Genomic DNA, 57,446 nt, shown 5'->3' on the forward strand with positions numbered 1-57,446 from the left:
ACCCAACAGCGGTGCTCCGGGCAGCGATGCCGGACGGGGCACCGACGCCTGATCGAAGAAGGAGAACAGTTCGTGAATACCCTTGAGAGCCTGCCCGTCACGCTGGACGATGTCCTGGAGGCGCAGAAGCTGCTCGACGGGATTATTACGCGGACGCCCGTGGAATCATCGCGGGCCCTCGGCGGCATGGTGGGCGGCGAGGTCTTCCTCAAATGCGAAAACCTTCAGCGGGCCGGGTCCTTCAAGGTCCGCGGCGCCTATGTCCGCATGGCCAAGCTTTCCGATGCCGAAAAGAAGCGCGGCGTCGTGGCGGCCTCCGCCGGAAACCACGCCCAGGGCGTGGCTGTCGCGGCCAAGAGCCTCGGCATCAAGGCCCGGATCTACATGCCGCTTGGCGTCGCACTGCCCAAGCTTGCCGCCACCCGCAGCCACGGCGCCGAGGTGGTCCTGCACGGCCACAACGTGGACGAGGCGCTGGCCGAAGCCAAGCGCTATGCCGACGAAAGCGGCGCCGTCTTTGTCCACCCCTTCGACGACGTCGACGTCGTCGCCGGCCAGGGAACCGTTGGCCTGGAAATCCTCGAGCAGGTTCCCGACGTCGACACCATCCTCATGGGCGTCGGCGGCGGCGGCCTCCTGGCCGGCGTCGCCGTCGCCGTGAAGGCCCGCGCCAAGGAACTCGGCCGGGACATCCGCATCATCGGTGTCCAGGCCGAGAACGCGGCCGCCTACCCGCCCTCGCTCGCCGCGGACGCACTCGTCCCGCTGAAGAAGGTCTCCACCATGGCCGACGGCATCGCCGTAGGCCGGCCCGGCCAGCTGCCGTTCAGCATCATCCGCGAACTCGTCGACGACGTCGTGACCGTCAGCGAAGACGCCCTGGCCCGGGCGCTGATCTTCCTGCTGGAGCGCGCCAAGATGGTGGTTGAACCCGCAGGCGCCGTCGGCGTCGCGGCGTTGATGGAAGGCAAGATCGAAAACCCCGGAACCGTTGCCGTGGTTCTCTCCGGCGGCAACATCGACCCCATGCTGATGCTCAAAGTCATCCAGCGCGGCCTCTCCGCCGCCGGCCGCTACATGACCGTGCGGATGATGCTCGATGACCGCCCGGGCTCGCTGGCAACGATTGCCCGGATCATCGCCGAAAACGACGCCAACGTCACAGGTCTGGACCACACCCGGGTGGGCGGCTCGATCAGCATGGGCGACGTCTCCATAACCGTCAACCTGGAAACCAAGGGCCACGAGCACTGCAGCCAGGTCCTGGCGGCGCTGCGGGCCGAGGGGTTCCAGCCGATCGTGGTGCACTAGGGGCCGTGGTGACGGACTCGTCCCCGGACAGACGGCCGGAAACGGGGGACACCCCCGGGGCGCGGGCGCGCACAGGCCTGGTGGTGGTGGGCTCGTTCGTGGTGCTGCTGTACCTGATCGAGATCCTCAACACCGCCCTGTTCCATTCCCTGAACCGGACGTTCGGGCTGCGGCCGCGGAACCTCGACGGGATCCTGGATATCTTCACCTTCCCGCTCCTGCACTCCAGCCTCGCCCACCTGATGTCCAACACGCTCCCGCTGATCATCTTCGGGTTCCTGGTGTTCCTGTCCGGGTGGCGGGTCTTCATCATCGCCCTGGCCGCGAGCTGGCTGGCGTCCGGGATGCTCGTGTGGCTCATCGGCGGCACCAGTGTCACGGTGGGGGCGTCCGGGCTGGTCTTCGGACTCTTCTCATTCCTTCTGGTCCGGGGTTTCTTCAACCGGAACTGGTGGCAGATCGCGCTGTCCGTGGTTCTGTTCATGGCCTACGGCGGCATCCTCTTCGGCGTCCTGCCGACCGTGGCAAGCTACGTCTCGTGGCAGGCGCACCTGGGCGGGGCGATCGGCGGCGTCGCTGCGGCGCTGCTGCTGAGCACCCGGCGCCAGAGGGCGATACCCGCGGGGCGCTGAGCCGCCATACCGGGCCGCCGGAAAGCACGACGCCGGCCGGCGTCGGCCTCCCGGAAGACCGGAAACCACGACGCCGGCCTCCCCGCGAAGGGGGAGACCGGCGTCGTTAGTCCGATGCGGAACCGATCCTTTTCGGAACGGATCCCTATGGAACAAAAAGATGCTGCGGTGTTAGCCGGCGTACGGCTTGGCGGACAGGATCTCCACCGTGATGTCCTTGCCGTTCGGGGCGGTGTAGCTGAGCTGGTCGCCCGCCTTGTGGCCGACGATGGCCGCGCCGAGGGGGGACTTCTCGCTGAAGACGTCCAGATCCGAGTCGCCGGCGATCTCGCGGGAGCCGAGCAGGAAGGTTTCCTTGTCGCCGGCGATCTTGGCCACGACGATCATGCCCGGCTCCACGATGCCGTCATCGGCCGGTGCCTCGCCGACGTGGGCGTCGCGCAGAAGGACGGTGAGCTGGCGGATGCGGGCCTCGATCTTGCCCTGCTCCTCCTTGGCGGCGTGGTAGCCGCCGTTCTCCTTGAGGTCACCCTCCTGGCGCGCAGCTTCGATCTTCTGGACGATTTCTGCCCGGCCGGGGCCGGAAAGGTGGTCCAGCTCTGCCTTCAGGCGGTCAAAAGCTTCCTGGGTAAGCCAAGCCGCAGTTGCGCTGTTGGTGGTAGACACGGACTTCTCCTTCGGGTGGTCATACAAGCAAAGACCCCGCCACGGTGGCCACTTTTATGACGCAGTAACCAGCTCAGCGGGGGAAAGGTATTGGTCCATTGTAGTCAATGCTGTGGATAAACCAAAGAGCGCTGCGGTGCAGGTCACAGCGTGTTGCCGTCCGGCGTGCCCCCTGTCATGGTCCCGAGTTAAAGACGTCGGAGCCAAAACCGTCGATTCCGGGGGCGCCGGCATAGGCGAGGCGAGGCAGCGAGAAAATGTCTTCGATCGTGGCCAGCAGGCTGTAGTGGCTGTAGGTCTTGTCCGATGTTGTGCCGCCCCGGACGAAGGGGGAGAGCACCAAGGCGCCGACGCGCCCCCCGGCTGTTCCCCCGGGGACGCCCTTCGGACCTTGCTTGGCACCGTCAGCTTCGTCAAAGGTGATGACCAGCACCCCGTCCTGCTTGTAGGCCGGGGAGTCCAGAATCGCGGGGATGTGTTTCCGCAGCCAGACGTCGGAACTGACCAGGCCTCCCTCCCTGCCGTCCGCACAGGGACTGTCATGCCCGTCGTTGCAGAGGTTGGGGCTGATGTAGGAAAGGTTGGGGGTAGTCGCCACGGACTTGAGGTCACCGGAAAGTTCGGTGAAATCGACCACGTTCTTCTGGCAATCCGGGGAGGACGTGATGGCCGCGAAGTACACAAAGGGATTGTGCCGGGTGGCGTATTGATCACCCGGCGAGGCGTCCTGGTTGCTGTCCTCGGCCCCGGTCTCAGGGTGACGGCATGGACTCTTCATCCCCTCCATGTAGCCCTTCCACGTCTTACCGGCCGCACTGAGTTGCCCGGCGACGGTCGGCACCGAGGCGGGATAGATGCATCCGCTGCCCTTCACCTGCCCGGGATCGGCAGTGCCCGCCGGCACGAACGGGACATAGGTGCCGCAATCGTTGCGGGTCATGGGGTTGGAGGCCTGCCCCGAAATCTGCGCAATGTAATTAGGGGCTGAGTGATGGGCGATTGCGTAGTACTTCGAAAGCAACACGCCCTGGGAGCGCAGCGTCTCAGCGAGATAGGGGGCGTCCGAGCCGGGGCCCCAGGCCGAGTCGAATCCTTGATTCTCGAGATTAATCACAAACACATGCCCCGGGCGGTCCCCGCGGGCAGGCGCCTGGCTACCCGTGCCGGGCCCTGGCTGGCAGCCCGAAACCGCCAAGACCAGTGCCACGGCCAGCGCCAGGATGCCGGCAGCGCCACGGCCGATGGACTTTTTCGAGGTTTCGGGGTTCATGCGCATCCCGCTTTCATGTTGACGCGTGCACCAGTGGCGCTACGACGCCGTTTTGGTTCCGGCCCTGCCCTGGCAGCCGACAAGTCGCTGGCACCAGCATAGGGCGCCCGCCCGGGGATGTCGCTCCCTTGACAGGAAGGCCGCACTTGCCCCCGCGCCGTCCATTGAGGGGGCGTGAAGTCGGGCGTTGCCGCGCCTACTTTCCGGCGTCCGGAATCCAGCAGCTGTCCACGACGGCGGAGACCGCCTGCGATTCCGTGCGCAGCTGGGTGCTGTGGCCGGTGGTGTGTCCACCGTCGGTGCCGGCGTCGGCCCCGTTGGGCGCGATGTCCACCACCTTCCAGCCGACAATCGCGAACTTCGAATCCATGGCCTTGACGGCGCATTTCGCATCCGCTGCGGGGTCCTTGGTCACCTGAAAGTCGATTTCCGTCAGGGTCGCGTCGCGGGTGTTGTAGCCGATGTCCTTGAAGCTGACACTCGAGGTGGCTGCCGACGTCGATACCCAGACCAGAAAGGCGATGCCGACGGCGAGGGCGGCGATCAGCACGTTGCGTTTGCCCCTGCGGGTCAACGCGCGTTTTTGGCCGCCGTAACGATTGGCTAGGCTGGTAGGAGCCGGCGCGGCGGGCTGATCCTCGGAAGTCACCAGTCCAGTTTAGTGTGGATCGGACGGGGTTGTTTCCGCGGCGGCTGACCGTGCGGTCCCGGCCGCACCGGAGAGTCCACAGCACGGGCCGACTGCCAACCGCCCCAGCCCGTCCGCCCGAACACCATCCCGCCCGACAGATCCGCCCGAACAGAGCAGAACAGCAGAAAGAGGAGCCGTCCCACGATGACAGCATCCCCCAGCCCGTCAGCACCGCTTCGCCTGCTGGCGGTCCATGCTCATCCCGACGACGAATCGAGCAAGGGCGCCGCCACGATGGCCATGTACGCCGCCTCCGGTGTCGACGTCCTGGTGGCCACCTGCACCGACGGCTCGCGCGGCGATATCCAGAACCCCGTCATGGAGGGCCAGCCGCACCCCAAGCGGGACATGGCCGGGGCGCGCCGGCTCGAGATGGATGCGGCAGCCAAGGTCCTGGGCGTCCGGCAGCGCTGGCTCGGGTTCGTTGATTCCGGACTGCCGGAAGGTGACCCGCTGCCTCCCCTGCCGCCGGGGTGCTTCGCCCTGCAGCCGCTGGAACGGGCGGCCGCGCCGCTGGTCCGGCTGGTCCGGAACTTCAAGCCCCACGTGATCCTCAGCTACGACGAGAACGGCGGCTATCCGCACCCGGATCACATCATGGCGCACCGGGTGGCCGTTGAGGCCTTCGAGGCGGCCGGCGACCCCGCACGCTACCCGGGCGTCGGCGAGCCCTGGGCGCCCAGCAAGCTCTACTATGACCGTGCTTTCAGCCCGGACCGGTTCCGCGCGCTCCACTCCGCCCTGGAGGAGGCCGGACTGCAGTCCCCGTATGCCGAGCGGCTGGCCGCCTGGCTGGAGGCGGATGCCGAAGGGCACACCCCGCCGCCGCCGACGCACCCCACCACCACCCAGGTCCAGTGCGGGGATTTCTTCGAAGCCCGCGACGCGGCCCTTCGGTCACACCGCACCCAGGTGGACCCGGAAGGATTCTTCTTCGCGGTGTCCGCGGCCATGCAGCGCAAGGTCTGGCCGTGGGAGGACTACTCGCTGATCGAGTCCCGCATTCCGGTTGAACTGCCCGAAACTGACCTCTTCGCCGGTCTACGATAGACGGGATAGAATTCTTCTATCGCCCGTAGAAAAGGCGCGTTAGAAGACCGCGTTAGAAGACGCCGCAGAAAAGGCGCTGCAGTACAGGCGCCCAAGAAAAGACACCGGTTTCCACAGAAGGTTCTCACCGTGCATTCCTTGCTCATTGCTCTGGCAACAGCCCCGGCGCCAACCCCTACGCCGTCGCTGCGACCGGGCCTGTCCGAGGACCAGGTCACCCCGGGTTTTCTGGGCTTCCTGCTGACGGCTTTCATCGTGGTGCTGACTGCGGTGCTGATCGTGGACATGGTCCGGCGCATCCGGAGGGTCCGCTACCGGGCCCAGGTCGAGGCCGAGCGTACCGAAGCTGAAGAAGCCGCCGGAACCACCGGGGCATCTGGCACAGAGTTCCCCGCCGACGGCACCGCGTTCCCTGCCGACGGCACCACGTTCCCGGCCGACGGCCGGGTTTCCCGGCCGGAAGTCAACGGCGATGCGGGATCCGGAAACCGCTAGCAGCTCTTCCCCGGGTCCGCTGTCCGGGGCCTCGAATGCCCTGGCGGCGGAGCCTTCCGCATACCTGCGCCAGCACGCCGGCAACCCGGTGCACTGGCAGCCGTTCGGCGACGCGGCCTTCGCCGCGGCGGCCGTCAGGGACGTGCCGGTGTTCCTTTCCATCGGCTACGCGGCCTGCCACTGGTGCCACGTCATGGCACACGAGTCATTCGAGGACCAGGGCACCGCTGATTACCTGAACGACCACTTTGTCTCCATCAAGGTGGACCGGGAGGAGCGTCCCGACGTCGACGCCGTCTACATGGCCGCCACCCAGGCCATCAGCGGCGAGGGCGGCTGGCCGATGTCGGTCTTCCTCCTGCCCGACGGGCGGGCGTTCCACGCCGGCACGTACTTCCCGCCCCGGCCCATGCCGGGCCGTCCCTCCTTCCGGCAGGTCCTGGAAGCGGTCGATGAGGCGTGGCGGGAGCGCCGCGGCGCCGTCGAGGCCAACGCCGCCGCCCTGGCGAGCGGCATCGCCGCGTCCCAGCCCGCCGCGGCGGTACGGCTCGAAGTCCCGTCCGAACCCCTGGACGCCGCGGTCCTTGGCGAAGCCGTAGCGGCCTTGTCCCGCTCCGAAGACCAGAGTCATGGCGGCTTCGGCGCCGCGCCGAAGTTCCCGCCCTCGGCAGTGCTCGAATTCCTGATCCGGCATGCGGCCGTGCCGCCGGAAGCCGCTGGCCCCGACTTCTCTGGCCCCGACTTCTCTGGCCCCGACACCGCGGCGGCGGCCCGGGACATGGCGGGGCGCACCCTGGCAGCAATGTCCCAATCTGCGTTGTTCGACCAGCTCGACGGCGGGTTCGCGCGGTATTCGGTGACGCGGGACTGGTCCGTTCCGCATTTCGAGAAGATGCTTTACGACAACGCCCAGCTGCTGCGCGTCTACGCCCACTGGGTGCGTCTGGGCGGCACCCCCGAGTACCCTGCCGCGGAGGCCGCGGACGTCGCCGGCCGCACCGCCGACTGGCTCCTGGCCCGCCTCGGACTGCCGGCTGAGACGGCGGCCGGGCCGCAGACGCCCCCGGGGCCGGACACGGACACGGCGGTCGGAGCCCTGGCGTCGTCGCTGGACGCCGATACGGTCGTCGCCGGCGTGCACGCCGAAGGCGCCACCTATCTGTGGACGCCCGCCGGACTTGAGGAACTGCTGGGCCCCGCGGACGGTGCCGCCGTGGCGGCCCTCATGAACGTCCGCACAACGGGGACCGTGACCGCCGACGGCTCGCCGCTGCATCCGGGCCGGGAGATAACCGGCGAGGACGCCGAGCTGTGGCGGCGGGTGCGGCCGCTGCTGGCAGAGGCCCGCAGCGGACGGCCCCAGCCCGGCCGGGATGACAAGGTGGTGGCCGGCTGGAACGGACTGGCCGTCGCGGCCCTCGCCGACGCCGGCGCCGTCCTGGGCCGGCCGGAGCTCGTGGCCGCCGCGGAAAGGATTGCCGCCTACCTTGAGCGCGTGCACTGGCGGCCCGCCGGGGACGGCCCAGGCCGGCTCACGCGCGTGTCCCACGGCGGGGTAGCGCGCGGGATCGGGGGCCTGCTGGAGGACTATTCTCTGTGCGCCGAAGGGCTGTTCGCGCTTTACGCGGTCACCGGGCGCACCCGCTGGTATGGCCTCGCCGCGGACCTGCTGGACGCGGCCTGCGAGCGGTTCGCGGCCGACGGTGGGCTGAAGGACGCCGCGGGGGAGTCGGCGCAGGTCACCGCAGCCCAGGGCGGCCGGGACGGGCTGGATCCGTTCGACAACGCCACTCCCAGCGGAGCCGCCGCATTGGCCGGGGTCCTGGTGACCCACGCCGCCCTGTCCGGCTCCTCGGAGCACCGTGCCCTGGCCGCCAACATCCTGACACTGCTGCCCCCGCTCGCGCTCCGGGCGCCCCGGGTGGCCGGCTGGCTCCTCGCGACCGCCCAGGCCGCCCTCGCCGGCCCAGTCGAGGCCGCCGTCGCCGGGCCGGACTCGCCCGAACGGGCGGCGCTCCACCACGAGCTTCTGCTCTCGGCCAGCCCGGGGCTGGTGATCGCGGTCCAGGACGACGCCGCCGCCTGGCCCGTGCCGCTGCTGCGCGGCCGCGGCGCGGCTCCCGACGGGGCACCGCGGGTGTTTCTGTGCCGGGGCATGGTCTGCGACAGCCCCACGGGTTCCATCCAGGGGGTGCGTGAGCGCCTGGCTAGGATGGCCTCATGATTTCTCACAACGGCTTCGAACTGGTGGTCTTTGATTGCGACGGCGTCCTGGTGGATTCGGAGGTCATCTCGATCCGGGTGGACCAGCGGGTGCTGGCAGATCTGGGCTGGGAGCTGGAGCTGGATGAAATCGTGGAACGATTCGTCGGGAAGTCCGAGGCGCACTTTGTTGCCGCCGTCGAGCAGAAGTTAGGTGTCCGGCTGGACGAGGGCTGGGACCGGGACTACGGCCACTGGTACAGGGAGGCGTTTGAGCGCGACCTCGAAGCGGTCGACGGCATCGAGGAGGCCCTGGACGGGCTGCCCCTGCCGCACTGTGTCGCCTCCAGCGGCAGCCACGACAAGATGCGCCGGACCCTGGGCAAAACGGGCCTGCTGCACCGCTTCCAGGGCCGCATCTTCAGCGCCACGGAGGTGGCCAACGGCAAGCCGGCGCCGGACTTGTTCCTCCATGCCGCGGAAAGCCTTAACGCCGCGCCGGAGCGGTGCGCCGTCGTCGAGGACAGCGCCTACGGGGTCCAGGCCGCCCGGGCGGCCGGCATGCACGTGTTCGCGTATGCCGGCGGCGTCACCCCGGCCGAGCGGCTGGCCGGTCCCGGGACCACGGTGTTCTCGGACATGCGGCTGCTGCCCGAACTCATCGCGGCGGGCCGCCCCGGCTGAGCCGGGGATCTCGACGCCGGGTTTCCGCACCTTTGAAGCCGGCGCCCGGCGTGTCGGGCCGAACCCGCCGGTGATTTCCGGCACCGCCGTCCAAAGGTGGGGAGATTCGGGGAAGCAGGGAGGCCATGATCAGCTCCTGGCCGCAGGGAGGCCATGATCAGCTCCGGACCGCAGGGAGGCAGGCTCAGCTCAGGACCGCGATGGCAATGGCGATGTAGTGCGCGGCGAACGCGAGCACCGTGAGGGCATGGAACAGCTCGTGGAAGCCGAAGTGCTCGTAGCTGAAATTCGGCTTCTTCAGGGCGTAGAAGACGGCCCCGGTGATGTACAGGGCGCCCCCGACGCAGATCAGCACTGCCGATGCCGCGTTGGCGGCGAAAAAGTCCGGCAGGTAGAACAGGGCCCCGCAGCCCAGCGCGATATAGATCGGCACGTAGAGCCACCGCGGAGCGTTGGTCCACAGCACGCGGAAGAGCACGCCGAGGATGGCGCCGGACCAGATGACCCACAGCAGCAGCTCGGCCTTCTGTCGGTCCAGCAGCGCCCAGGCAAGCGGCGTGTAGCTTCCGGCGATCACCAGCATGATGTTCGTATGATCCAGCCGCTTCAGGACGATCTTGACCCGCGGGGACCAGTTCCCGCGGTGATAGACGGCGCTGACGCCGAACAGCAGGACGCCGGTGACGGCGTAGATGGCGCAGGCGATCTTCAGATCCGGCGGGGCCAGGACCACCAGCAGCAGCCCGGCGGCCAGCGCCAGCGGCGCGGTCACGGTGTGGATCCAGCCGCGCCATTTGGGCTTGATCATCAGCAGTTCGGCAAGACGGACAGCGGCATCGTCCACCGGCGTCCCCTTCTTTTCCCGACCCTCCGGCCGAGGTTCCAGACTGTTGCTTTCCATCCCGCAATAATAACCTACGCACTAGTAAGTTACCGGTGGGTAACAAGTAGTCGGGCATGCTTCGGTGGCAGTCCTGCAAGCGCCAGCGGGCTCCGGCAGGTAGCCTAGGATGGCACTGATCAAGTACCTCAAGGAAGCCAGGTGAATCTCCGGATGGAAATGCCCGGGTTCCTCTACGGCTTTTACGAGCGCAAACTCCAGCGCTCCCTGGACCCTGATCGGATCCCTCGGCACATCGGCGTCATGGTCGACGGCAACCGGCGCTGGGCCCGCCAGTTCAACGCCCCCACAAGCCAGGGGCACCAGGCCGGCGCGGACAAGATCCACGAGTTCCTGGGCTGGTGCCAGGAGCTCGGCGTCAAGGTGGTCACCTTGTACATGCTCTCCACGGACAACATGAACCGCTCCGGCGAGGAGCTGGACCTCCTGATGGGCATCATCGCCAACACCCTGGACCGGTTGGACGAGGACGCCGAAATCTCGGTGCATGCCATGGGCGCCCCCGAACTGCTGCCGGACTACCTCGCCGAGCGGCTGAACAACCTAACGGCCCGCACGCCGGCGCACGAAAAGCTGCACGTCAATGTCGCCGTCGGCTATGGCGGACGGCGGGAAATCGTCGACGCCGTCCGGGAACTGCTGCACGACGCCGTCGCCCGGGGTGCGGACATCGGAAAACTGGCCGATGACCTCACCGTGGATGACATCTCGCGGTTCCTCTACACCCGGGGCCAGCCCGACCCGGATCTGGTGATCCGGACCTCCGGGGAGCAGCGGCTTTCCGGGTTCCTGATGTGGCAAAGCGCGTACAGTGAGTTTTACTTCTGCGAGGCCCTGTGGCCGGCGTTCCGCAAGGTTGACTTCCTGCGCGCCCTGCGTGATTACGCCGGCAGGCAGCGCCGCTTCGGCGCCTGAGCCGTTCACGCGGAGTTCACAAAGCGGCAACAAGAATCGCCGAAAAATAAACGGACAAACCCGGCCCCTGAGACGTAGGTTAATCCCATCGGAGGGCAACTCGCCGGCCGATCGGGGAGGCCAGTACATGGAGCGGATGTTCGCACCGGGTGTATGGGAGGCCGCGTCCGGCCTCCAGGCCGAGCCGCCTCACCAATAACAAATCCGGGCATTGCCCCGGGGCTGGAGTCGATGTGGCTATTTCTGAGCAACTGCCCGATGTCATTTCCGACCAGGGACAGAAAGCTACCTCTCGCGCCAAGCGAGCCACCTCAAAGACCGGTGCAGCGACTTCCGCTGCGGCCGGTCTTGCTGTTTCCGGGGAAGGAACAGAAATCCGGGGCACGGCCCGCAGTTTCGTGATCGATACCTCCGTGCTGCTCTCCGATCCGCGGGCCCTCCTGCGTTTCGCCGAGCATGAGGTCATCCTGCCGATCGTCGTCATCACCGAACTCGAAGGCAAGCGCCACGACCCTGAACTGGGCTACTTTGCGCGCAAAGCGCTTCGACTGCTCGATGACCTGCGGCTGGAGCACGGCGGCCTGGACCGTCCCATCCCGCTCGGCCACGACGGCGGCACGCTCATGGTGGAGCTGAACCACATCTCCGCCGAGGTGCTGCCCGCGGGCTTCCGCGGGGCGGACAACGACAGCCGCATCCTCGCCGTGGCCAAGAACCTGGCCAACGAGGGCCGCGACGTCACAGTGGTGTCCAAGGACCTGCCCATGCGCGTCAAGGCCTCCGCCATGGGGCTGCTCGCCGACGAATACCGCAACGAACTGGTCAAGGACTCCGGCTGGACCGGCGTCGCCGAGCTCGATGCTGACGAGGAAGAGGTCGCGACCCTCTACGGGCACGAGCCGGTGTTCATTCCGGCGGCGGCCGAGATGCCAACCAACACCGGACTGGTCCTGCTGTCCAACCGCGGCTCGGCCCTCGGGCGCGTAGGTGCGGACAAGCAGGTGCGCCTGGTCAAGGGCGACCGCGACGTCTTCGGACTCCATGGCCGCTCGGCCGAACAGCGGCTGGCGATCGACCTGCTGATGGACCCGTCCGTCGGCATCGTGTCTCTCGGCGGCCGCGCCGGCACCGGCAAGTCCGCACTGGCCCTGTGCGCCGGCCTCGAAGCCGTCCTGGAGCGCCGGGAGCACCGCAAGGTGATCGTCTTCAGGCCGCTGTATGCGGTGGGCGGCCAGGAACTCGGCTACCTGCCCGGATCTGAGGCGGAAAAGATGAACCCCTGGGCGCAGGCGGTCTTTGACACCCTGGGCGCACTGGTCAGCCAGGAGGTCGTGGAGGAAGTCATGGACCGAGGCATGCTAGAGGTCATGCCGCTGACCCACATCCGCGGACGCTCGCTGCACGACGCCTTCGTGATCGTTGACGAGGCGCAGTCCCTGGAGAAGAACGTGCTCCTGACCGTGATGAGCCGGATCGGACAGAACTCGAAGATCGTCCTGACTCACGACGTCGCCCAGCGTGACAACCTCCGGGTCGGACGGCACGACGGCGTGGCGGCAGTGGTCGAGACGCTCAAGGGGCACCCGCTGTTCGGCCACGTCACCCTGACCCGCTCGGAGCGCTCGCCGATCGCGGCCCTGGTGACGGATCTGCTCGAGGGCGCGGAGATCTAGGCGCGTCCCGGGTTGGGGCCGTGGTCCGGTTTGCCGCTGGGTTCACCGGGCCACGGCCTTTCGCCTTGGTTGGGTTTGCCGTGGTTGGGTCCGCCGGACCACGGCCTTTCGCCGTCGCTTAGACACGTCGCATGGGACCCGCTACGGTCGCGGGGCGACCTCCGGGATCCGATGCGCCGCGATGCGCTCCTTTGCGAAAGACCGCGTCCCGGCTTGGTGAGCGTCCCACTTCTGCGGGGCTGCGGTGTCCCGCAAAGGAGCGCATCGCCGACCAAAGCGCAGCGAAGGTCGCCCAGCGACCGCAGCGCAGCGACGGGAGGTGTCTAAGCGACGGCGGGACGCCGCCGCACCGCAAACCCAACCACGGCAACCCGGCGAGGGTGAGGTGGCTAAGCGACGGCGGGGCGCCGCTGCAGGGCTGTTGCTGTTCAATTCTGGATGTTCAGGTACCGGGCCGTGGCTTCGTGGCCTTTTACTTGGAGGTTCCAGTCGGGGCGTTTGAAGGTGGCCGGGGTGAGGCGGACGTTCTGGACTTCCTGGGTCTTGCCGCCCCACGAGGCGCGGGTGACGCCGTTGAGCTCGTAGCCGAGGGAGCGGGAAACGCCCAGGGACTGCTGGTTCCAGGCAGCTGCCTCGGATTCCGCGACTTCTGCGCCCAGGTAGTCGAATGCGTACAGCGCGACGGCGGCCCGCATCTCCTTGCCGAGGCCGCGGCCCTGGCGGCTCTGGCGCAGCCAGGACCCGGTGCCGACCGTCTTCAGCGCCGCGAAGTCCTTGGCCGCGATGTCCTGGCAGCCGACGAATTCGTCCTCGTGCCAGATGCCGAGCAGAAGAGTCCAATCCTGGGGGCTCATGCCGCCACGGCACCGCCAGTACCACTGCGCCATGTTGGTTCCTAGCTCGCTGGGCGGGGCTTCGGTCCACGGGTTGCTGAACGGGTTCCGGCCCGGCTCGTGCACGCCGCTAAGGGCGGCCTCGACAGCAGCCGGAATGTCCCCGTCCCGGATGGGGCGCAGCTCGAGGCGCGGCGTGCTCAGGGTGAGGCCGAAAGGGGGCCAATAGTCGGCTGGATCAGTCATCGGGGAAGCCTAGCGGTGCGGGCCGGTCGGTGCCAGTCACACCGCTGTGGCCCGGGCCGCCGGACGCCGGTCACACCGTGGCGCCGCCCGGCCGGCTACTCCGCCGGGACGTCCCAGCTGATGTGGCGGCGGACGTCTGTGAGGTTCATGGATTCGGCCAGGAACAGATCATCGAGCATGTACTCGTCCACGCCCACGATCCTGAGCCAGTGCCCGTAGCCCGGCCCGTCGCCGGCAGGGCCGTCCAGCCAGCGACTTGCAACGCAGACACCGGTGCCGACGTCGATCCTCAGCAGCGTGCGCCCGGGCCGGCAGAGCGGGGCCGAGGGATCGGCGGGACGGTACGAGGGGTTCGGGCTGACCGTGGTTTCCAGGGCGGGCCGGCCCTCGTGGTCAACGTCCGTGATGGCACCAAGCTCCACGGCGTTGGCGTTGGGGAACTCCAGCGGGACGGGGGAGTTCCCTGCGAGCTCCACCGGGTCCAGGGCGGCGGCGAACCGGCCGTTTCCGAAGGACGGCTCGCCGTAGGCTGCCTCCGGCCGGCGGCGCACCAGCCCGTCGTCGTCGTACACCGGGGTGACCAGGTTCGGCGGCAGGAGCCAGGTCTTCCTTGTGGAACTGACATACAAGCCGCCGCGTGAATCGTTGATGCCGGTGGTGCTGCCGATCACCAGGCCGCCGGCTGTCTCCAGCCGCAGGGCGCCGGGCCTGCGCAGCCACGCCCTGACGAGGTCATCGGGGGCAGCCGGCGCGGAGCTCTCGGAGCCGGTGAGGGGCCGGTCCAGGTACTCGAACCTCAGCGACTGCCACTTCCAGGGTGAGGACCGGCACAGATGCCGGAAGGCCGCAGCCGGATTCGCCGGGCCGCGTGGCGCGAGCGGCCCGCGCCCGTTCCTGCTGTCCCATGCCGCCATATCCACAGTTTACGCGCGGGCGCCCACGGGCCGGATGAATATCCAGTAGCATCCGAGAGTGATCCAACGACTCGGCACCCTGGGCGCCGCCAACCCGCTGGCCTTCTGGCTCGTCCTGGCCGCGTGCGCCTACTTTGCCCTCATGGCCGTTCGGCTCACCGTGATCGATGTCCGGCACCACCTGCTGCCGGACCGGATCGTTTTTCCGTCCTATGCGGTGGCCGGCGTTCTTCTCCTGGGGGCGGCCGCCAGCCAGCTGTTTCCGCTCGGCCCCGCAGTTGCGGGCCTGCCGGATGCCGGGCTGTTCGGCGTTCCGGGGCTGCGCGTCCTTGCCGGCGGGGCAGTCCTCTGGCTCTTCTATTTCGTGCTGCATGCGGTGTATCCGCCGGGCATGGGCTTCGGCGACGTGAAACTGGCCGGTGTCCTGGGAATGTACCTGGGTTTCCTGGGCTGGGGGCACGTCTTTGCTGGGACCTTTGCCGCGTTCCTGCTCGGCGGGCTCTGGAGCCTCGGGTTGCTTGCCGCGCGGCGGGGCACGCTGCAGTCGGCCATTCCCTTCGGGCCATTCATGCTGGCCGGCACCGCGGCCGCCATGGTGCTGATACCGGCCGGTTAGGCTGGCGTCATGGCCACCCCGGAATTCATCCTGAGACTGCGCGAGAAGATCGGACACGAAGCCCTCTGGCTCCCGGGAGTCAGGGGAGTGGTGTTCGACGACGACGGCCGGGTGCTGCTTGGCCAGCGGGCCGACAACGGGCAATGGGGTCTCATCACGGGAATCCTCGAACCTGGCGAGGAGCCCGCGCCGGGCCTGCTGCGCGAAGTCCTCGAAGAGACCGGCGTGGTTGCCGTTGCCGAGCGGCTCGTCTCGGTAGACGCCGTCGGTCCCACCCGCTATCCCAACGGCGACGTGTGCCATTTCCTGACCTTGGTGTTCCGCTGCCGTTTCGTTTCGGGAGAGGCCCGCGTCAACGACGACGAATCCCTCGACGTCGGCTGGTTCCGGCCGGGGGACTTCCCGGAACTCATGCCTGGACACCTGGAGATGATCCGCCGGGCCAGTGACCCGGCCGGTGAAGTCCACTACTGGAGCTGACCTGTACCGGAACGCAGCCAGGGGCGCCGCACCCCCAACGATTGCGGCGCCCCTGGCGTCAGTGGCCAGCGGCTGAGTCCCGAGTCCCGAAGGTCAGCAGCGTGAGCGGGTGAGTTCGCCGTCGTTCCCGCTTCCGGCAGACCCGTCCGCCCCGGCGGGGTCCTTGTGGTCCGCGCTGTCCGTGGCACCGAGGCGGGCAGCGGTCCGTTCCGCCTCCAGCCGCTCGGCTTCCTCGCCGCCGACCGCCTCTCCGCGGGCCACCATTCCGGCGGTGTCCGAGAGCGGGATCTGCTTGAGGGTAATGGCCAGGATCAGCGCGATGCCCAGGAACGGCAACAGGTACCAGAAGACGGGCGCCAGCGAATCCGCGTAGGCGTTGACGATCGCGTCCTTCAGCTGAGCGGGCAGCTGGCTGAGCGTCTGCGGGTCCATCGTCCGGGTGGACTGCGAGGCCTGCTGGGCCGACGCCCCGGCGCCGGTGAAGGCCTTGGTGAGGGATTCGGCAAGCCGGGTGGTGAAGATGGAGCCGAATACGGCGACGCCGAGGGATGCGCCGACCTCGCGGAAGTAGTTGTTGGTGCTGGTCGCCGTGCCGATCTGGTCCGCCGGCACGGAGTTCTGCACCACCAGGACGATCACCTGCATGATCGAGCCGAGGCCGGCGCCGAAGATGAACAGCTGTACGCAGATGACCCAGATGGGGGTGGCGGCGGTGAGCGTGGTCAGCCACAGCATGGCCGCGATGGTCAGGGTCGCCCCGAGGATCGGGAACATCTTGTACTTGCCGGTCTTGGAGATCCGGATGCCGGAGAGGATGGCCATGCCCATGAGCCCCACCATCATGGGCAGCATCAGCAGCCCGGATTCCGCGGCGGAGGTCCCGGAGGACATCTGCAGGAAGGTGGGAACGAAGGCGATTGCGGCGAACATGCCCAGGCCCAGGGTAAAGCCAATGGCCGTGGAGTTCACGAAGATGCGGTTCTTGAACAGGCTCAGGGGAATGATGGGGTCCTCGGCCCGGCGCTCCACCATGACGAAGGCGGCGGCAGCGATCACCAGCCCGGCGCCGAAGGTCCAGGTCAATGGGGAATCCCAGCCCTCGTCCTTCTTGCCGCCGAAGTCGGTGAAGAAGATCAGGCAGGTGGTGGCGGCGGAGAGCAAGAGCACGCCCAGGATGTCGATGCGCTTCTCGGCCTTCTTGTTCGGCAGCGTCAGGGTGAACCAGGCAATGGTGAAGGCGGCGATGCCGATCGGGATGTTGATGTAGAACGCCCATTCCCAGGTCAGGTGGTCCACGAAGAAACCGCCCAGCAAAGGTCCGGCGACGGCGGAGAGGCCGAAGATTGCCCCCAGCGGTCCCATGTATTTGCCGCGTTCCTTGGCCGGAACGATGTCGGCGATGATGGCCTGGGACAGGATCATCAGGCCGCCGCCGCCCAGGCCCTGGACGGCGCGGAAGATCACGAAGCCCCAGAAGTCCGTGGCGAGGGCGCAGCCGACGGAGGCGAGGGTGAAGAGCCCGATGGCCACGAGGAACAGGTTGCGGCGTCCCAGGATGTCGCCGAATTTTCCGTAGATCGGCATCACGATGGTGGTGGCCAGCAGGTAGGCCGTGGTGATCCAGGCCTGGTGCTCGACGCCGCCGAGTTTGCCGACGATGGTGGGCATGGCGGTGGACACGATGGTCTGGTCCAGGCTGGAGAGCAGCATGCCCGCGATAAGGGCGGAGAAGATGATCCAGATGCGTTTCTGGGTCAGCAGCAGCGGCTCGGCTGCTGGCTTGGTGCTGACGGCGGCGCTCATTGCGCTCCTTCGGAAGGGTCGGACGGGGAGGAATTGGACTCGGTGGAATTGGACTCGGTGGGCTTGGACTCGGCGGCCGGGGGCCCGCCGGCCTGGGCCGGATCGAACGGCAGGGAGAAGAGCGTGCGGGCGGCGGCAACGTTCTCCAGCAGCAATTCCTTGTACGGGCGAGCATTGCCTTCGGAGAAGTAATCGGCGCTGGTCCTGCGGGCGATGTTTCCGAGCAGGACCACAGCCATGCGGACCACGGGATGGCCGGCCGGGACGCCTTCCCTGGCCGCCAGCATCCGGGCGAACTCCGCCTCGCGTTCCTCCGTGGCGCCGATGATCCGGAGCATCAGCTGGGGTTCCTTCTTGATCACCCCGATCAGCTGGCGGGTCTCCTCCTCGGAGCCGCTCATCCTTTCGGCCAGGTCCAGCGACAGCCGCACTAGATCGGACAGCAGCGAGGCCGAGATTTCCCCGGCGGGCGAGTCTGCGCCACCGGCCATGAAGCGTTCAACCGCCTCTTGGGGAAAGTCGTCGTCGACGTGGCCGAGGATCGCGTCTTCCTTGGCGGGGAAGTAGTTGAAGAACGTGCGGCGGGAAATGCCGGCCTGCTCGCAGACCTCCTCCACGGTGTAGCCGTTGAGGCCCCGCTCGGCGGTCAGGGAACGCGCGACGGCGGTGATGGCCGCGCGCGTCGCGGCCCGTTTGCGCTCGCGGAGGCCCCCCGGATTAATTGCACTCTGTTCCATAAAGTGTATTTTTGCACTTAATTATGATTAGTGCAAAAGAAGATGCCCTCGACTGCCGGCGGCCGGTGGCGGCTGCTGGCGGAAATATTGTCGCTCCCCGGCCGTAGCCTCCTTTTGTCCAGCCCTTCTGCTGGCAACAGATGGTCCGGAGCGGTCCGGGCCGGAAATGGGGAAAGCATGACCGATTCAGCCCTGACACACGTGTATGTCCTCCTGGACCGTTCCGGTTCCATGAGCTCCATCGCCGATGACACCGTGGGCGGATTCGCGGCCTTCGTCCGTGAGCAGCAGGCCGTCGCCGGCCGGTGCAGGCTCTCGCTGGCGCAGTTCGACGACACCTACGAGCGCGTTTACGCCGCGGTCGACATCCAGGACGTGCCGGCCCTGGACCTGCAGCCCCGGGGAAGCACGGCCCTCCACGACGCCATGGTCCGGCTGATCGGCGAGGCGGGCACGGAACTCGCGGCACTCCCGGAGGACCAGCGGCCCGGCACCGTTCTCGTGGCGGTGCTGACGGACGGGCACGAGAACTCCTCGCGCGAGGCCACCGGGGATCTGGTCAAGGCTCTGGTCCAGCGGCAGCAGAGCCAGTGGGGCTGGCAGTTCACGTACCTGGGCGCCAACCAGGACGCTGTGTTGACGGCCGGCGGACTGGGGATCCGTGCCGAAGACGCGCTGACCTACGCCGCCGGAAACGTCGACGCCGCCTTTTCCGTCCAGTCCGCCAAGACCCGCCGGCTGCGGGAGGCGCGGATGGGCGGCGCCAGCATGGCAGAGGCCTCGGCGGCGGCCGCCTACACCCCCGAGGAACGCGCGGCCGCCGGAGGGGACGCGCGCGGCGAAGGAGGCGGCGCCTAGGCCTGACACGAACGCGGCCGGCGCCCTTCGAAGGAAGGACACCGGCCGCGGGGGCTTGGCGGACTAGGCCTTGTGCGGCGGACGCGTCATGGACATGACGTCCAGGGCGGTGTCCAGCTGCTCCTCGGTCAGTTCGCCGCGCTCGAGGAAGCCCATGGAGACCACCGTCTCGCGGATGGTCAGGCCCTCGGCGACTGCCTTCTTGGCGATCTTGGCGGCATTCTCGTAGCCGATGAACTTGTTCAGCGGGGTGACGATCGACGGCGAGGCCTCGGCGAGGAAGCGGGCGCGCTCCACGTTGGCGGTAATGCCGTCAATCATCTTGTCGGCCATGACGCGGCTGGTGTTGGCCAGCAGCCGCACGGATTCCAGGAGGTTGGCGGCCATGACCGGGATGCCGACGTTCAGTTCGAAGGCGCCGTTGGTGCCGGACCATGCGATGGCGGTGTCGTTGCCGATCACCTGGGCGCAGACCATGATGGACGCTTCGCAGATCACGGGGTTGACCTTGCCGGGCATGATCGAGGAGCCCGGCTGCAGGTCCGGGATGGCGATTTCGCCGAGACCGGTGTTGGGGCCGGAGCCCATCCAGCGGAGGTCGTTGTTGATCTTCATGAAGGAGATCGCAATGTTCCGCAGCTGGCTGGACGCCTCGATGAGGCCGTCGCGGTTGGCCTGGGCCTCGAAGTGGTCGCGCGCCTCGGTCAGGGGCAGCCCGGTGTCGGCGGCGAGGAGTTCGATGACGCGCTCCGGGAATCCGGCCGGGGTGTTGATGCCGGTGCCCACGGCGGTGCCGCCCAGCGGCACCTCCGCGACGCGGGGGAGGGAGGCGTTGATGCGCTCGATGCCGTAGCGGACCTGCGCGGCGTAGCCGCCGAACTCCTGGCCCAGCGTGACCGGGGTGGCGTCCATGAGGTGCGTGCGGCCGGACTTCACGACGTCCTTGAATTCGACGGCCTTGCGCTCCAGGGACTCTGCCAGGTAGCCCAGGGCCGGGATCAGGTCATTGATCAGCGCGGACGTGGCAGCCACGTGCACCGAGGTGGGGAAGACGTCGTTGGAGGACTGCGAGGCGTTGACGTGGTCGTTCGGGTGGACAACCTTGTCGCTCCCGGCGGACTTGAGGGCACGCGAGGCGAGCTCGGCGATGACCTCGTTGGTGTTCATGTTCGACGACGTGCCGGACCCGGTCTGGAAGACGTCAATCGGGAAGTCGCCGTCGAACTTGCCTGCCGCCACCTGGTCGGCCGCGTCGGCGATCGCCTGGGCAAGCTCGCCATCGAGCACCCCCAGTTCGGCGTTGGCCTGGGCGGCGGCCTTCTTGACCCGGGCCAGGGCTTCGATGTGGGCGCGCTCCAGCGTCTTGCCGGAGATCGGGAAGTTCTCGACTGCCCGCTGCGTCTGTGCGCGGTACAGGGCGTTCACGGGAACGCGGACTTCGCCCATCGTGTCGTGTTCAATGCGGAACTCTTTGGTGTTCAACTCATCTGTGGAAGTCATGGGGCTAGCTTATTGGGAGTGGGCGTCCCATCGAAAACCGTGAACGGCCCCCGGCATGACAGTCACGCCGGGGACCCCGGTCCTAAAGCTCGCCGATTCCGGAAACAAGGTCGGCCTTGCCGTCGGCCAGGCTGTAGGCCAGGCCGATCACCGCGGCGCGGCCGCTCTCGACTGCGTCCGAAATCACACGGGAGCTGTCCACGAGGCGCTGCGAAGTCTGCTTGACGTTCTCGACCACCATGTCGTTGACGTCCTCCTGATTGTTACGGAGTGACGTCAGCACGGACGGGGTGATGCGCTCGACCAGGCTTCTCATGAATCCGACCGGCATCTGGCCGGTTTCAACGGCGGTCTTGGTCGCGGTGACGGCGCCGCAGCGGTCGTGACCCAGAACCACGATCAGCGGGACGCCGAGGACGCTGACGCTGTATTCCAGCGAGCCGAGCACGGCGTCGTCAATCACCTGGCCCGCGGTCCGCACGACGAACGCGTCGCCGAGGCCGAGGTCGAAGATGATCTCGGCCGCGAGCCGGGAGTCGGAGCAGCCGAAGATCACGGCGAACGGATGCTGGTTCTCCACGAGCGACGAGCGCCGCGATGCATCCTGGTTGGGGTGCGAGGACGCGCCGGAGACAAATCGGTCGTTGCCTTCGCGGAGACGACGCCAGGCAAGTGCAGGGGTTAGATAGGTGGCCACGCCCCCGACTTTACTGCTTCGGTGCCGCCGAAGGAGAAACTGTTGCGCTTGGAGTGGTGGCCGGAGCGCCCGCAGGCGGATTGGTCTCAAGCGACTTCACCACGGCCGCAGCCAGGGAGGAGAACTCATCCAGCGTCGCGGATCCGGACAGGATCACGGTGGTGCCGCGGTCGGTCAGCACCATGGATTTCTCGCCCTTGCCGGCGTCGTGCAGTTCCCAGTCCCGGCCGCCGGCGTTCCGGGTGCCCGTCACGGGCGCGCTCTTGGTCTGCTGCAGGAGCCAGGTGGGGTTGGCCTGGCGGGTCTGCACCAGGGCGATGAAGGATTCCTTGGGCGTCAGGTAACCGACCTCCCAGGCGGGGACGCCGCTGCCGGCGCCGGACTCCCAGCGGGCGTAGTTGGCATGGAATGTGTCGCCGGTGTCGGCCGCCACGGGTGTGAATCCCGCCACACCGGCCGCGTTCTGCGCGGTGGCGCTGACGTCGATGTTTGGCCGGTATCCGTCTGTCTTGGGCGCCGGGTTCATGAGGACGATCGGCAGGAACGCGGCGATGCTCACCACCAGGGCGATGAGCATGCCCATCACCGAGGCGTTGGCGCGTTTGGCCGCCGCGGCGGCGATGACGGGCCGGACCGCGGGCTGTCCGGACGTGTCCGGGCCTGTCGCGGGGGCGCTGCCAGCCGGCGAGCCGGGGGCGGCGGGGGAGGTCTCCTGCAATTCACTCACCCCTCTATAGTCGCCCATGTGAGGGCCGATCTCACATTCGCGGCGCAGCGGTCGCCCGGAAGGGGTGCACGTCACGTGCGGGTCATCCCATGCCCTAGCGAGGCCGCCACGACTATGATCAGTATCAGACGATTCACCGCGACGGATCGATCCTGCCGTACGGGTTCAACGACCGCCACTCGAAGATGAGGTTCACGTGACACCAGCGCCCATGTCCCAGAAGTACTCCACGCTTTCCCCCTCGCTCGCCGTCGGGATCGACGAGCCAGACCGCAACCTCGCTCTGGAACTGGTCCGCGTCACTGAGGCCGCGGCCATCGCCGGCGGCCACTGGGTGGGCTTCGGGGACAAGAACAAGGCCGACGGCGCCGCCGTGGACGCCATGCGTTCGTTCCTGCAGACCGTCCACTTCAACGGCGTGGTGGTCATCGGCGAGGGCGAGAAGGATGAAGCGCCGATGCTCTTCAACGGGGAGAACGTCGGCGACGGCACCGGCCCCGAGTGCGACGTCGCCGTCGACCCGATCGACGGAACCCGTCTGGCCGCCCTCGGCATCAACAACGCCCTGGCCGTCCTGGCCGTCGCTGAGCGCGGTTCCATGTTCGACCCCTCCGCCGTGTTCTACATGGAGAAGCTGGTCACCGGCCCGGAAGCGGCCGACATGGTGGACCTGCGCCTGCCGGTCAAGCAGAACCTGCACCTCATCGCGAAGGCCAAGGGCGTCAAGGTCAACCAGCTCAACGTCATGATCCTGGACCGGGACCGCCACCGCGGGCTCGTGGAGGAAATCCGCGAGGCCGGTGCGCGCACCAAGTTCATCATGGACGGCGACGTCGCAGGCGCGATTGCCGCGGCCCGCTCCGGCACCGGCGTCGACGCCCTGATGGGCATCGGCGGAACGCCGGAAGGCATCGTGTCGGCCTGTGCCATCAAGTCCCTCGGCGGCGTCATCCAGGGCCGGCTGTGGCCCACGAGTGACGATGAGAAGCAGAAAGCAATCGACGCCGGCCACGACCTTGAGCGGGTGCTCTCGACCAACGACCTCGTCTCCAGCGACAACTGCTACTTCGCCGCCACCGGCATCACCGACGGCGACCTCCTCCGGGGCGTGCGCTACTCCAAGGACAAGGTCCTTACCCAGTCAATCGTGATGCGCTCCAAGTCCGGCACCATCCGCTTTGTCGAGGGCGAGCACCAGGCGAGCAAGTGGGAAGGCTACGCCCGCAAGAGCTAGCACCCGCCCGGCAGGGCTGCGCTGCAACCTCGCTCGCCGCAACCGGCAGCAGGACAGGGCAGCAGGACCTGGCAGCAATACTGGACAGCACGAATCCCGGGGCCGCATCAGCGGCCCCGGGATTCGCCGTCATAGTCGCGGATTTCGGCACCAGGCCCGGCGGACTGGATGCGGACTGGATAAAGTGGAACCATGACGTGGCTCGTAACTGGCGGTGCAGGTTATATCGGTTCTCACGTGGTCTCGGCTTTGCGGGGCGCCCGGATCCGGCCGGTGGTGATTGACTCCCTCTCGAGCGGGCACCGTGAGTTTGTGCCGGCGGATGTGCCGTTCGTCCAGGGCAGCATCCTCGACGCCGACCTCGTCGCTCACACGCTGCGGAACCACGCGGTGACCGGCGTGATCCACCTGGCCGGGTTCAAATACGCCGGGATTTCCGTCCAAGAGCCGCTGCTGACCTACGAACAGAACGTCACGGGGACCGCGGAGCTGCTGAAGGCCATGGAGCTCACCGGCGTGGACAACCTGGTCTTTTCCTCCTCCGCGGCCACCTACGGCACCCCCACGGACGACGTCGTCACCGAGGACACGCCCACCAACCCGGAGTCACCCTACGGCGAGAGCAAACTCATCGGCGAATGGCTGATCCGGGACCAGGGAGGGGCGCGGGGCCTGAAGCACACGTCGTTGCGGTACTTCAACGTGGTCGGCTCGGGCGCGCCGGAGCTCTACGACACAAGCCCCCACAACCTTTTCCCGATTGTGCTGCGGGCCCTCACGGCAGGCGAGACCCCGCGCATCAACGGCATCGACTACAACACCCCGGACGGAACCTGTGTCCGCGACTACGTGCACGTGGCCGACCTGGCCACCTCGCATGTGGCGGCCGCCCAGGCCCTCGCCGCGGGCCGGCCGCTGGAGCGCGTGTACAACCTCGGATCCGGTGACGGGCTGTCCGTCCGACAGATCATGACCGCGATGGCCAAGGTCACGGGAATCGACTTCGAACCCGAGATCGGACCGCGCCGGACAGGGGATCCGGCCCGGATCGTGGCCGACGGCACGCTGGCGGCCCGCGACCTGAACTGGAAGATGCGGCACTCGGTGGAGCAGATGGTGGCCAGCGCCTTCGATGCCCAGCGGCACGCCATTACCGCGGCCGGTTAGCGGCCTGCCGGTTAGCGGCCTGCCGGTTAGCGGCCTGCCGGCTGGCGGCCTGCCGGCTGGCCGCCTTCAGGTTAGCGGCCGGCAGGGGCCTTGGACCCGGCACGCAGCTTCCGGGCGAGCTGGGCGCCCTTGCGCGCCAGCTGGTAGCTGCCGTAACGCACCTTCCGGACCGGCAGGTCCCAGGTTCCCGGGTAGGCGATCTCGCGTCCGCCGAACGACTTCTTGAACGCCGTGAATCCGGCCCACTGATGGTCCGGCTGGCCGGCGGGGGCCACACCCCACAGGTCCACGTGCTTGAGACCCTTCGCCTTGGCATCCGCGATCAGGGTCACCAGCAGGGGAATGCCTGCGCTGAGCTTGCGGTGCGTGTCGTCCAGGGCGGCATGGGCGTAGGTGCGCGTGTCGGCCGAATCGTAGGCCAGGGCGGCCGCGATGGGGTGGCCCTCGAGCTCGGCAATGAACAGGGTCGCCGCGCCGGCCGGCATGAGCGAGCGGGCCACCTGGCTCAGGTACCCGTCGGTTTGCGGCTTGAAGCCGTTGCGGGCGGCCGTCATGTGCAGGAAGTCCAGCAGGATCGAGATTTCCGCGGGATCCTGGCTGGAGCGGAACGTCACGCCCTTCTTGTGGATGTTGCGGAAGAGGTTCCGGTTGGCCGGCTTCATGTCCGCCAGGACCTCTTTGAAGTCCCGGTCGATGTCAACAATCCAGCTGAGCTCCGGCTGCTGGCTGACCGGGGCCGGCTGCAGGCCGCGGCTGCGGAGGACCGCGTCGGCCTCGGCGGCAGTGAACCCCGCGGTGACCGGCTCAATCCGGACAAACACGGCCCCGCTGGTCCGGGCGAGGTCCGTCAGCGCCGCCAGCGCGGCATCGAAGGCCGCCAGTGAATCGGCGACCGGACCGTAGGGGGAGTACAGCAGTTTGCCCGCCGGATTGGTCTCCTCGATCGCGAGGAAGCGCCATCCGGGGCCGGTCTGTTCGTGGACCGTGCGTCCCAGCGCACGCTGGAACTGCGCCCACTGCGGGCTTTGCAGGAAATACTCCATGGTGTCAGGCTTCCAATGCGGTGGTGACGGCAAATGCCAGGGCGGTGCCGGCGGCACCGGAGACGGCGTGGACATTGACCGGAGCCTCGGCGGCGGGAAGAAACGCGCTGGCGCCACGGTCCAGGCGCAGCTCACCCTTCGGGGAGTCCAGGCGGACGGAGCCGCCCGTGACAATCACGACGGCGGCGCCGGACTGCGCCAGCGGGACAGGCTCCGCCCCGGGGGCAAGTTCAATGCGCTGGAGCTGGAACTCACGGAACGGTGGCCGGAAGAGTTCCTGGCCCAGCATGGTGGTCCCGACCGGCAGCATCGGTACGGCGACGGCCTCGAATGCCACGGTCTTGAGCAGTTCCGGCACGTCGACGAATTTCGGCGTGAGTCCGCCGCGGAGCACGTTGTCCGAGGACGCCATGACTTCGATCCCGAGGCCGTGCAGGTAGGCGTGGACGTTGCCCGCCGGCAGGTAGACGGCCTCACCGGGCGCGAGCGAGATCCGGTTGAGCAGCAGCGAAATCAGGACACCCGGATCTCCCGGGTAGTCGTGGTTGAGGTTCACCACCGTGGTCAGCTCGGACACGTGCGATCCCATGGGGGCACCGGAGACGAGGGCAGCCACGATCGCCGCGGTGGCGAGCGAGACGTCCTCGCCGCCGGCGATGAGCCGCTCAAAGGCGGTGCGGAGCGCCGCGGACTCGTCCGGCTGTGCCAGGTCCCCGAGCAGCAAGGGAACAAGCGGCGGCAATTCCAGCCCGGCGAGGTCGAAACACGCCGCCAGGTGCAGGAAGACCGCCCGGGAATCCGCCGGCCGCCGGAAACCGCAGAGCGCCTCGAACGGGGTCAGCGCGAGGATCATCTCCGGTTTGTGGAAGGCGTCCTTGTAGTTGCGTTCCGGGGCGGCGGGGTCCACGCCGGCGGCTTCCTCGCGCGCGAAGCCCTCCCGGGCCTGGGCCATGGTGGGGTGCACCTGCAGGGACAGGGGCGTCTCGGCCGCGAGGACCTTGAGCAGGAACGGCAGGCGAGGACCGAATTCGGCCACGCTGGCGCTCCCGAGGTAATGGTCCGGATCCTCGGCGATCAGGGCGTCCAGCGCCAGCCGGCCGCCGTCGTGGCTGTCGGGCGTATGGCGTCCCGCGCCGCCGCCCGCCGGGGTCAGGGCCACGGACGGGGAGTCCGGGTGGGCGCCGATCCAGAGTTCCGCCTCGGGGCCGCCGGAGGCCGGCCGGCCGAGCAGTTCGGCGATGGCCGTCGGGGAGCCCCATGCATAGGGCCGGAGGACGTTCTCAAGTTCGTACATGGCCTGGTCCCTGTCTGGTCAATGAATGGTGGTCAGTCTGGCCTGCTCCGGCGAGCCCGAGGCGGCTGGCCGCGGCCCGCTCCGTCCTCAGAGCGGGGCGCACTGGCCGTTGGTGGCGACAAGGTCGCGGATGGACTGTTCGTCGCCGTCGCGCTTGAACTGGTTCAGCATCTCTTCGGTGATCGGCCTGCCGTCCGGGGTGGTGGTCACCGGGGTGAAGTCCGACGACGACGGCGAGGGCGACGGCTGGGTGGCCGGCGCGGCCCCGGTGGACAGCGGGCCGGCCGCGGAGAGCCGCCCGGCGGCCGTTCCGGGCTGCCTCACGGTGTCCTCGGCGGCGCCGGCCGACTTGCCGGCCAGCAGTTTCGCGACCCGGGCGTGGATGACGTCGAAGTCCGGGGTGGTGGAGAAGGCCGCGTCGAAGTCCGGCGGACCGATGGTCAGGCGGCTGACGTCCTGGCCCTTGGCCTTCATGGCCAGGTCAACGAAGCTGCCCAGTTGCCCGGAGGAGATGTTCGATTCGACCACTTTGGTGCCGGCCTTGGCGATGTCCTCGAACTTGGCCAGCAGGGTTGCCGGGTCGAGTTGCTTCAGCATCGCCTGCTGGACGCACTGCTGGCGCTGGATGCGGGCGTAGTCGTCCACGAATTCCCGGGACCGGCCGTACCAGAGGGCATGGAAGCCGTCGAGCTTCTGCTCGCCCGCGTGAATCCATCCGGTCGGCATGCCGTGGATGCCGTGGGCCTCGTCCACCACGGGGCCGCTGATGGGGACCCAGCCGCCGGCCTTGATCCGGATGCCGCCCATGGCATCGATGAGCTTGGAAAAACCGTCCATGTCCACCAGGACGTAGGCCTGGACCTTGATGCCCAGTGTTCCGGACACGGCCTCGAGGGTTGCCTGCGCTCCGGGGTCGGCAACGCCGGGATAGAGGTCCTTATGCTTGTTGGTGACCTCGGTATTGATCGCGTTGATGAGGCACTCGTCGCCGCAGTTGTAACCGTCCGGGTACACCTTGCGCATGGGGGATTCCGCGCTGAACTGGGCGTTCTGGAGGTTGCGGGGGACGGAGATGATCGCCGTGCCGCCGGTCTTGGCATCCACGCTGATCACCGAGAGGCTGTCCGGCCGGCGGCCCGTGCGGTCGGCACCGGCGTCGCCGCCCATCATCAGGAAGTTGTACCGCCCGTCGGAGGGCTCGAGGGTGGGTCCTGAACCGGAGAAGATACTGCCGATGGCGTCGCGGCTGACGTTGAGGAGGTAGGCCGCGTAACCCAGCGAACCGCTGCTGAGGATCATGGCCAGCACCAGGGTCAGCACCACCACCGGACGCAGCCCGGGGGCGAGCAGCCGCGGCCGGATCAGCCGCAGCGTGTTCAGGAACAGCCCGGCCCAGCCGATCGCCAGCAGCGCGAGGCCGATCACCAGCAGGAACGAGGGGACCGGACCGGCGAGGAGGTTGATCAGCGTGGAGCGGGACACGAACAGGAGCAGCACCCCGAGCAGGGCCAGTGTCCAGACAGTGAAGGTCACCCGCAGGGCAGCCCGTCCCAGCCTCCGCCGGCCGGCAACGATCTGCGCGCTGCCGGGAACCAGCAGCGTCATAAGGATCAGCGTGAACGCCCGTTTGGTCAGCACCCGGGCCGGCGCGCCGGAGGGGTACCTCATGGGGTCGCCCGGTGTCTGGCCTGCCTGCCCGGGACTGACGGGGCGGCGCGTGGGGGCGTAACGGTTGCTCATGCCGGGACGCCTAACGGCTGCCCCGCGTGGTGACGTTGCCGTCGGCGAACACTTCGCTGACCTTGTGCCGCAAGCTGGCACCCTTCCGGGTGGCGACATCATTGAGTTCCTGGGCGAAGTCCAGGAGGTCCGCCCGCAGCTGGACCGCGAGTTCATCGGTGCCGGAGGCCAGCATCCGCACGGCCAGGAGGCCGGCGTTGCGCGCTCCGCCGATCGAGACGGTGGCGACCGGCACACCGGCGGGCATCTGGACGATGGACAGCAGCGAATCCATGCCGTCCAGGGTCTTCAGGGGAACGGGGACGCCGATCACCGGCAGCGGCGTGACCGAGGCGAGCATACCGGGAAGATGTGCCGCGCCGCCGGCGCCGGCGATGATGAGGCGAAGGCCGCGCTCGTGGGCGGTCTGGCCGTAGCGGATCATCTCCGTGGGCATCCGGTGGGCGGAGACGACGTCCGCCTCAAACGGGATTCCGAACTCCGCGAGGGCTTCAGCGGCCGCTTCCATGACCGGCCAGTCAGAGTCCGAGCCCATAACGAGGCCGACGATCGGGGTGTCCGAACCGGTGCCGGCCACGGGACTTCCTGTGTTTTCGGGCGTGGTGCTCATGCGGTCTCCTCGGAGGTTGTCGGCGTCGCGCCGGCCTGGGCCCGGCCGTTCCGGATGATGTCGGCCACAGTGGTGGCCCGCTGACGCACGGAATCGACGTCCGCCGCGGAGGTTCCGACGAGGTTGACGTGGCCGATCTTCCGGCCGGGCCGGACGGCTTTGCCGTAGCAGTGCACCTTCGCCGCCGGCTCGCTGGCAAGGGCGGCGGGGTAGGCGGAATAGAGGTCCTGGTTGGCTCCGCCGAGGAAATTCTTCATCACCACGACGGGCCCCAGCAGGTCCGTGGCGCCCAGCGGCAGGTTCAGGATGGCCCGCAGGTGCTGTTCGAACTGGCTCGTCACCGAGCCGTCCTGGGTCCAGTGACCGGTGTTGTGCGGGCGCATGGCAAGTTCATTGATCAGGAATCCCGCGCCGACGCCCGGGGTTTCGAAGAGCTCGACGGCCATTACGCCGGTAACGCCGAGCTCGTTGGCGATCCGGACGGCGGCGTTCTCCGCGGCCACGGCGACGTCGAAGGGGATGTCCAAGGCGGGGGCAATCACTTCGTCGCACACCCCGTCCACCTGGATGGTGTGCACCACCGGCCAGGCCCGTGATTCACCGTCCGGGGTCCGGGCAACCATGGCCGAAAGTTCGCGGCTGAATTCCACTTTGGCCTCGGCCAGCAGGGGGGACATGGCCTCGAACCATTCGGCTGAGTCGGCCGCGTCCCCGGCCGAGGCCACGATCCGCACGCCTTTGCCGTCGTAGCCGCCGCGGGGCATCTTCAGCACCACCGGCCAGCCTGTCTCTTCACCGAAGGCGACGAGGTCCGCGACACTGGCGACGGCAGCCCAGCGGGGATTGGGAAGCTCCAGCCGGTCGATCGCGGCGCGCATCACAAGTTTGTCCTGGGCGTTAACGAGGGCGTCCGGGCCGGGATGGACGTTCACCCCGGCGTCGATCAAGGACCGCAGGTGCGCCGTGGGGACATGCTCGTGGTCGAAGGTGAGCACGTCCAGGCCGCGGGAGAACTCGAGCAGGTGGTCAAGGTCCTTGTAGTCACCGACCGGGGCGTTGGCCACGGCAGCGACGGCAGAGACGTCCTCGCCTTCGGCGAGAACACGGAGCTCAAAGCCCAGGGCGGTGGCGGCGGGGGCCATCATGCGGGCAAGTTGGCCGCCGCCAACAACGCCGATTACAGGAAAAGTCACAAGTCCCAGCCTACCGAAAACCTCACGGGAACCCGGCTTTTCGGCCTGGCGGGCGCGCGCAAAGCGCCCTGACGGCGGTTCCGGGACCGCCCTGGCGGCGTGCGCAGCCGGGTTCGCAGCGGGCCATCTCACCGCCGCCCGCGGGTGAACTCCCGGGAAACGGCGCTAAAATGGGCGTTTGGCCCCAAATGGCCACAGTTCCAAACGGCCACGGAGGGTCATGATTACTACACTTACCGAGCGCATGCGCGGGCTCGCCTCGCTCTTCTGGCGCGAAGTGGCCAAGTTCGGCGCCGTTGGCGGCGTCGCGTTCGTCATTGACAACGGGCTCACCTTCTACCTGATGCACGGTCCCATGACCGACAGCGAGGCCAAGGCCCGCTTTTTCGGGGCGACTGTGGCGACGGTGTTCTCGTGGATTGCGAACCGTTTCTGGACGTTCCGGCACCGCCGGCAGGCCAATGTGCTGCGCGAGTTCGTGATGTTCGTCATCATCAACGGGATCGGAATCGGCATCTCCACCGGCCTCACCGCCCTTGCGAAATACGGCATGGGGGTCACGGACAAGAACATGCTCTTCCTGGCCGGGGTGGTCGGCATCCTGGTCGCCACCGTCGTCAGGTTCTTTGCCTACCGCTTCCTGGTGTTCAACCAGGAACTCGATGCGGAGCCGACGTTCTCGCACGACCACGAGATCATCGAACGCCACCCGCACGCCCAGCCTCGTCCCCTCGTTTCCGAGACGGCCGCGCGGGAGGCAGTCGAGGATCCGGAACTGCCCGGCCCCGCGGCTTAGTTCCCGGCCCGCCGGGCCCGCGGCTTAGTTCCCGCTGATGCGCTCGGAAGCGCGCAGCTTGCCTGTGACCTCGACGTCGGGGTGCACCAGGACGACCGAGCCGTCTGCCTTCCACGTCCCCAGCGACTGAGCCAGGACCGCCTCGAGGCCGTCCGCGGCCGGAAGGAGCAGCCGCAGCCCCGGCTCTTGCGCCGCGGCGAATTCGTCCAGGAGCGCGCCGTGGGCATGAGCTGCCCCGTCCGCGGTGCGGACGGCGAGGCGTTCGGCTTCCGGATCGATGTGCGGCACGAAGAAGTCACCGTGCGAACGGACCTCGGCGGCGTAGTCCAGCACGCCGGTCGGCAGCTCGCCCGCCCAGCGCATGGCCAGAGCCGGCAACGACACCGCGATCACGGCGTCGAACCCGCCCGCCGCTGCGCCGGGGCCCGGGTCCGCGGTGGCCAGCAAGTCCGCGCCGGCGTCGTCGAACACCACTTCCATTCCCAGCTGCCAGGCCGCGAGGGCCAGGATCACGGACTTCCAGTGGGCGGGCAGATCCAGGCGCAGCCGCATGCCGGGCTCCGCGTCGAGTTCGTCCTGCAGCAGATTGGACGTCTTGGCAACCCAGTTGTCCAGCACACGGCCGGAGAGTTCGACGCGCTCGGAATCGGGCCCGTACCAGGTCAGCCGGGGCGCCGTGGACTGGCCGGACCGCAATGCTGTCATCAGTTCGATTGCCGGGATGCTCATGCCTTTATCTTGTCACGGGCCGTCCGGCTCCCCGGGTTGTGATGTCCGTCATGCCCGCCCTCGTGGCGTCAAGCGGCGCCCGGGCGGAGGCGCAAAAAATTTCCCGAAAATTCAATGAAAACCCGCAAAAGTGCTCAGCACCCTGATTATTCCGCGGGTTCTTGCGGGCGGCGCGAAAAAAATCCCGGGCGTGGCGTGCCTGCACTTTGTGTTTCGAGTTGATTATTATCTCCGCCGTGGCTTGACTCCCGGATACTTACACACGTGTAATTAGTTATCTAAAGTCACTGCGCATAAACCGGCACTCAACCGAGTGTCCCAGGGGGTCTTGCAGTGGCTGTAAATCAGGAGGGGGACGCCAATGGGGCTAGCAGAGCGTATCCATGAAGATGCCGTAGTTGCCGGCCAGGCGACGGCGAAATACCGTTCACGCGGGGTGCCGAGTGACTGGTATGTAGATCCGGCCGATCCGGACGCAGCTGACCGGTATAACGAACACACCAAGGATTCCCTGCAGGAAGCGGCCACGGCCTTCCTCGCAGCGCACGATGAACTTCTTGCCGGCCCGGATCATGACAACGATCCCCTCGACCCGCCGATGGAACTCCATTCCGCGGGGACCGACACCGTCGCGCAGCCGGTTTGGATCGGGCTGCCGTCCCGTCAGGACTTTGACGACGAGGGCGAGCTCGGCTGGCAGACCGACGCCCTGTGTGCCCAGACGGATCCTGAAGCTTTCTTCCCGGAAAAGGGTGGCTCCACCCGCGACGCCAAGAAAGTCTGCGGCGCCTGCAACGTGCGTTCCCAGTGCCTCGAATACGCCTTGTCCAACGACGAGCGGTTCGGGATCTGGGGAGGCCTCTCCGAGCGCGAGCGGCGCCGGCTTAGGAAGCGAGCAATCTAATTCTTCAAGAAGTACGAGTCACCGCCGTCGTGGTCTCCCACGACGGCGGTGATTTTCTCCCCAGAACCCTTGCGGCGCTGGCGGCCCAAACGCGGCCCGCCGACGCCGTCATCGGTGTCGATACCGGTTCCCGCGACCACTCCGCGGCGCTCCTTGAACAAACCTTGGGCACGGCCAACGTCACGGTCGTTGACCAGCCCAGGTCCGGCATGGGCGGCGCCGTCATGGCAGGGCTCAAGGCGCTCGCGCCGTGGGCCGCGGGCGGTTCCGCCGGTACGGCCGGTGCAAGGACGGGGGACGGCAACACAACTGACGCGGGCAGCACGCCGGGTGCCGACTGGATCTGGCTGCTGCACGACGACGCCGCGCCGGCACCGGAGGCCCTCGCGGAACTGCTCCGCGCCGTCGAGCGCGCGCCCTCGGTCACGGTCGCCGGCTGCAAACAGCTGGACTGGCACGCCGAGCGGCGACTGATCGACGTCGGCCTCTCCACGAGCCGCTGGGCCGAGCGGCTGACACTGATCGACGCCGACGAACTCGACCAGGGCCAATACGACGGCCGCAGCGACACCTTTGCCGTCAACTCCGCCGGAATGCTGGTCCGCCGCGACGTTTGGGAGGAGCTCCGCGGCTTCGACCCGGCACTTCCCGGAAGCGGCGACGACGTCGACTTCTGCTGGCGCAACCGTCTGGCCGGGCACCGCGTGGTGGTGGTCCCCAGCGCAAAGATGTTCCATGTCACGCACCGCCCCCACGCCCTAGGCAACGCATCCGCCGCGCGCAAGGCTCAGGTCCATCTGCGGCTCAAGCACGCGGCCGGCTGGAAAGTCCCCCTGCACGCTGCCGGTGCCCTGCTGGGCAGCGTCTTCAAGCTCGTCCTGAGCATCGCCGTCAAGGACCCCGGCCACGGGTTCTCCCAACTGCTGGCAACCCTTGCCGCGCTGGGCCGGCCGGCCGCGATCGTCAGGGGACGGCGCAACGCCGCCCGCACCCGCCGGATCCGGCGCTCCGTCATGAAGGGGCTCCAGACGCCGCGCCGTGAGGTCTGGGCGCACCGGCGGTCCCTGATCGAGGCGCTGGGCGCAGACGACGGCGGTGACTTCCTCACCGGCACCGATCCGCTGGCAGAACAGCCCACCGGCGACGCCGACGACTTCGCCGCCATGGCCACCCCGGATCGCGCGTGGGTAGGCAACGGTGCCCTGCTCGCAGTGCTTCTCACCACGGCTGTCTCCCTGACGGGACTGCTCAGCCTGTTCCGGGCCCCTGCCGTTTCCGGCGGCGCGCTCATCCCCGCCTCCTTGCACCTCTCCGATATCTGGAACCACGCTTCCGGCTGGTGGATCAGTCTCGGCGCGGGCCTGCCGGGCCACGGCGACCCCTTCGGCTACCTCCTGTGGGTGCTTGGCGTGCTGGGTGCCGGCGACGCCAACGGCGCGGTCAGCTGGCTGCTGATCCTGGCCATGCCGCTGTCCGCGCTGGGCGCCTGGTTCGCTGCCGGCGCCCTGACCAGGCGCCGCAGGCTGCGCCTCGCGGCCGCCCTGGTGTGGGCCGGGGCGCCGGCACTCCAGGTTGCCCTCAACCAGGGCCGGCTGGGCGCCTTGCTGGCCCACGTCATGATCCCGGTGTTCGTTCTGGCACTGCTTCGGGCGACTGGAACGGCCACCGGCCAGGGCGTCCACGCCGTCCCGGCGCCGGGCCAGCGACGCCTCACGCCCGCACCGGCCGCGCGCCCGGGCATCAACGGAACACCTTCGTGGACCGCCGCCGCGGCCGCCGGCCTCGCTCTGGCCGCGGTCACCGCTGCGGCGCCGTCGCTGCTGGTGCCCGCCATCGTCATCGTTGCCCTGTGCGGCGTGCTTCTGGGCCGCCGCGGCCGGACGGTGTGGTGGGCGCTCCTGCCCAGCCTGGCACTGTTCGTGCCGTTCGCCTTCTCTGCCCTGGACCGGCCCCGGGCGCTCCTGGCCGACCCTGGCGTGCCGCTTGGTTTTGACGCCGCCCCGCTGTGGCAACAGGCGCTGGGCCAGCCGCTGAGCTTCGGTACCGGTGCGGGCCTCACCGGCCTTGGCGCCTTCGGCGGCTCCGCCGCGGGCTCCGCCGGACCGGCCGGCCTGCCGTGGGCGCTGCTGCTGGCCCTGCTCCTGGGGCTTCCGGTGCTGCTGCTGGCGCTGGCAGCGCTGTTCATGCCGCGCACGCTTGTCCGGCCCGGACGCACCTGGACAGCCCGGAGCCTGTGGGCCGCAGCCGTCCTGATGCTGGCCGGCGGCTGGCTGGCCGGGCATGTCGCCTCCGGCGCCAGCGCCGACGTCCTGGTCACCCCCTTCCCGGGCCCGGCCGTTTCGGCGGCGGCGTTCGGCCTCCTCGGCGCCGCACTCATTGCAGCGGAAGGATTGCTGGACGCCGCCGGCCGCGCAGCCGGTACCGGGCGGGCACGAACGGTGCTGATCCGCGCCGCCGCAGCCGCCGCCGTGGCCCTGCTGCTGGCCGCGCCGCTGGCCGGGCTCACCGTGTGGACCGCGCAGAACCTGCTGCAGCCCGCAGCGCCGTCACCGGAAGCGTCGCCGGCCCCGGCTTTGGCAGATACCGGAAGCCCCGCCGGGCTCGGCACCCCGAGGCTCATCCAGCCGGCCCAGGCCCGCACCCTCCCCGCAACGGCGGTGGACCGCGGCGAGGGGCCGGAACAGTCCAGAACCCTGCTGATCGCCAGCAACGAGGACGGCAGCTTCGACGCAACACTGATGCGCGGCGCCGGCACCACACTGGACGGACTCTCCACGATCGCCGCGGCCCGCAACATCATGGGGGAGCCGGGCACGGAGACGGTCCGCGACGACGACGCCGTCGCCCGTTCGCTCCGCAACGTCGTGGCGACCCTTGTGGCCGGCGAAGGCGTGGACCCGCGCCGGGACCTCGACCGGCTCGGCGTCGGCTTCGTGGTGCTCCGCGTCGCCGATTCCGCCTCCGAGCTGACGGCCGGCCGCATGGACGCCGTCCCCGGCCTTGTCGCCGTCGGCCAGACCGGCACCGGCTGGCTCTGGCGGGTCAGCCCGCCGGACCGGCCGGGCATCAAGGCCTCCGACGTCGCACACCGGGTACGCGTGGTGGACGGAGCCGGAGCGGTCGTTGGCCTGCTCCCCTCAGAGGAGGTCTCGGCCTCCGGTACCGTTCCGGCCGGCCCCGAGGGCCGTCTGGTGGTGCTTGCCGAGCGGGCCGATCCCGGTTGGAGCGCCTGGCTCGATGGCCGCCGCCTGACCTCAACCACGTCCGGATGGGCGCAGGCCTTCACGCTGCCGGCCCAGGGCGGCCAGTTGAGCATCCGCTTCGAATCGCCGTGGGCCGTCCTGACCGGAATCGCGCAGGCCGTCGTTATCGGCTTGACCGTCCTCCTGGCCGTGCCCATGCCTGCCCGCCGGTCCAACACCGGCCTGTCCAGGGACGAAGCCTCCCTGCGTAAGGAACTTCAGCATGTCTAAAGGCGAACACGACAACGAGAACGACAACTCAGCCGCTTCGGCCGCTGGAACATCCACCGCCGGACCCTCCGGCGGAACGCCTTCCGGCAACGCGCCGTCCAGGGCCGAAACGAGGCTGCGGAGGCGTGGCCTTCCGCGCAGCGGCGTGATTGGCGGCATCCTGTCCGCGGTTGCCCTCGTGGCAGCGGGCGGGGGCCTGGTCTCAGCGGCGTCCCTGGCACCCCTTAGTCCGGCCAGCCAGCATCTGGAGGCCCCTCTTGCCTCTGTGCCGGCCGGCAGCAGCGTCGGGGTCTGCCCCGGCCCCGCCCGGTTGCTTGAAGGCACGCCCGTGGGCACAGATCCGCAGTTCAGCCCGAAGTCGGCCACCGCCAAAACCGCTGTCAGCGCCGCGGTGCTCGGATCGAGTGCCGGCGTCATTCCCGGGAGCAGGCTGGCACCGCTCAAGGGTGCAGCCCTCGTGGAAATCGCCAAGGGCGCACCCGCCGCGTCCGCAACCGCCGCGCCGGCAACGGCTGCACCCGTGGCCCGCACGCCTGTGCTGCTCGCGGGGATTGTGGCCCGGCAGGAGGTGGACGACATCAGCGTGCTCCGCTCCGATGCGCAGGACAACCGCCAGGCCGCTGCCGGCGCCGTGCTGAGCTACGTGGCCGACGACGGGGACCTCCAGGGTTCCGCGGCAGCCGGCTGCCAGCAGCCCGGCAACGACCTCTGGCTGGTCGGCGCCAACACCGCGCTCGGCCGCTCGGCCGTTTTGAGCCTGACCAATGCCTCCAGCACGCCGGCGACCGTAAGCCTGGATCTTTTCGGCTCCCAGGGGCTGATCCAGGCCCCCGGAAGCCGTGGCCTGCTCGTGGCGCCCGGCAGCACCCGCTCCATCATCCTGGCCGGACTCGCCCCGGGGCAGGAGCGGCTCGGCGTGCGGGTCCGCAGCGCCGGCGGACCGGTCGCTGCCGTCATCCAGCAGAGCGTGCTCCGCGGTCTCACGCCCGGCGGCGTGGACTTCATTACCCCGTCCACCGCACCGTCCGACCGCCAAGTAGTCACCGGCCTGGACGTTCAGGATCCGGCGGGCGTGGCCGCGCTCACCGCAAAGCCTGGCTACGCCGACGCCGGACCAGCCCTGGAGATCGCCGTCCCCGGGGCGGCCGACGCCGTGGTTGAGGTCAAGTTGTACGGACGTGACGGCCAGAAGGCCCTGCCCGGCGGAGGTGTGGTCACGGCGAAGGCCGGGGCAGTCACAGAAGTATCCCTGGCCGGGGTCGCCGCCGGCACCTACACCGTCGCGGCGAGCTCGGATATCTCCTTCACGGCCGCCGTCCGGCTCACGCGGGGATTGCGGCCGGAGGGCGCCTCGGACGTCGCCTATTCAGCCGCGTCGGCCCGGCTGGGCAGCCAGCACATCGTCCCGGTTCCCGGCGGGGGCAACCGGCAGCTCGTCTTCGGCGCCCCTGACGGCGCCGCGACGGTGTCCTATGCTCCCATCACCGCCGACGGCAAGATCCGGACGGCCGCCACCGCCAAACTCACCGGCGGGACCACGGTGTCCGTTCCCATTCCGGCGGAAGTCGGCGGCTCGCCGCTCGTGGGCTATGTGGTCTCCGCCGCGGGGGACTCCGCCTACGGCGCGCTGCTCCTGGGCAGGGACGGGCGGCAGGACATTTCCACGGTAGCCGTGGCGCCGGAAGCGGCAGGGGCGCGGCAGGTCCCCGTCACGCTGGGGTACTAGCCGGCCGCGGCCCGCAACCTGCCAGCTGAGTACAGCTAGTACCGGCGGCGGTAGACCGGGTCGAGGGACTCGGGCGGCACGCCGAGCATTTCAGCCGTGTATTCCACGACGACGTCGTGCACCAGGTCCTGTAGCTCGTCCCGGGTTGCGCAGGCCTGTTCCACGACGCGGCGGTAGAGCGTGATGACCGGTCCCTCCTCGGCGGTCGCGGCCGTGAAAACGCCCATCGGCGCCGGGGTCCGGTCCGCCACGAGCTGCTCCAGGCCCGGAGGGATCTCGTCGACGGCAAAGCGGACACCGTCGAGGGGCTTGCCCCAGATGTCGTGCAACCGCTGTGCCGAGTCCAGGACGTAGTCGTCAAAGCGGTCCGAGCGGGTCCGGTAGCCGGGAAGGGTGGGAAGCATGAGCTCGCCGCGAAGCCCGCGGCCGTGCCGGTTCCTGCGGCGCTGCCGGAAGCTCTTTCGCTGGACAGCGCCGGTCGGCCCGGCAAGGGGCATCCCGGCAGGGGGCGCGGCGGCGGGGGCGGAATCGACGCCGGAAGCTCCGGTGCCGGGGTCAGCCAACCGGACCGTGAAACCCGAATCGTGGTGCGATGACTGCATATCTTGACTCTAAACCCGCGCAATGATTTACGCGATATGGCCTTCCGGCGATCCGCGGCCGTCCCGCCGAGGCGCAACCGCAGGCGTTTCAATGCGCGGTCCGCGGCCGCAGGGGGAGTAGTCTGTGATGTCGTGGGTGCAATTCGTCTTTGTTCGAGGTCTGCCTGCCGCAATTCTGCGGTGGCCACTTTGACGTACGTATACGCGGACTCCACCGCCGTCCTGGGCCCCCTCGCCACTTACGCGGAACCGCACTGCTACGACCTCTGCGCACAACACGCCGACTCGCTGACTGTGCCGCGCGGCTGGGAAGTCATGCGGCTGGCGATGCCGGCCACGCCCGCCGGCCCCGGCCCGGACGACCTCCTGGCCCTCGCCAATGCCGTCCGCGAGGCCGCCTCCCGGCCGGCCGCGGCGGAACCGGTGAAGGGGCAGCGCACCCTGCACCCGGCACTGGAAGCACCCGCCCCGGCCGAGGGCGCCCGGCGAGGGCACTTGCGCGTGCTCCGCGAACCTTCCTAAGACGCCAACTGGCGGTAGGGTGGAAACTGCAAAATGCCGTAAGCCACCGGCGCCTTCCGCGGCGCCCATCAGGGAGCGTTCACTATGCCCAAGCTCAGTCCCGAACTGTTGTCTGTCCTGCGATGCCCCGTCACCGGGTCCGCCCTGGTGCAGGAGGGTGACGAACTCGTCACCGTCACGGCAGATGCATCCGGGGCCAAGCTGCGGTACCGGATCGAGGACGGCATCCCCCTGCTGCTGCCGCCGGAGCTCCTGCCGGCCGCCACCGCGGCGGGCTCCGATCAGCACGACGCCGGCCAGCACGCCGCAGCTCCGCGCCACGCGGCGGAATAGACCCACCCCGACGGCCCTCGCCAGGCCGCCCGCGGGCAGCGGCGCCTTCGCGGCACGGGCCGGAAATGCCTGCCGGGCACCCATCGGGGACGCCGCCGGCACCGAATGACTTGAGACCCCAGATAACCCGGTATTACAAGCTCCAGGCGCGCAACGCCACCGGCCAGAACAAAGGATTCACATGACTTTCGATTACAAGATTGCGGACATTTCCCTGGCCGAAGCGGGCCGCCACCAGATCCGCCTCGCCGAGCACGAGATGCCCGGACTGATGTCCCTGCGCGAGGAGTTCGGCGCCAGCCAGCCGCTGAAGGGCGCCCGGATCGCCGGTTCGCTGCACATGACGGTCCAGACCGCCGTCCTGATCGAGACGCTCACCGCCCTCGGTGCCGAAGTCCGCTGGGCTTCGTGCAACATCTTCTCCACCCAGGATGAGGCCGCGGCCGCCGTGGTTGTCGGCAGCGGCACGGCGACGGACCCGCAGGGTGTCCCCGTTTTCGCCTGGAAGGGCGAGACGCTGGAGGAATACTGGTGGACCGCCCAGCAGATTCTCACGTGGCCGGGGGCCGACGCCAACCCCGAGCTGGGTCCGAACATGATCCTCGACGACGGCGGCGACGCCACCATGCTGGTGCACAAGGGCGTCGAATTCGAGGCCGCCGGTGCTGTGCCCGACGCCGCGGATGACGAGTCCGAGGAAGGCCGGGTATTCCTGGACGTGCTCCGTGCCTCCCTTGCCGCCGATCCGCAGAAGTGGACCCGCATCGGCTCCTGCCTGCTCGGCGTCACCGAAGAGACCACCACCGGCGTGCACCGCCTCTACCAGCTCGCGGAGCAGGGCAAGCTGCTCTTCCCGGCAATCAACGTCAACGATTCCGTCACCAAGAGCAAGTTCGACAACAAGTACGGCATCCGCCACTCCCTGCCGGATGGCATCAACCGTGCCACGGACGTCCTCATGGGCGGCAAGGTCGCCGTCGTCTGCGGTTATGGCGACGTCGGCAAGGGCGCTGCCGAGGCCTTCCGCGGGCAGGGCTCACGCGTGATCGTCACCGAAATCGATCCGATCTGCGCGCTCCAGGCCGCCATGGACGGCTACCAGGTGGCGAAGCTCGAATCCGTCCTCAGCGAGGGCCACATCTTCATCACCACCACGGGCAACAAGGACGTCATCATGGCCGAGCACATGGCCGGCATGCGCGACAAGGCGATCGTGGGCAACATCGGCCACTTCGACAACGAGATCGACATGGCCGGCCTGGCCAGGATCCCCGGCATCAAGAAAGTCGAAATCAAGCCCCAGGTGCACGAGTGGGTCTTCGATCACGGCACGGACGCCGAGCGGTCCATCATCGTCCTCTCCGAGGGCCGCCTGCTGAACCTCGGCAACGCCACCGGACACCCCTCGTTCGTCATGAGCAACTCCTTCGCCAACCAGACGATCGCCCAGATCGAACTGTTCACGAAGGCCGGCCAGCCCGAGGGGGAGCGCGAATACGAAAAGCAGGTCTATGTGCTGCCGAAGATTCTGGACGAGAAGGTCGCCCGCCTGCACCTTGGCGCACTGGATGTCGAACTGACCGAGCTGTCCAAGGAACAGGCCGAGTACCTGGACGTCGCCGTCGCCGGGCCGTACAAGCCGGAGCACTACCGCTACTAGAAATCCCCCAAGGGACCCCGGACGCGAGCCCGGGGTCCCTTGCCGTAACCGTTTTGGGCGCGCTTTTGTAACCGGATCGTGGTCGAATCCGGACGGGGTTCCAAGGTAACTCGCTTATGCTGGCAGCATGACGTGTGGAATCGCCGGGGTCCTGTGATGGCCCTGAAAACCTGGAGTACCGGCCGCAAGATCGCCTTGGTGGGGGTGGTCTGTGCCCTGGCCGCCGGCGGCGGCGCGTTCGCCGCTGCGGCCCCGGGCCTGGCCCAGTCCACGATCTCCTCCGAGGCTGGATCGCCGGCACGGACCACCCCTGGCCTCGCGGCCCCGGTGGTGGCTCCGACGGAACTCGCCGTCACGCCCGCCGACGGCGCCGAACAGGTCAACCCCGCTGCGCCGGTGTCCCTTAAGGTGAAGAACGGCCGGATTGACCGGGTGGCCCTGACAAGCGATGACGGCGACACCGTGGACGGCACCCAGAGCGCGGACGGATCGGCCTGGACCTCGGCCGGGGACCTGAAATTCAATACCCGGTACAGCTACACGTACACCGTGCTGGACGGCGCCGGGCGCACGACCCAAAGCACCCGTGCGTTCACGACTGTCTCCACCGCCAACGAGGCCGACGCCGCGATTTACCCGCTGGACGGGATGAAGGTGGGTGTGGCCCAGCCGCTGCAGATTACGTTCAGTGAGCCTGTCCTGAACCGCGACGCCGTCGAGAAGGCCATCAAGATCACCTCCACCTCCGGCCAGGTGGGCGCTTTCCACTGGTTCAACAAGAACACGGTCAGGTACCGGCCGCAGGCCTTCTGGGCTGCCAACAGCACCATCACGATGGACATGAAGCTGTTCGGCGTCGGACTGGGCAACGGGCAGGTCGGCAACTTCAACAAGAAGGTGACCATCCACATCGGCGACAAGAGGGTTGCGGTCGCGGACGCCAAGGCCCACACGTTCTCGGTCAGCATCAACGACCGCCCGGCCGGGAAGTGGCCGGCGACCATGGGCGACAAGCGGTTCCCCTCGGCCCGGGGCTACCTGGTCCTCATGGAACAGCACCGCGTGGAGCACATGGATGCCTCCACCATCGGGCTCAAGCCCGGAGACCCGGCCTACTACGGCCAGCTTGACGTGAACTACGCCACGCGCCTGACGCCCAGCGGAGAGTTCATCCACCAGGCCACGGACTCGGCCCTGCCCTACATCGGGGTGACCAACCTCTCGCACGGCTGCATCGGCCTGGGCCCGGACGGCGCGAAATGGGTCTTCGACCACATGACCACGGGAGACGTGGTTCAGGTGATCAACACCGAGGGGGAGTACGCCAACTTTGATGACGGCTACGGTGACTGGAACATCCCCTGGGCCAAATACGCCAACTGACGGGGTGGCACCTCGCCGAGCCCAATCCTCTGACGGTAGGCTCGGAGCCAGATAAATTGCGCAGTCGGGCGGACGCCGGGCAGCGCGCAAGCCTACGGAAGCGAAGCTCCACGTGACTGACAAGAGTTCCACCCCGTCCGACCGGCCGGATCCCCACCTGGATCCGACGGAAGACACCGACGAGCCGGCCTTCGACTGGATGAAGCCGGCCGCCCCGGCCGTGCCTGCCGAGGACTCCGCAGCCAAGCCCGCCGCCGGGCCGGCAGCCGCGCCCGCCGCCACGAACGGCTCCCCGGCAGCGCCAGTGGCCGGCCAGCCGGAGGGCCGCGCCACCGCCACGAACGGCTCCGCGGCCACGCCCGTGGCCGGACAGCCGGAGAGCCGCGCCGACCGCAAAGCCGCCGAAGCTGCCGTCCTGCAAGCGGGCGCTGTGCAGGCGGACGCCGGGCAGGCACGAGCCGGCACACGGCACGACGCCGGGCACGACGCAGCCGCTGCGGAACCGCCGCAGACCTCGGCACTGCAGATCCGTCCTCCGCAGGAGGAGGTCGAACGCCGGAATGCCGAGCGGGAACAGGCTGCGAAGGCCAAACCCGTCCTCCCGCGGGTGATGCAGGTGCTGCTCGCCGTGTTCTACCCGGTCATCCTGCTGGTGCTGGCGGTCCGCGCCGTAACCAGCCCCCTGTTCCTCTGGGTGGAATACAACCGTCCGGGTTTCCCCGGCGACGGCTACGGCTTCAGCACCGATGACCGGATGACCTATGGCTCCTACGCGGTGGACTACCTCAGCAACTGGTCGGGTCCCCGCTACCTCGGCGACCTCGTTGACCAGAGCGGAGACCACCTGTTCAAAGACGGCGAAGTCAGCCATATGGCCGACGTCAAGGCCGTCATCTTGTCCACGTTCGGCGCCGGCACCCTGCTGATCCTGTTCAGCCTTGTTGCCGTGATCTACCTGAAGCGCCGTCACCGCGGGGGAGTCCGCCGCGGCCTGTTCGCCGGCTCGATCCTCACCCTCGCGATCATCATCGGCCTCGGCACCCTCGCCGTGCTCGGCTGGGAGCAGTTCTTCACCGACTTCCACCGCATCTTCTTCGCCAACGGGACCTGGACGTTCTCGCTCCAGGACACCCTGATCCGGCTGTTCCCCGGCCAGTTCTGGATGGACGCCGGGATAGTCATCGGGGCCCTGGTCCTGCTGGCTTCCTTGGTCACGCTGATCCTGACCTGGCCCACGCGCCGGCGCCGCGGGCTGGGCAAGAAAGCAGCGGACGCACCTCGGGACGAGGCCACCGGCAAGGCCGCCGGCAGGGACTCCAGCACGGCCACCGGCGGGGATTCAGACGCCGACGCCCGCGCCCAGGCCGATGCCGTGGCCGCGGATGGGCCGGCAGATACCGGCACAGCCGGGAGCGCCCGGAGCGGCGCGGAGGGCACTGTACGCACCCGCAATACCGTTTGATCAACAGAAACGCTGAACAACAGAAACGCTGAACAACTGAAACGCTGAACAACAGGAACGCTGAACAACTGAAACGCTGAACAACGGAAGCGGCCGGCAGCTCTGTGCCGGCCGCTTCTGTGTCTCCGGCCGGTTCCGGGCGCCGGCCGTCTGTGCGTGCGGGGTCCCGGGCGCGGCTACGGTTTGGACCGCGCGCCCGTGCACTCAGCCGTAGAGGGCGTTGATGTGCTCCTGGTAGTCCCGCACGACGGCAGCGCGCTTCAGTTTCAGCGACGGTGTCAGGTGCCCTGATTCCACGGTGAAGTCGGCGTCCAGAATGACAAAGCTGCGGATGGATTCAGCTTTGGAGACCATGCGGTTCGCGGCATCGATGGCGCCCTGGATGGAAGCCCGGACCGTCTCGTCCGCGGCGGCGTCCGCCGGATCCATGACGGGCACCTTCCGGGCGGTGCACCAGTCGCGCACTGCGTCCGCGTCCAGGTTGATCAGAGCGGAGACAAACGGCCGGCCGTCACCGATCACCACGGCCTGGCCGACCAGCGGATGCTCGCGGATCTTCTCCTCCAGCGGGCCCGGGGCGACGTTCTTGCCGCCGGCCGTGACCAGCAGGTCTTTCTTCCGCCCCGTGATCGTCAGGAAGCCGTCTTCGTCGAGGGAGCCGAGGTCGCCGGTGCGGAAGAATCCGTCCACGAACGCCTCCGCGTTGGCGGTCTCATTGGCGTGGTAGCCCTTGAAGACGCCGATGCCGCGCACCAGGATCTCGCCGTCGTCGGCCACCCGGATCGTGGTTCCCGGCACGGGGATGCCGACCGTGCCCACCTTGGTCCGTGCCGGCGTGTTGGCAGTGCACGGCGCCGTGGACTCGGTGAGGCCGTAGCCTTCCAGGACGGGGATGCCCGCGCCACGGAAGAAGTGGGCATCGTGGGAGCTCAGCGGGCTGGCGCCGGAGACCGTGTACCGTAGCTGGCCACCGAAGGCGTCCCGGAGCCTGGGGTAGAACAACCGGTCGAAGAGCCCGTGCCGGGCCCGCAGGAACAGCCCGGGGCCATTGCCGGCGCCCCGGGAGGCCGCGTCGAGGGCCTTGGAGTACTCGATCGCCGTGTCCGCGGCGGCCGCGAAGACGCGTTCTTTGCCCGCGGCGGCAGCCTTGTGCGCCGCTCCGGCGTAGACCTTTTCGAAGATCCGGGGAACCACCAGCAGGAACGTGGGCCGGAAGCTCGCCAGGTCCGCCAGGAGCTCCTTGGCGCTAGCGGTGTGGCCCAGCGTCGCCCCGGACGTCAGGCAGATCACCTGCACCGCCCGGGCCAGAACGTGCGCCAATGGCAGGAACATCAACGTCCGGGAGCGCGGCTGCATGAGGATCTCGGGCAGGAAGGGCACGATGTTCTTGGCGACGAGGGCGAAGTTGGCGTGCGTGATCTCGCAGCCCTTGGGCTTGCCGGTGGTGCCCGAGGTGTAAACCAGGGACGCAACATCCGCCAGGGAGGCGGCACTCCGGTGGCGCTCGAGCTCGGCGTCGGTCACCCCGGCGCCGGCGGCGGCAAGGCTCGCCAGGTTGGGTGCGGCGCCGTCGTTCTCCATCCGGAGCACGGCGATGACCCGGTCGCCCAGGACGCTGGAGGCGTCCAGAACGCCCTGGACGAGGGCAGCCTTGGCCTGGTCCTCGACGAACACGCGCCGGGCCCCCGAATCGTGGAGGATCCATTCGACCTGGCTGGCGGAGGAGGTCTCGTAGATCGGCACAGTGACGCCGCCGGCGAACCAGATGGCAAAGTCCACCACCGTCCACTCATACCGGGTGGCGGACATGACAGCCACCGTTTCGCCGGGGGTGAGACCGCCGGCAATCAGGCCTTTGGCCAGGGCGGTGACCTCAGCGAGGAAGTGCTGGACGGAGACATCGGTCCAGCCGCCGGGGCCTTTGCGGGAGTAGAGGGCATGGACGGGGTCCTTGGCGTGCTGCTCCAGCAGCAGGTCGGTCACGTTGCTCTCCGGATCCAGCTCCACGAGCAGTCCGGTGCTTGCTTCTCTCACAGGCGAGTCTCCCTTCCTGGTCCGCCCGGAGTTCGGCGGACTTCCCTGCAATCCTGCCCTAGATCCAGGAAGGCATCCACATCCGCACGCGCCACTCCTGGTACGGGATCACCTCGGCGGTCCAGACGGGATAGAAGAATGCGGACAGCAGCACGGCCGCCACGACAAAGAGCGCCACCAGGTAGAACCCGGACCGCCGACGCCACAGGGGGTCGCTGCGCTGGCCCAGAACCAGCCCCAGGCAATAGACCAGCGCCAGCACCAGGAACGGTTCAAAGGACACGGCGTAGAAGAAAAACGTGGTGCGCTCCGGATACATGAACCAGGGCAGGTAACCGGCGGCCACCCCTGCCAGGACGGCACCGGCCCGCCAGTCCCGGCGCCCGGCCCACCAGAACAACAGGACGCCCAGACCTATGGCCGCACTCCACCAGATCAGCGGATTTCCCACCGAGAGGATGGCACTGGTGCAGTTGCTGACGTCGCAGCCCGGGCTGCCCCGGCCGGGGGACTCGTAGAAGAAGGACGTCGGCCGGCCCATGACCAGCCAGCTCCACGGACTGGCCTCGTAGGGGTGGTCCGAGCTCAGGCCCTGATGGAACTTGTACGCTTCAATATGGTAGTGGGCCAGTGACCGCAGGGCGTCCGGCAGCCAGCCCCATTCGGCCGAAGGATTCGCCTCGGCCCAGTGCCGGAAGTAGGCGTCGGTGGACCGGAACCAGCCCGTCCACGTGGCGGTGTAGACCACCGCGGCCACCGGCACGATGCTCAGGAAGGCCGGGATGCCGTCTTTGAGGATGCCGCCGCTGATCCAGGCACGGACGCCGGCTATCCGCCGGGCGCTGAGGTCCCAAAATACGGTCAGCAGGCCGAATCCCGCCATGAAGAACAGGGCGGACCATTTCGTGCCGACGGCCAGGCCCAGGCAGACGGCTGCGGCGAGGCGCCACCACCGGACGCCGAGCCAGGGCCCGGCGGTGAGCTGGAGCGCCGAGGGGCGGCCCGTAGGAGATGAGGCGGCCTGCCGGCCCAGCCGGGCGGCCAGCCGCCGCCGGCCGTCGTCGCGGTCCATTAGCAGGGCGCCGAACGCGGCCAGGATCCAGAACATGAGGAAGATATCCAGTAGCGAGGTCCGGGACATGACGAGGTGGTGGCCGTCCACGGCGAGCAGGACGCCGGCAACGGCGCCCAGGGTCAGCGAGCGGAAGAGCTTCTGCGCGATCAGCGCCAGCAAGAAGATGGACAGTGTTCCCGTCAGGGCCGCGCCGAACCGCCAGCCGAACGGATTGTCTGCGCCGAACAGCCACATGCCCGCGGCAATCATCCATTTGCCGACCGGCGGGTGCACCACGTACTCCGGCGCGTTCAGCAGCACGCCCGGATTGCCGGCGATGAAGGAATCGTTCGCCCGGTCTGGCCAGCTGCGTTCGTAGCCGCTGATCAGGAACGAATACGCGTCCTTGACGTAGTAGGTTTCGTCGAAGACCAGGTTGCGCGGCGTGTCCAGCCGGACGAAGCGCAGGACCCCGCCCAGGGCCGCCGTCAGGGTGGGAATGAGCCAGTACCAGAGCCGCAGCGACGCCGGGTAGTCCCGCCAGCTCCGGAGGCTGCCGATCAGGCGTTCCGTGAGGGCGTCGGTGGTAAAGGCCTCGGCGGGGCGGCTGATCCAGCGGTGCCCCTCAAGATTGCGGCCGGTGCCAGACCGGCCCTGCCGGCCGGCTCGGCCTTTGGGGCCGCTCCGGCCTGATGTCGGCGATGCTGCGGGGTCTGCCTCGGGCGTCCGCGTGGGGGTCTGGGTCACGTTGCCCATGCTACCTTTCGCGGCTGTGCCCGCAGGGCCGCGGCCCGGCGGCAGTAGGCTGGTCCTGTGGACCACGAACCCAGCACTTCCCCCCAGCTTCCCCCCGACGACGCATACGACAGTGCACCCGGCGGCCTGCCTGCCGCCGCCGCCGGCGGCCCCGGCAGAATCGTCCTTGCCGCGACGCCGATCGGTAACGCCGGCGATGCCTCTGCGCGTCTCGTGGAGCTGCTGACGACGGCGGACATCGTCGCCGCCGAGGACACCCGGCGGCTGCACCGCCTCGTGCAGAACCTCGGCATCACCGTGGCCGGGCGAATCATCAGCTATCACGAGCACAATGAGGCGGCCAAGACCGGCGAGCTGCTTGACCAGGTGCGGGCCGGGAAGACCCTGGTCATGGTGACCGATGCCGGCATGCCGTCCGTGTCGGACCCGGGGTTCCGGCTCGTGGAAGGCGCCGTCGCGGCCGGTCTGACCGTCACCGCGGCACCCGGGCCTTCCGCCGTGCTGACTGCCCTGGCCCTGTCCGGACTCCCGACCGACCGCTTCTGCTTCGAAGGATTCCTGCCCCGCAAGGCCGGCGAGCGATCCTCCCGGCTGGCGGACCTCGACACGGAGCGGCGCACCATGGTGTTCTTCGAGGCGCCGCACCGGCTGGAGCCGATGCTGCGGGCGCTGCACGAACGCTTCGGCGCCGACCGGCGGGCCGCTGTGTGCCGTGAACTCACGAAGACCTACGAAGAAGTCATCCGCGGCACCCTGCGCGACCTGCTGCGCTGGGCCGAAACGAATGAGGTCCGCGGCGAGATCGCCGTCGTGGTGGGCGGCGCCCCGGAACGCGAACCGGGCCGCCCCGAGGACCACGTGGCGGCCGTCAATGGGCTGATCTCCCAGGGCATCCGGCTGAAGGAGGCCGTCGCGGCGGTGGCCGAGGACGCGAAAGTCAGCAAGCGCGAGCTCTATTCCGCGGTGCTCGCAGCACGGTGATCCGGGCGGCGGGATAAGCGCCGCGGGGACCTCGCCGCCACGCGGACCCGCGATCGGCATTGGTTGTGCAGCTGCACAGCACATTCTCGATCGGGTAGTGCGCGCATGCATAGACTTGCCCGCAGGCGCCGCAGTACCGTGGCAGTAATCCAGACGCCCGGGCCTGTGGGAACGAGCGCCTCAACCAAGAACCTAGCGCCAACCGGCTAGGGCCAAACGAATTGCTGACGAGGGAGTCGTTGTGACTGTAACTGCCCAGCCCATTGTTTCCGCGGAGCGGGAGAGGGCCTTGCTGGCCTCCGTCCCGACGGGCCTGCTGATCAACGGCGAATGGCGTCCGGCCGCGTCCGGGAAGACCTTCGAGGTTGAGGATCCGGCAACGGGCAAGGTGCTCCTGAGCATCGCCGACGCCGGCCCCGAGGACGGCAAAGCGGCGCTCGACGCGGCCGCCGCCGCGCAGGAGTCCTGGGCTAAGGTCCCGCCGCGCGAACGCGGGGAAATCCTGCGCCGCGCCTTCGAACTGGTCACCGAGCGGGCCGAGGACTTCGCGCTGCTGATGACCCTGGAAATGGGCAAGCCGCTGGCCGAGGCCCGCGGCGAGGTCACCTACGGCGCGGAGTTCCTGCGCTGGTTCTCCGAGGAAGCCGTCCGCGCGTTCGGCCGCTACTCGGTGTCCCCGGACGGGAAATCCCGGCTGCTGGTGACCAAGAAGCCGGTAGGCCCCTGCCTGCTGATCACCCCGTGGAACTTCCCGCTGGCGATGGCCACCCGCAAGATCGCCCCGGCCGTCGCCGCCGGCTGCACCATGGTGCTCAAGTCCGCGAACCTGACACCGCTGACCTCCCAGCTCTTTGCCGCCGTGATGCTCGAGGCCGGGCTGCCGGCCGGCGTCCTGAACGTCATCCCCACCTCCACCGCGGGCGCAACCACCGGTCCGCTGATCAAGGACTCCCGGCTGCGGAAGCTGTCCTTCACCGGCTCCACCGAAGTGGGCCGCCGGCTGCTCGCCGACGCCTCCGAAACCGTGCTGCGGACCTCGATGGAGCTCGGCGGCAACGCCCCGTTCGTGGTGTTCGAGGACGCCGACGTCGATGCCGCCGTCGCCGGTGCGATGCTGGCTAAGCTGCGGAACATGGGCGAGGCCTGCACCGCGGCGAACCGGTTCATCGTCCACGAGTCCGTCGCGGACGAGTTCGCGGAGAAGTTCGCCGCGAAGATGGCTGACATGACCACCGCCCGTGGCACCGAGGCCGACTCCAAGGTGGGCCCGCTGATCGATGCGAAGAGCCGGGACAAGGTCCACGAACTTGTCACCGACGCCGTCGCCGCCGGAGCGGTCACGGTGACCGGAGGCTCCGCCGTCGAGGGTCCGGGCTACTTCTACCAGCCGACCATCCTCAAGGGCGTCACCGAGGGCACCCGGATCCTGTCCGAGGAAATCTTCGGCCCCGTCGCGCCGATCATCACGTTCGACACCGAGGACGAGGCAGTACGGCTCGCGAACAACACCGAGTACGGCCTCGTGGCCTACGTCTTCACCAGGGACCTCAACCGCGGGATCCGGATGGGCGAGCGCCTCGAGACCGGCATGCTGGGCCTGAACGCCGGCGTGGTGTCCAACGCCGCGGCACCGTTCGGCGGGGTCAAGCAGTCCGGCCTGGGCCGCGAAGGCGGACTCGAGGGCATCGAGGAGTACCTCTACACCCAGTACATCGGCATCGCCGACCCCTACGCCGGCCAGGCCTAGAGGAAACCACCCGGTAGCGGGCGCCTGACGGCGGCCCGCTACCCCCGGCGCACCCGGCGTGCGGTATTGCGGATCTGCCCCCAGACCCCCGCGATCCACCGCCGGGTGCGTTGTGCTGTCCCGGCAGGGACCCTGCGGGGCAGGGCACGCCGCCAGCCGGACATGACCGACGGCGGCAGCCATTCCGCGCGCAGCCGCACCAGGGGCTTCGCGTGGGCCCGCAGCGAGTCCTGCACGAGCGCGATCCGCGCCGCGGCCGAGCCGGCCGGGTTCGCGGATTCCGGGTTCCCGCCCCTCCCGCCTGAACCGCCGGTGCCCCCCGCGCCGGAGGGGCGGCCGTACTTCTCACGTTCAAAGTCCTCGGTCAGGGCTGCCGCGGCCCGCTGCCCGGGCCCGTCGCCGGGTTCGCCCAGCGCCGCCGAGGCGCGCAGCCGCTGGAAGAAATGCCGCGGCGTCTCACTCGCCAGGGGCCCCACGCCGTAGTCCGTGGCCAGGTCCCGCAGCTCCGCCCAGGCCGGCAGTGCCGACGCGGGCGCGGCCCCTGAACCGCGGCGGTCCGCCGTCCTCAGCCTGCGGCGCCGCACACCGCCGCGCACGAGCCGGGGGGAGGCCACGAGCAGCGCCAGCAGCAGCGCCGCACCAACGCCGTAGAACGCCTGCGCCGGGATCGCGTTCCCGGACGCCGGTGCCGCGGCACCCGGAAGGGGAACCGGGGCCGCCGTGGGTGCAGCCGCCGCGCTGGAACGGCCCCCCGGAGTCAGGGCGTCGTTGCGTTCATTGGTGCTGGCGCCGCTGGGAGTGGAAGCCGCCATGGCGTAGGCCGGCACAACGCCGCGGGAGGGCGTCGGCTCAAACGGAACCCAGCCGATGCCTTGGAAGTAAAGCTCCGGCCAGGCATGGGCGTCCCGGGCATCGACCTCGAACTCCGGCAGCGGCCCCTGGCCGGAGACAGCCACGGTGGTCCCGGTGGAACGCCCCGGCGCGTAGCCCACGGCGATCCTGCTGGGAATGCCCTCAAGCCTGGCCATGACAGCCATGGCAGAGGCGAAATGAATGCAGTAGCCGCTCTTCACGGTCAGGAAGTCCGCCAGTACGGACAGCCCGTTGCCGTCGTAGCCGCCCTGCACGGGAGACTGCAGCGAATAGGTGAATTCGAGGGACCGGAGATACTTCTGGATGGCCATGGCCCGCGCATACGGCGTGACGGCTCCGGCGGTCACGGAATCGGCTGTGGTGCGCACAATCTCCGGAACGTTCGAGGGCTGACGGAGAAACTGTTCCGGAATCCCGCGCACCGGTTCGGTGGCCCGGGCCAGCAGCGCGGCGGTGAGCCGGGGGGTGACGGAGGTGACCACGTACTGCTGGTCGCGGGAATTCGTGTCCACACCCTTGATGCTGAGCGTGGCCGGATCCCAGCTCCAGCGTCCGGTGAGGCCGCTGATCGATTCCGGCGCGTAGGGGGCGGGAAGGTAGGGACTCGTGTACTGCCCGGTGTTGACGGCAGTCGTCACGCGGGACTGCGTCGCGACCGTATCAAGTCCGGAATCGATCCGGTCCGTTCCCTGCTGGCGGGTGGAGTCCCGGTCATCGGGTGCCCAGGAATCGCCGTCAAAGCTGTCCACTGTCACCGAGCGCAGATACGGCGTCGTGGGCGCGTTTGTCGAGAAGGTGATCCTGCCGGCGCCGGAGGGGCTGCGCAGGCTGCTGCCGAGGCTGATCATCGGGTTCAAACCGGTGGCGCCGCCGAACGGGTTCAGCCGCGATCCCTGCGGGAACGTCCCCTGGTCAAAGCCCGGAATCACCGGCTGCAGGAGCAGCGTGACGGCCAGCGCCATGGCGGCCGTGACCGCGGCGCGGCGCAGCTGCCCGGGGTTCCTGGCGGTGTCGGCCCGGGTGCCGGCATCCGGGGCGAACCAATGGCTGCACGCAAGGATGAACAGATAGCCGGCGGCGGCCCCGACAAACCCGAGAACCCCCACGCTCTGCGGCTTGACCATGGCCGGCACCACGAGGATTGCCAGGATCGCGAGTCCGCTGGTGGCCGGCAGCGCCAGCCGGAACGCCAGCGCATCTATGAGGATTACCAGCAGCCCGAGCACGGCACAGATCAGCATGACGATCCCGGCATTGGGGGCCACCGGAGTGCTCTCGGCCAGGACGGTCTCGCTGGCCCGCCGGAGGAACTTTCCCAGGTAGTTCAGGGTCTCCGGGGACGGGATGATCCCGGCGATGCTGTGCTGCCGGAAAAAGGTGAAGGTCAGGTCCAGGATGAGCGCTGCGAGGCCGCCGGCAGCCACGAGCCACGCCGGGGCGCGCACTGACCGGAGCATCGCCATGGAGACGGTGACGGCCAGGACGGTGGTGAACACGGGGGAGTACCAGGCCCATCCCCGCAGCACGCCGTTGAGCCCGAGGGCGGCACCAGCCACAGCCACCGCGACGGCGGCCGCCATCACCCAGGGCTGGGGGCCGGTCCCCAGCCGTCGGGGCACCGCACCGGCGGCCGGGACCGAGGATCGTTCGGTGCCGGAGGACGGGTCCGTGCCGCGGTGGGGTGCGAGGGTCACGGCCGGCCCCCCGCGCCGCGGCGGACATCGGCGGCCGCGGACATGGCCGGGTCTGCCTCGTCGAAGGCGGCCCAGGCGGCGGCCAGCGGGCTCCGGGCGGACACCGCCACGGCCCGCCATCCGCCCAGCCGCAGCGCCTCCAGTACCTCGGGCACTTCGCCCGAAGCGGTCGCCTGGTCGGAGACGAGCAGGGCGAAGGCGTTCGCGCCGAACCCGGCCGCCGGAGACAGCGCCCGGGCCTCTGCCGGCGTCAGGCGGCCCAGGACCGCCAGGATCGGTCCCCGCAGCCGGTGGGCGGAGAGCTTGTCCATGAGGGCGTCGTCGAACGCCTGCGGAGCCGTCGCCGTTCCTGCAACTCCCCGGGAGCGGGAGGCTCCGGCCCCGGGAAAGGCAGCCCCGTTCGCCGCGGGGCCGGGCCGCTGGCCCGGCTGCGGGGCGCGGCCGCGGTAGGCGGAGTGCGGGCCGGTGAGCTGGATGGCGGCCAGGCTTTCCGCGATGCACTGCAGCCCCGACGCCCCGGTGTACTCCTCCGCCTCCGGATCAGGGGCGGAGGGCGAATGCCGGAAGGCCGGAGCGCCTGCGCTGTCCAGGAACCGCAGGGAGTAGTTGCGTTCCGCGAGGTGCGCGGCGATTGACATGGCCGCCGTGACGGCCCATTCGAAGGCATCGCAAGTGAGCAGCTCATGGCCATCGCCCTCCGCGGTCGCTCCGGGGCCGGCCCCGGAGGAAAATGCGCCGTGACCGGACACACCGTGGGGATATGCCGCGAGGCGCTGGTCCAGGATGATGGTCGCCTCGGGGGTCGTGACGGATTCCTCCTGCCGCACCATGAGGGATCCGTGACGGGCGGTGGCCGCCCAGTGGACCCGGCGCATCGGATCCCCGTGGCGGTATTCGCGGGTCATGACGTCGTCGTCGCTCGGATTCGCCCGGACCCGTGTGGCCGTGACGCCGTCGTGTCCGCGCGCGCCTGCCAGCCCAGTCCCCGGGAGCTCCACGGCCGCGGGCGTCACGGTCAGGAGGTCGCCGTCGTCAATCGCGTGACGGTTGAAGGACAGCCCGAAGGGATCGCTGAACTCGGCCGTGACGGGCCCGATCAGGAACTGGCCGCGCTTGGCCGAGCGAACGTGATACTCGTAGCGGCTGGTGCCGCCGGCGGAGCTGCGGGCAGGGAAGCGGAAGACGGGGGACTCGCCCAACCGGGCGGGCAGGTGCTCTTCCATGATCGCGTGGCCCGTCCCTGCCCCGGTCCGGGCGACAGCCAGCCGTACCGTGGTGCGCGCGGACGTTTCGACCGGCGACGGGCTGAACTCGCGGTAGACCCGGAATCTCGGTTTCAGGACGCGGGTTCCGGCCAGGGAGAGCAGAGGCAGAACGAGCAGCAGGACGGCCAAGGCCAGCAAGTCCCGGCGCCCCATGATCTGGGCGGCGAGCAGGGACAGCGCGCCAGCGCCGAGGAGACCCCAGCCGCGGGTGCTGAAGATGTGTCCCGGGAACTGATCCCTCCACGCCACGGCTGAACCGTCTCCTAGCGCGGGTTCGGTTGCTTGGACGGCTCTGCCGCCATGGCCGGGGCTTGGCCGCGCCGCGGCCGGCCGGCCGACGCCGCCACCTCCGGGGTGACGGGGATCTTGGCGATGATGGCCCGGATGACGCTTTGCGGCGTCTCGCCCACACTCGCCGCCTTGCGGTCGAGGATGATCCGGTGGGCGAGCACGGCTTCGGCGACGCTGACGACGTCGTCCGGCAGCACGAAGTCCCGGCCATCAAGGGCGGCCGTTGCCTTCGCCGCACGCAGGAGCTGCAGCATCGACCGGGGGCTGGCGCCGAGCCGGAGAAGTCCGCTTTCCCGCGTGGCTCGCCCCAGGGCGACGGTGTATTCCTTGATGGAGCGGGACACATACACCTGCTGCACCGTGAGAATCATTGCGGCCACTTCCGCCGCGGTGACCACTGCCGTCACGCGGGCCAGGGGAGAGGATGCCTGATGGGTCTCAAGCATTTCCATCTCGGATTCCCGGTCCGGGTAACCCATGGAGATTCTGGCCATGAAACGGTCGCGCTGCGCCTCGGGCAGCGGGTAGGTGCCCTCCATCTCAATCGGGTTCTGGGTTGCCACCACCATGAACGGCTCATCCAGCCGGTAGGACGTGCCGTCCACCGTGACCTGGTGCTCCTCCATGCACTCCAGCAGGGCTGACTGTGTCTTGGCCGAGGCGCGGTTGATTTCGTCTCCGATGACGATGTTGGCGAACACCGCGCCGTGCCGGAACTCGAACGACCGCGTCGCCTGGTTATAGATGGAGACGCCGGTGACGTCGGACGGAAGCAGATCCGGGGTGAACTGGATCCGGCTGACGGTGCAGTCGATGGTCCGGGCCAGGGTCTTGGCCAGCAGGGTCTTGCCGACTCCCGGAACGTCTTCCAGGAGCAGGTGGCCCTGGGCGAGGAGCACGGTGAGCGCCAGCTGTGCCGCTTCGGCCTTGCCGTCGATGACAGTATTGATGGCCGCGAGGATCCGGGTGCTGGCCGAGCGGAAGGCTTCCGCGTCCATGGCTGCCGGCTCATGCGGCCAGGGCCGGCGCCCGGCTGTACTTGCATCCATAGTCTCTGCCTCCGTGGCGGAGCGGCCCGGGAAGCTTTGTCCTTCGGGGAGGACTTCGTCCAAGGAAGTTCGGTGGTAATCCATCGGCAGCCTTTCAGCACTGGTGGGTCACGGAACGGACCGGCAACGGCCGCCGGGCCCCGCAGTGGGGTTCGCCTGTTTCCTTACGGGTACAACCCCCGGGTAAAACCCTTACGGGTAAAACTCAGGGTACTAACAGACTACTAACACAACTGCCGGGCCTGACAGAGAGTTCCGGGGAATTCTGGGGGCCGGTTAGGGTGGAAGAATGCTCAACCCCCTCACCCCTGTTCCGTTCCGGCCGCCCGGACATGACGGCGGCGGACGCGGCGGCTATCCACCCGCGCCGGAGCCGCTGCCCGTCCCGGTCATGGACAACCACACCCACCTGGACTTTCCCGACGCGGAGCTCCCGGTCAGCGTCAAGGACGCCCTCGACGCCGCCGCCGCGGTGGGCGTCCAGGGTGCCGTGCAGGTGGGCTGCGACCTCGAATCGTCCCGCTTTACGGTCAAGGCCGTGGACCTCGATTCACGGCTGCTGGGCGCCGTCGCCCTCCACCCCAACGACGCTCCCGACTATGCCCGGCGCGGTGAGCTGGAGAGCGCCCTCGCCGAGATCGAAGCGCTGGCCGCCCACCCGCGGATCCGGGCAATCGGCGAGACCGGCCTCGACTTCTTCCGGACCGAGGGGGAGGGGCTGGCCCACCAGCGCTACTCGTTCCGCCGTCACATCGACATCGCCAAGCGGCTCGGACTGACGCTGCAGATCCACGACCGGGACGCCCACGACGACGTCGTCCAGGTGCTGCGCGAAGAGGGGGCCCCGGAGAGCGTGGTCTTCCACTGCTTTTCCGGGGACGAGGCGCTGGCCCGGACCTGCAACGCGGAGGGCTGGTACATGTCCTTCGCCGGAACCGTGACCTTCAAGAACGCGTCAAACCTGAGGGCGGCCCTGGCCATCGCAGAGCCGGCCCGGATCCTGGTTGAGACCGACGCGCCGTTCCTGACCCCGCACCCGCACCGCGGCCGCCCGAATGCCAGCTACATGGTTCCGTATACGGTGCGGGCCATGGCCGATGTGACCGGATCGGAACTTTCCGGGCTGTGCGCGCAGATCGCCGAAAATACCGTGCGGGCATACGGATCCTGGGCCTGAAACAGGCCCGGCGGGCCCCTCCTTTTCCATACCGGGTATGCATCATTTCTTGGTTGCTTTATAACGCTACGGTTACAGTAGTCAACTATTAGCCGGGGTCGGGGAAGGCCTACGGATAATTTCACTCCAGCAGGGCGTGCATTGTGGCAAACGAACCACATGTGCGCTCTCGTTTTGGGTGAGGCAATGCACGCATGTTCCGTGACCCTCCGGACCCAGTCCGGAGCCGCCTTGGCGCGCTCACGGAGGGTGGTCACGTGCACTTATCCCCGTGCCCGGAAGGTCCAAGAGATACGGGCAATCGTGGTCAAGTTCTTCACATCGGACGGCAAGTTCAGCTTCGTCAAGGTTGGTACGCAGCTCGTAGTGCTGGTGGCACTGGTGCTGGGCCTCGTGGCCTTCGTCGGCAACAACAAGACGATCACACTCAACGTGGACGGCAGAGTCAGCTCCGTCCAGACCTTCGGCGGCACCGTCGGCCAGGTCGTCAAGAGTGCGAAGGTTGAGCTCCAGCCCTCCGACAGGGTGTCGCCCTCGGTCGACTCCCATGTGCAGGACGGCGCGGTCATCAACGTCAACCTCGCCAAGGCCGTCAAGGTCAGCCTGGACGGCGCCGAACGGACCATCAACACCACCGCGCCCACCGTCGCTGGGCTCGTGAGCGAACTCGGCGTGGCCAGCGCCTCGCAGGTGTCCGTGCCGAAGGACGCCCAACTGGCGGTCTCCGGGTCCTTCGTTTCGATCTCGACACCG

50 protein-coding genes (2 of these 50 cut by a window edge) are annotated in these 57,446 nt (G+C 68.7%); 27 read left to right on the forward strand and 23 right to left on the reverse strand.

Annotation, left to right across the window (positions count from 1 at the left end):
* The 3 genes in view from C8D78_RS10760 to C8D78_RS10770 are tightly spaced (at most 20 nt apart) and all read left to right on the forward strand, a layout consistent with a single transcriptional unit that may run on beyond the window.
* A protein-coding gene (locus C8D78_RS10760; RefSeq protein WP_120953542.1) for an AI-2E family transporter crosses the window boundary here: on the forward strand, window positions 1-52 show its 3' end. It extends 1,262 nt beyond the left edge of the window; the window shows 52 of its 1,314 coding nt (coding positions 1,263-1,314); its start codon lies beyond the left edge, outside the window; its stop codon occupies window positions 50-52.
* A 20-nt stretch (window positions 53-72) separates the two neighbouring features.
* Window positions 73-1,311, forward strand: a complete 1,239-nt coding sequence (gene ilvA, locus C8D78_RS10765) for a threonine ammonia-lyase (RefSeq protein ID WP_120953544.1) — start codon at window positions 73-75, stop codon at window positions 1,309-1,311.
* An 8-nt stretch (window positions 1,312-1,319) separates the two neighbouring features.
* Window positions 1,320-1,943: a rhomboid family intramembrane serine protease gene (locus C8D78_RS10770; RefSeq protein ID WP_425266687.1), complete on the forward strand. Its 624-nt coding sequence runs from the start codon at window positions 1,320-1,322 to the stop codon at window positions 1,941-1,943.
* Window positions 1,944-2,114: 171 nt separating this feature from the next.
* On the opposite strand, the gene greA is transcribed toward C8D78_RS10770, so the two are convergent.
* From greA to C8D78_RS10785, 3 genes are all read right to left on the reverse strand, one after another.
* Window positions 2,115-2,609: a transcription elongation factor GreA gene (gene greA, locus C8D78_RS10775; protein WP_120953548.1), complete on the reverse strand. Its 495-nt coding sequence runs from the start codon at window positions 2,607-2,609 to the stop codon at window positions 2,115-2,117.
* A gap of 175 nt (window positions 2,610-2,784) precedes the next feature.
* Window positions 2,785-3,879, reverse strand: a complete 1,095-nt coding sequence (locus C8D78_RS10780) for an alkaline phosphatase family protein (protein ID WP_120954079.1) — start codon at window positions 3,877-3,879, stop codon at window positions 2,785-2,787.
* Window positions 3,880-4,075: 196 nt separating this feature from the next.
* On the reverse strand, window positions 4,076-4,528 hold the full coding sequence (locus C8D78_RS10785) for a DUF4307 domain-containing protein (protein ID WP_120953550.1): 453 nt from the start codon (window positions 4,526-4,528) through the stop codon (window positions 4,076-4,078).
* A 186-nt stretch (window positions 4,529-4,714) separates the two neighbouring features.
* Here C8D78_RS10785 and mca point away from each other — a divergent pair, with 186 nt between their 5' ends.
* The 4 genes from mca to C8D78_RS10805 all read left to right on the forward strand — a co-directional run bounded on the left by mca (window position 4,715) and on the right by C8D78_RS10805 (window position 9,001).
* Window positions 4,715-5,620 carry a mycothiol conjugate amidase Mca gene (mca, locus tag C8D78_RS10790; RefSeq protein ID WP_120953552.1) on the forward strand — a complete coding sequence of 302 codons (906 nt, stop codon included), beginning with the start codon at window positions 4,715-4,717 and terminating at the stop codon, window positions 5,618-5,620.
* Window positions 5,621-5,749: 129 nt separating this feature from the next.
* Window positions 5,750-6,115 carry a hypothetical protein gene (locus C8D78_RS10795; RefSeq protein WP_120953554.1) on the forward strand — a complete coding sequence of 122 codons (366 nt, stop codon included), beginning with the start codon at window positions 5,750-5,752 and terminating at the stop codon, window positions 6,113-6,115.
* On the forward strand, window positions 6,093-8,339 hold the full coding sequence (locus tag C8D78_RS10800) for a thioredoxin domain-containing protein (RefSeq protein WP_120953556.1): 2,247 nt from the start codon (window positions 6,093-6,095) through the stop codon (window positions 8,337-8,339). The genes C8D78_RS10795 and C8D78_RS10800 overlap by 23 nt, the downstream gene beginning before the upstream one ends.
* Complete coding sequence (locus C8D78_RS10805; protein WP_120953558.1) at window positions 8,336-9,001, forward strand: HAD family hydrolase; 666 nt, start codon at window positions 8,336-8,338, stop codon at window positions 8,999-9,001. Before C8D78_RS10800 ends, C8D78_RS10805 begins: the two co-directional genes overlap by 4 nt.
* 184 nt (window positions 9,002-9,185) lie before the next feature.
* Here the strand turns inward: C8D78_RS10805 and trhA are convergent, their stop codons facing one another.
* Complete coding sequence (gene trhA / locus C8D78_RS10810; protein ID WP_208641935.1) at window positions 9,186-9,902, reverse strand: PAQR family membrane homeostasis protein TrhA; 717 nt, start codon at window positions 9,900-9,902, stop codon at window positions 9,186-9,188.
* A 153-nt stretch (window positions 9,903-10,055) separates the two neighbouring features.
* Between trhA and C8D78_RS10815 the strand changes: the two genes are divergently transcribed.
* Both C8D78_RS10815 and phoH2 read left to right on the forward strand, forming a co-directional pair.
* Window positions 10,056-10,817, forward strand: coding sequence for an isoprenyl transferase (locus C8D78_RS10815; RefSeq protein WP_120954083.1), 762 nt, complete (start codon window positions 10,056-10,058; stop codon window positions 10,815-10,817).
* A 233-nt stretch (window positions 10,818-11,050) separates the two neighbouring features.
* Entirely contained in the window at window positions 11,051-12,490 is a 1,440-nt protein-coding gene (gene phoH2, locus C8D78_RS10820) for an RNA 5'-3' helicase PhoH2 (protein WP_120953560.1), read from the forward strand.
* A gap of 428 nt (window positions 12,491-12,918) precedes the next feature.
* Here the strand turns inward: phoH2 and C8D78_RS10825 are convergent, their stop codons facing one another.
* Window positions 12,919-13,569 carry a GNAT family N-acetyltransferase gene (locus C8D78_RS10825; protein ID WP_120953562.1) on the reverse strand — a complete coding sequence of 217 codons (651 nt, stop codon included), beginning with the start codon at window positions 13,567-13,569 and terminating at the stop codon, window positions 12,919-12,921.
* A gap of 95 nt (window positions 13,570-13,664) precedes the next feature.
* Window positions 13,665-14,483: a hypothetical protein gene (locus C8D78_RS10830; protein ID WP_120953563.1), complete on the reverse strand. Its 819-nt coding sequence runs from the start codon at window positions 14,481-14,483 to the stop codon at window positions 13,665-13,667.
* A 58-nt stretch (window positions 14,484-14,541) separates the two neighbouring features.
* On the opposite strand from C8D78_RS10830, the gene C8D78_RS10835 reads away from it, so the two are divergent.
* Window positions 14,542-15,099 carry a prepilin peptidase gene (locus tag C8D78_RS10835; protein ID WP_120953565.1) on the forward strand — a complete coding sequence of 186 codons (558 nt, stop codon included), beginning with the start codon at window positions 14,542-14,544 and terminating at the stop codon, window positions 15,097-15,099.
* A 9-nt stretch (window positions 15,100-15,108) separates the two neighbouring features.
* Entirely contained in the window at window positions 15,109-15,579 is a 471-nt protein-coding gene (locus C8D78_RS10840; RefSeq protein WP_120953567.1) for an NUDIX hydrolase, read from the forward strand.
* Window positions 15,580-15,672: 93 nt separating this feature from the next.
* Here C8D78_RS10840 and C8D78_RS10845 read toward each other — a convergent pair whose 3' ends face one another.
* On the reverse strand, window positions 15,673-17,382 hold the full coding sequence (locus C8D78_RS10845; protein WP_244208356.1) for an MDR family MFS transporter: 1,710 nt from the start codon (window positions 17,380-17,382) through the stop codon (window positions 15,673-15,675).
* Complete coding sequence (locus C8D78_RS10850; protein ID WP_120953569.1) at window positions 17,379-18,119, reverse strand: TetR/AcrR family transcriptional regulator; 741 nt, start codon at window positions 18,117-18,119, stop codon at window positions 17,379-17,381. Before C8D78_RS10850 ends, C8D78_RS10845 begins: the two co-directional genes overlap by 4 nt.
* A 177-nt stretch (window positions 18,120-18,296) precedes the next feature.
* On the opposite strand from C8D78_RS10850, the gene C8D78_RS10855 reads away from it, so the two are divergent.
* Window positions 18,297-18,977, forward strand: a complete 681-nt coding sequence (locus tag C8D78_RS10855) for a vWA domain-containing protein (protein ID WP_120953571.1) — start codon at window positions 18,297-18,299, stop codon at window positions 18,975-18,977.
* A gap of 63 nt (window positions 18,978-19,040) precedes the next feature.
* Here the strand turns inward: C8D78_RS10855 and C8D78_RS10860 are convergent, their stop codons facing one another.
* From C8D78_RS10860 to C8D78_RS10870, 3 genes are all read right to left on the reverse strand, one after another.
* Window positions 19,041-20,477 (reverse strand): class II fumarate hydratase, encoded by a 1,437-nt coding sequence (locus tag C8D78_RS10860; RefSeq protein ID WP_120953573.1) that lies wholly within the window; start codon window positions 20,475-20,477, stop codon window positions 19,041-19,043.
* Between the two features lie 82 nt (window positions 20,478-20,559).
* Entirely contained in the window at window positions 20,560-21,174 is a 615-nt protein-coding gene (locus tag C8D78_RS10865) for a carbonic anhydrase (RefSeq protein WP_120953575.1), read from the reverse strand.
* A gap of 10 nt (window positions 21,175-21,184) precedes the next feature.
* Window positions 21,185-21,919 (reverse strand): DUF4245 domain-containing protein, encoded by a 735-nt coding sequence (locus C8D78_RS10870; protein WP_120953577.1) that lies wholly within the window; start codon window positions 21,917-21,919, stop codon window positions 21,185-21,187.
* Window positions 21,920-22,112: 193 nt separating this feature from the next.
* On the opposite strand from C8D78_RS10870, the gene glpX reads away from it, so the two are divergent.
* A complete protein-coding gene (glpX, locus tag C8D78_RS10875) occupies window positions 22,113-23,135 on the forward strand; it encodes a class II fructose-bisphosphatase (protein ID WP_208641942.1) in 1,023 nt (340 codons plus the stop codon).
* 192 nt (window positions 23,136-23,327) lie between these two features.
* Window positions 23,328-24,302 carry a UDP-glucose 4-epimerase GalE gene (gene galE / locus C8D78_RS10880; protein ID WP_120953581.1) on the forward strand — a complete coding sequence of 325 codons (975 nt, stop codon included), beginning with the start codon at window positions 23,328-23,330 and terminating at the stop codon, window positions 24,300-24,302.
* Between the two features lie 71 nt (window positions 24,303-24,373).
* Here the strand turns inward: galE and C8D78_RS10885 are convergent, their stop codons facing one another.
* The 5 genes from C8D78_RS10885 to C8D78_RS10905 form a co-directional block, all read right to left on the reverse strand.
* Window positions 24,374-25,345: a lipid II:glycine glycyltransferase FemX gene (locus tag C8D78_RS10885; RefSeq protein WP_120953583.1), complete on the reverse strand. Its 972-nt coding sequence runs from the start codon at window positions 25,343-25,345 to the stop codon at window positions 24,374-24,376.
* A gap of 4 nt (window positions 25,346-25,349) precedes the next feature.
* Entirely contained in the window at window positions 25,350-26,639 is a 1,290-nt protein-coding gene (gene manA, locus C8D78_RS10890; protein WP_120953585.1) for a mannose-6-phosphate isomerase, class I, read from the reverse strand.
* Between the two features lie 87 nt (window positions 26,640-26,726).
* Window positions 26,727-28,379, reverse strand: a complete 1,653-nt coding sequence (locus C8D78_RS10895; RefSeq protein ID WP_120953587.1) for an LCP family protein — start codon at window positions 28,377-28,379, stop codon at window positions 26,727-26,729.
* Between the two features lie 10 nt (window positions 28,380-28,389).
* Window positions 28,390-28,989, reverse strand: a complete 600-nt coding sequence (purE, locus tag C8D78_RS10900; RefSeq protein ID WP_120953589.1) for a 5-(carboxyamino)imidazole ribonucleotide mutase — start codon at window positions 28,987-28,989, stop codon at window positions 28,390-28,392.
* Window positions 28,986-30,134: a 5-(carboxyamino)imidazole ribonucleotide synthase gene (locus C8D78_RS10905; protein WP_244208375.1), complete on the reverse strand. Its 1,149-nt coding sequence runs from the start codon at window positions 30,132-30,134 to the stop codon at window positions 28,986-28,988. The genes purE and C8D78_RS10905 overlap by 4 nt, the downstream gene beginning before the upstream one ends.
* Before the next feature lie 268 nt (window positions 30,135-30,402).
* Between C8D78_RS10905 and C8D78_RS10910 the strand changes: the two genes are divergently transcribed.
* Window positions 30,403-30,978: a GtrA family protein gene (locus C8D78_RS10910; RefSeq protein WP_120953593.1), complete on the forward strand. Its 576-nt coding sequence runs from the start codon at window positions 30,403-30,405 to the stop codon at window positions 30,976-30,978.
* Window positions 30,979-31,002: 24 nt separating this feature from the next.
* Here C8D78_RS10910 and C8D78_RS10915 read toward each other — a convergent pair whose 3' ends face one another.
* Complete coding sequence (locus C8D78_RS10915; RefSeq protein ID WP_120953595.1) at window positions 31,003-31,707, reverse strand: TIGR03089 family protein; 705 nt, start codon at window positions 31,705-31,707, stop codon at window positions 31,003-31,005.
* A 361-nt stretch (window positions 31,708-32,068) separates the two neighbouring features.
* On the opposite strand from C8D78_RS10915, the gene C8D78_RS10920 reads away from it, so the two are divergent.
* Genes C8D78_RS10920 through C8D78_RS10930 form a run of 3 tightly spaced genes read left to right on the forward strand, consistent with a single transcriptional unit; the run spans window position 32,069 to window position 37,810 of the window.
* Window positions 32,069-32,611, forward strand: a complete 543-nt coding sequence (locus C8D78_RS10920) for a WhiB family transcriptional regulator (RefSeq protein ID WP_120953597.1) — start codon at window positions 32,069-32,071, stop codon at window positions 32,609-32,611.
* 29 nt (window positions 32,612-32,640) lie between these two features.
* Complete coding sequence (locus C8D78_RS10925; protein WP_120953599.1) at window positions 32,641-36,084, forward strand: glycosyltransferase family 2 protein; 3,444 nt, start codon at window positions 32,641-32,643, stop codon at window positions 36,082-36,084.
* Complete coding sequence (locus C8D78_RS10930; protein WP_244208357.1) at window positions 36,077-37,810, forward strand: DUF5719 family protein; 1,734 nt, start codon at window positions 36,077-36,079, stop codon at window positions 37,808-37,810. Before C8D78_RS10925 ends, C8D78_RS10930 begins: the two co-directional genes overlap by 8 nt.
* 35 nt (window positions 37,811-37,845) lie before the next feature.
* Here the strand turns inward: C8D78_RS10930 and C8D78_RS10935 are convergent, their stop codons facing one another.
* Window positions 37,846-38,412, reverse strand: coding sequence for a metallopeptidase family protein (locus tag C8D78_RS10935; protein WP_120953601.1), 567 nt, complete (start codon window positions 38,410-38,412; stop codon window positions 37,846-37,848).
* 132 nt (window positions 38,413-38,544) lie between these two features.
* Between C8D78_RS10935 and C8D78_RS10940 the strand changes: the two genes are divergently transcribed.
* The 5 genes from C8D78_RS10940 (at window position 38,545) to C8D78_RS10960 (ending at window position 43,772) form a co-directional block, all read left to right on the forward strand.
* Window positions 38,545-38,934, forward strand: a complete 390-nt coding sequence (locus C8D78_RS10940; RefSeq protein ID WP_120954087.1) for a DUF3499 domain-containing protein — start codon at window positions 38,545-38,547, stop codon at window positions 38,932-38,934.
* A gap of 84 nt (window positions 38,935-39,018) precedes the next feature.
* Entirely contained in the window at window positions 39,019-39,267 is a 249-nt protein-coding gene (locus tag C8D78_RS10945; RefSeq protein ID WP_120953603.1) for a Trm112 family protein, read from the forward strand.
* 181 nt (window positions 39,268-39,448) lie between these two features.
* Window positions 39,449-40,927: an adenosylhomocysteinase gene (ahcY, locus tag C8D78_RS10950; protein WP_120953605.1), complete on the forward strand. Its 1,479-nt coding sequence runs from the start codon at window positions 39,449-39,451 to the stop codon at window positions 40,925-40,927.
* 156 nt (window positions 40,928-41,083) lie between these two features.
* On the forward strand, window positions 41,084-42,310 hold the full coding sequence (locus tag C8D78_RS10955; protein ID WP_120953607.1) for a L,D-transpeptidase: 1,227 nt from the start codon (window positions 41,084-41,086) through the stop codon (window positions 42,308-42,310).
* Window positions 42,311-42,422: 112 nt separating this feature from the next.
* The gene (locus C8D78_RS10960; protein WP_120953609.1) at window positions 42,423-43,772 is read left to right on the forward strand and encodes a TIGR01906 family membrane protein; all 1,350 of its coding nucleotides are present in this window, start codon (window positions 42,423-42,425) and stop codon (window positions 43,770-43,772) included.
* Window positions 43,773-43,976: 204 nt separating this feature from the next.
* On the opposite strand, the gene C8D78_RS10965 is transcribed toward C8D78_RS10960, so the two are convergent.
* Together C8D78_RS10965 and C8D78_RS10970 are read right to left on the reverse strand one after the other, a co-directional pair.
* The gene (locus tag C8D78_RS10965; RefSeq protein WP_120953611.1) at window positions 43,977-45,806 is read right to left on the reverse strand and encodes an AMP-dependent synthetase/ligase; all 1,830 of its coding nucleotides are present in this window, start codon (window positions 45,804-45,806) and stop codon (window positions 43,977-43,979) included.
* A gap of 58 nt (window positions 45,807-45,864) precedes the next feature.
* Window positions 45,865-47,616 carry a dolichyl-phosphate-mannose--protein mannosyltransferase gene (locus tag C8D78_RS10970; RefSeq protein ID WP_120953613.1) on the reverse strand — a complete coding sequence of 584 codons (1,752 nt, stop codon included), beginning with the start codon at window positions 47,614-47,616 and terminating at the stop codon, window positions 45,865-45,867.
* Window positions 47,617-47,673: 57 nt separating this feature from the next.
* Between C8D78_RS10970 and rsmI the strand changes: the two genes are divergently transcribed.
* Both rsmI and C8D78_RS10980 read left to right on the forward strand, forming a co-directional pair.
* Entirely contained in the window at window positions 47,674-48,597 is a 924-nt protein-coding gene (gene rsmI / locus C8D78_RS10975) for a 16S rRNA (cytidine(1402)-2'-O)-methyltransferase (protein WP_425266688.1), read from the forward strand.
* A gap of 241 nt (window positions 48,598-48,838) precedes the next feature.
* Window positions 48,839-50,344 (forward strand): NAD-dependent succinate-semialdehyde dehydrogenase, encoded by a 1,506-nt coding sequence (locus tag C8D78_RS10980; RefSeq protein ID WP_120953615.1) that lies wholly within the window; start codon window positions 48,839-48,841, stop codon window positions 50,342-50,344.
* 38 nt (window positions 50,345-50,382) lie between these two features.
* Here the strand turns inward: C8D78_RS10980 and C8D78_RS10985 are convergent, their stop codons facing one another.
* From C8D78_RS10985 to C8D78_RS10995, 3 genes are read right to left on the reverse strand one after another with little or no spacing between them, the layout of a single operon-like run.
* The gene (locus C8D78_RS10985; RefSeq protein WP_120953616.1) at window positions 50,383-52,911 is read right to left on the reverse strand and encodes a transglutaminase TgpA family protein; all 2,529 of its coding nucleotides are present in this window, start codon (window positions 52,909-52,911) and stop codon (window positions 50,383-50,385) included.
* Entirely contained in the window at window positions 52,908-54,425 is a 1,518-nt protein-coding gene (locus tag C8D78_RS10990) for a DUF58 domain-containing protein (protein WP_120953618.1), read from the reverse strand. Before C8D78_RS10990 ends, C8D78_RS10985 begins: the two co-directional genes overlap by 4 nt.
* A 14-nt stretch (window positions 54,426-54,439) precedes the next feature.
* Window positions 54,440-55,516, reverse strand: a complete 1,077-nt coding sequence (locus C8D78_RS10995; RefSeq protein WP_244208358.1) for an AAA family ATPase — start codon at window positions 55,514-55,516, stop codon at window positions 54,440-54,442.
* Between the two features lie 289 nt (window positions 55,517-55,805).
* Here C8D78_RS10995 and C8D78_RS11000 point away from each other — a divergent pair, with 289 nt between their 5' ends.
* Window positions 55,806-56,693, forward strand: coding sequence for a TatD family hydrolase (locus C8D78_RS11000; protein WP_120953622.1), 888 nt, complete (start codon window positions 55,806-55,808; stop codon window positions 56,691-56,693).
* A 303-nt stretch (window positions 56,694-56,996) separates the two neighbouring features.
* Window positions 56,997-57,446, forward strand: partial view of a resuscitation-promoting factor gene (locus C8D78_RS11005; protein WP_120953624.1) — the start only. It continues 708 nt past the right edge of the window; 450 of the gene's 1,158 nt are visible here — the first part of the coding sequence; its start codon is at window positions 56,997-56,999; its stop codon lies off the right edge, out of view.

It is taken from the genome of Arthrobacter oryzae (assembly GCF_003634095.1).
Classification (GTDB): domain Bacteria; phylum Actinomycetota; class Actinomycetes; order Actinomycetales; family Micrococcaceae; genus Arthrobacter; species Arthrobacter oryzae.

Coding starts and splice junctions, on each gene's coding strand:
- C8D78_RS10995 (WP_244208358.1), bottom strand. CDS start 55,516: ATGGATGCAAGTACAGCCGGGCGCCGGCCCTGGCCGCATGAGCCGGCA.
- C8D78_RS10955 (WP_120953607.1), top strand. CDS start 41,084: ATGGCCCTGAAAACCTGGAGTACCGGCCGCAAGATCGCCTTGGTGGGG.
- C8D78_RS10970 (WP_120953613.1), bottom strand. CDS start 47,616: ATGGGCAACGTGACCCAGACCCCCACGCGGACGCCCGAGGCAGACCCC.
- C8D78_RS10850 (WP_120953569.1), bottom strand. CDS start 18,119: ATGGAACAGAGTGCAATTAATCCGGGGGGCCTCCGCGAGCGCAAACGG.
- C8D78_RS10910 (WP_120953593.1), top strand. CDS start 30,403: ATGATTACTACACTTACCGAGCGCATGCGCGGGCTCGCCTCGCTCTTC.
- C8D78_RS10825 (WP_120953562.1), bottom strand. CDS start 13,569: ATGACTGATCCAGCCGACTATTGGCCCCCTTTCGGCCTCACCCTGAGC.
- C8D78_RS10930 (WP_244208357.1), top strand. CDS start 36,077: ATGTCTAAAGGCGAACACGACAACGAGAACGACAACTCAGCCGCTTCG.
- C8D78_RS10840 (WP_120953567.1), top strand. CDS start 15,109: ATGGCCACCCCGGAATTCATCCTGAGACTGCGCGAGAAGATCGGACAC.
- C8D78_RS10800 (WP_120953556.1), top strand. CDS start 6,093: ATGCGGGATCCGGAAACCGCTAGCAGCTCTTCCCCGGGTCCGCTGTCC.
- C8D78_RS11000 (WP_120953622.1), top strand. CDS start 55,806: ATGCTCAACCCCCTCACCCCTGTTCCGTTCCGGCCGCCCGGACATGAC.
- glpX (WP_208641942.1), top strand. CDS start 22,113: ATGTCCCAGAAGTACTCCACGCTTTCCCCCTCGCTCGCCGTCGGGATC.
- trhA (WP_208641935.1), bottom strand. CDS start 9,902: ATGGAAAGCAACAGTCTGGAACCTCGGCCGGAGGGTCGGGAAAAGAAG.
- manA (WP_120953585.1), bottom strand. CDS start 26,639: ATGTACGAACTTGAGAACGTCCTCCGGCCCTATGCATGGGGCTCCCCG.
- C8D78_RS10935 (WP_120953601.1), bottom strand. CDS start 38,412: ATGCAGTCATCGCACCACGATTCGGGTTTCACGGTCCGGTTGGCTGAC.
- C8D78_RS10920 (WP_120953597.1), top strand. CDS start 32,069: ATGGGGCTAGCAGAGCGTATCCATGAAGATGCCGTAGTTGCCGGCCAG.
- C8D78_RS10860 (WP_120953573.1), bottom strand. CDS start 20,477: ATGACTTCCACAGATGAGTTGAACACCAAAGAGTTCCGCATTGAACAC.
- purE (WP_120953589.1), bottom strand. CDS start 28,989: ATGAGCACCACGCCCGAAAACACAGGAAGTCCCGTGGCCGGCACCGGT.
- C8D78_RS10915 (WP_120953595.1), bottom strand. CDS start 31,707: ATGAGCATCCCGGCAATCGAACTGATGACAGCATTGCGGTCCGGCCAG.
- C8D78_RS10845 (WP_244208356.1), bottom strand. CDS start 17,382: ATGAGCGCCGCCGTCAGCACCAAGCCAGCAGCCGAGCCGCTGCTGCTG.
- C8D78_RS10895 (WP_120953587.1), bottom strand. CDS start 28,379: ATGAGCAACCGTTACGCCCCCACGCGCCGCCCCGTCAGTCCCGGGCAG.
- C8D78_RS10815 (WP_120954083.1), top strand. CDS start 10,056: ATGGAAATGCCCGGGTTCCTCTACGGCTTTTACGAGCGCAAACTCCAG.
- ahcY (WP_120953605.1), top strand. CDS start 39,449: ATGACTTTCGATTACAAGATTGCGGACATTTCCCTGGCCGAAGCGGGC.
- C8D78_RS10905 (WP_244208375.1), bottom strand. CDS start 30,134: ATGATGGCCCCCGCCGCCACCGCCCTGGGCTTTGAGCTCCGTGTTCTC.
- C8D78_RS10830 (WP_120953563.1), bottom strand. CDS start 14,483: ATGGCGGCATGGGACAGCAGGAACGGGCGCGGGCCGCTCGCGCCACGC.
- C8D78_RS10855 (WP_120953571.1), top strand. CDS start 18,297: ATGACCGATTCAGCCCTGACACACGTGTATGTCCTCCTGGACCGTTCC.
- C8D78_RS10870 (WP_120953577.1), bottom strand. CDS start 21,919: ATGGGCGACTATAGAGGGGTGAGTGAATTGCAGGAGACCTCCCCCGCC.
- mca (WP_120953552.1), top strand. CDS start 4,715: ATGACAGCATCCCCCAGCCCGTCAGCACCGCTTCGCCTGCTGGCGGTC.
- galE (WP_120953581.1), top strand. CDS start 23,328: ATGACGTGGCTCGTAACTGGCGGTGCAGGTTATATCGGTTCTCACGTG.
- C8D78_RS10885 (WP_120953583.1), bottom strand. CDS start 25,345: ATGGAGTATTTCCTGCAAAGCCCGCAGTGGGCGCAGTTCCAGCGTGCG.
- C8D78_RS10780 (WP_120954079.1), bottom strand. CDS start 3,879: ATGAACCCCGAAACCTCGAAAAAGTCCATCGGCCGTGGCGCTGCCGGC.
- C8D78_RS10945 (WP_120953603.1), top strand. CDS start 39,019: ATGCCCAAGCTCAGTCCCGAACTGTTGTCTGTCCTGCGATGCCCCGTC.
- C8D78_RS10805 (WP_120953558.1), top strand. CDS start 8,336: ATGATTTCTCACAACGGCTTCGAACTGGTGGTCTTTGATTGCGACGGC.